53 protein-coding genes and 1 tRNA gene are annotated in these 54,603 nt (G+C 73.2%); 18 read left to right on the top strand and 36 right to left on the bottom strand.

The window, feature by feature from the left end:
* Positions 1 to 89: 89 nt before the first annotated feature.
* The 3 genes from AB5J87_RS19565 to AB5J87_RS19555 all read left to right on the top strand — a co-directional run bounded on the left by AB5J87_RS19565 (position 90) and on the right by AB5J87_RS19555 (position 3,400).
* Positions 90 to 1,796: a histidine kinase gene (locus tag AB5J87_RS19565; protein ID WP_369378119.1), complete on the top strand. Its 1,707-nt coding sequence runs from the start codon at positions 90 to 92 to the stop codon at positions 1,794 to 1,796.
* The gene (locus tag AB5J87_RS19560) at positions 1,793 to 2,425 is read left to right on the top strand and encodes a response regulator (RefSeq protein WP_369378118.1); all 633 of its coding nucleotides are present in this window, start codon (positions 1,793 to 1,795) and stop codon (positions 2,423 to 2,425) included. Before AB5J87_RS19565 ends, AB5J87_RS19560 begins: the two co-directional genes overlap by 4 nt.
* A gap of 471 nt (positions 2,426 to 2,896) precedes the next feature.
* Entirely contained in the window at positions 2,897 to 3,400 is a 504-nt protein-coding gene (locus AB5J87_RS19555) for a hypothetical protein (RefSeq protein WP_369378117.1), read from the top strand.
* A gap of 23 nt (positions 3,401 to 3,423) precedes the next feature.
* On the opposite strand, the gene AB5J87_RS19550 is transcribed toward AB5J87_RS19555, so the two are convergent.
* Positions 3,424 to 4,092, bottom strand: coding sequence for a pentapeptide repeat-containing protein (locus tag AB5J87_RS19550; RefSeq protein ID WP_369378116.1), 669 nt, complete (start codon positions 4,090 to 4,092; stop codon positions 3,424 to 3,426).
* Between the two features lie 112 nt (positions 4,093 to 4,204).
* Between AB5J87_RS19550 and AB5J87_RS19545 the strand changes: the two genes are divergently transcribed.
* Positions 4,205 to 5,362, top strand: a complete 1,158-nt coding sequence (locus AB5J87_RS19545) for an NAD(P)-binding protein (protein ID WP_369378114.1) — start codon at positions 4,205 to 4,207, stop codon at positions 5,360 to 5,362.
* A 270-nt stretch (positions 5,363 to 5,632) separates the two neighbouring features.
* Here AB5J87_RS19545 and AB5J87_RS19540 read toward each other — a convergent pair whose 3' ends face one another.
* Both AB5J87_RS19540 and AB5J87_RS19535 read right to left on the bottom strand, forming a co-directional pair.
* A complete protein-coding gene (locus AB5J87_RS19540) occupies positions 5,633 to 6,109 on the bottom strand; it encodes an N-acetyltransferase family protein (protein ID WP_369378113.1) in 477 nt (158 codons plus the stop codon).
* 71 nt (positions 6,110 to 6,180) lie between these two features.
* Entirely contained in the window at positions 6,181 to 7,068 is an 888-nt protein-coding gene (locus tag AB5J87_RS19535) for an aminoglycoside phosphotransferase family protein (protein ID WP_369378112.1), read from the bottom strand.
* Between the two features lie 35 nt (positions 7,069 to 7,103).
* On the opposite strand from AB5J87_RS19535, the gene AB5J87_RS19530 reads away from it, so the two are divergent.
* Entirely contained in the window at positions 7,104 to 7,790 is a 687-nt protein-coding gene (locus AB5J87_RS19530; protein WP_369378111.1) for a rhomboid-like protein, read from the top strand.
* Here the strand turns inward: AB5J87_RS19530 and AB5J87_RS19525 are convergent.
* Complete coding sequence (locus AB5J87_RS19525) at positions 7,768 to 8,550, bottom strand: DsbA family protein (protein WP_369378110.1); 783 nt, start codon at positions 8,548 to 8,550, stop codon at positions 7,768 to 7,770. The two genes, AB5J87_RS19530 and AB5J87_RS19525, sit on opposite strands and share 23 nt — an antisense overlap.
* 176 nt (positions 8,551 to 8,726) lie before the next feature.
* Between AB5J87_RS19525 and AB5J87_RS19520 the strand changes: the two genes are divergently transcribed.
* Positions 8,727 to 10,124 (top strand): NAD(P)/FAD-dependent oxidoreductase, encoded by a 1,398-nt coding sequence (locus tag AB5J87_RS19520; protein ID WP_369378109.1) that lies wholly within the window; start codon positions 8,727 to 8,729, stop codon positions 10,122 to 10,124.
* 457 nt (positions 10,125 to 10,581) lie between these two features.
* Here AB5J87_RS19520 and AB5J87_RS19515 read toward each other — a convergent pair whose 3' ends face one another.
* Together AB5J87_RS19515 and AB5J87_RS19510 are read right to left on the bottom strand one after the other, a co-directional pair.
* Positions 10,582 to 12,720: a restriction endonuclease gene (locus tag AB5J87_RS19515; RefSeq protein WP_369378108.1), complete on the bottom strand. Its 2,139-nt coding sequence runs from the start codon at positions 12,718 to 12,720 to the stop codon at positions 10,582 to 10,584.
* A gap of 124 nt (positions 12,721 to 12,844) precedes the next feature.
* Positions 12,845 to 12,921 (bottom strand) — tRNA-Thr (locus AB5J87_RS19510).
* 208 nt (positions 12,922 to 13,129) lie between these two features.
* On the opposite strand from AB5J87_RS19510, the gene AB5J87_RS19505 reads away from it, so the two are divergent.
* The 3 genes from AB5J87_RS19505 (at position 13,130) to AB5J87_RS19495 (ending at position 15,709) form a co-directional block, all read left to right on the top strand.
* Positions 13,130 to 14,266: an ABC transporter ATP-binding protein gene (locus tag AB5J87_RS19505; protein WP_369378107.1), complete on the top strand. Its 1,137-nt coding sequence runs from the start codon at positions 13,130 to 13,132 to the stop codon at positions 14,264 to 14,266.
* A 218-nt stretch (positions 14,267 to 14,484) separates the two neighbouring features.
* Entirely contained in the window at positions 14,485 to 14,895 is a 411-nt protein-coding gene (locus tag AB5J87_RS19500) for a hypothetical protein (protein ID WP_369378106.1), read from the top strand.
* A gap of 82 nt (positions 14,896 to 14,977) precedes the next feature.
* Positions 14,978 to 15,709 carry an NDP-sugar synthase gene (locus AB5J87_RS19495; RefSeq protein ID WP_369378105.1) on the top strand — a complete coding sequence of 244 codons (732 nt, stop codon included), beginning with the start codon at positions 14,978 to 14,980 and terminating at the stop codon, positions 15,707 to 15,709.
* A 266-nt stretch (positions 15,710 to 15,975) separates the two neighbouring features.
* Here the strand turns inward: AB5J87_RS19495 and AB5J87_RS19490 are convergent, their stop codons facing one another.
* The 6 genes from AB5J87_RS19490 to AB5J87_RS19465 all read right to left on the bottom strand — a co-directional run bounded on the left by AB5J87_RS19490 (position 15,976) and on the right by AB5J87_RS19465 (position 22,299).
* On the bottom strand, positions 15,976 to 17,517 hold the full coding sequence (locus tag AB5J87_RS19490; protein WP_369378104.1) for a DoxX family protein: 1,542 nt from the start codon (positions 17,515 to 17,517) through the stop codon (positions 15,976 to 15,978).
* A 129-nt stretch (positions 17,518 to 17,646) separates the two neighbouring features.
* The gene (gene rlmB / locus AB5J87_RS19485; RefSeq protein WP_369378103.1) at positions 17,647 to 18,609 is read right to left on the bottom strand and encodes a 23S rRNA (guanosine(2251)-2'-O)-methyltransferase RlmB; all 963 of its coding nucleotides are present in this window, start codon (positions 18,607 to 18,609) and stop codon (positions 17,647 to 17,649) included.
* A gap of 119 nt (positions 18,610 to 18,728) precedes the next feature.
* Positions 18,729 to 20,126, bottom strand: a complete 1,398-nt coding sequence (gene cysS / locus AB5J87_RS19480; RefSeq protein ID WP_369378102.1) for a cysteine--tRNA ligase — start codon at positions 20,124 to 20,126, stop codon at positions 18,729 to 18,731.
* 135 nt (positions 20,127 to 20,261) lie between these two features.
* Complete coding sequence (gene ispF / locus AB5J87_RS19475; RefSeq protein WP_369378101.1) at positions 20,262 to 20,774, bottom strand: 2-C-methyl-D-erythritol 2,4-cyclodiphosphate synthase; 513 nt, start codon at positions 20,772 to 20,774, stop codon at positions 20,262 to 20,264.
* The gene (gene ispD / locus AB5J87_RS19470) at positions 20,764 to 21,507 is read right to left on the bottom strand and encodes a 2-C-methyl-D-erythritol 4-phosphate cytidylyltransferase (RefSeq protein ID WP_369378099.1); all 744 of its coding nucleotides are present in this window, start codon (positions 21,505 to 21,507) and stop codon (positions 20,764 to 20,766) included. Before ispD ends, ispF begins: the two co-directional genes overlap by 11 nt.
* Positions 21,508 to 21,816: 309 nt before the next feature.
* Positions 21,817 to 22,299 carry a CarD family transcriptional regulator gene (locus AB5J87_RS19465; RefSeq protein ID WP_003953493.1) on the bottom strand — a complete coding sequence of 161 codons (483 nt, stop codon included), beginning with the start codon at positions 22,297 to 22,299 and terminating at the stop codon, positions 21,817 to 21,819.
* 698 nt (positions 22,300 to 22,997) lie between these two features.
* On the opposite strand from AB5J87_RS19465, the gene AB5J87_RS19460 reads away from it, so the two are divergent.
* Positions 22,998 to 23,690, top strand: a complete 693-nt coding sequence (locus AB5J87_RS19460; RefSeq protein ID WP_369378098.1) for a DUF461 domain-containing protein — start codon at positions 22,998 to 23,000, stop codon at positions 23,688 to 23,690.
* A gap of 102 nt (positions 23,691 to 23,792) precedes the next feature.
* Here the strand turns inward: AB5J87_RS19460 and AB5J87_RS19455 are convergent, their stop codons facing one another.
* Both AB5J87_RS19455 and AB5J87_RS19450 read right to left on the bottom strand, forming a co-directional pair.
* Positions 23,793 to 24,473, bottom strand: a complete 681-nt coding sequence (locus tag AB5J87_RS19455; RefSeq protein WP_017242433.1) for a response regulator transcription factor — start codon at positions 24,471 to 24,473, stop codon at positions 23,793 to 23,795.
* Positions 24,470 to 25,753, bottom strand: a complete 1,284-nt coding sequence (locus AB5J87_RS19450) for a sensor histidine kinase (RefSeq protein ID WP_369378097.1) — start codon at positions 25,751 to 25,753, stop codon at positions 24,470 to 24,472. Before AB5J87_RS19450 ends, AB5J87_RS19455 begins: the two co-directional genes overlap by 4 nt.
* Before the next feature lie 206 nt (positions 25,754 to 25,959).
* Between AB5J87_RS19450 and phoU the strand changes: the two genes are divergently transcribed.
* Entirely contained in the window at positions 25,960 to 26,643 is a 684-nt protein-coding gene (gene phoU / locus AB5J87_RS19445; protein WP_369378096.1) for a phosphate signaling complex protein PhoU, read from the top strand.
* A gap of 349 nt (positions 26,644 to 26,992) precedes the next feature.
* On the opposite strand, the gene AB5J87_RS19440 is transcribed toward phoU, so the two are convergent.
* Positions 26,993 to 28,165 carry a serine hydrolase domain-containing protein gene (locus AB5J87_RS19440; protein WP_369378095.1) on the bottom strand — a complete coding sequence of 391 codons (1,173 nt, stop codon included), beginning with the start codon at positions 28,163 to 28,165 and terminating at the stop codon, positions 26,993 to 26,995.
* Between the two features lie 210 nt (positions 28,166 to 28,375).
* Positions 28,376 to 29,137, bottom strand: a complete 762-nt coding sequence (locus tag AB5J87_RS19435; RefSeq protein WP_369378094.1) for a phosphoglyceromutase — start codon at positions 29,135 to 29,137, stop codon at positions 28,376 to 28,378.
* Between the two features lie 186 nt (positions 29,138 to 29,323).
* Here AB5J87_RS19435 and AB5J87_RS19430 point away from each other — a divergent pair, with 186 nt between their 5' ends.
* Positions 29,324 to 30,667: an MDR family MFS transporter gene (locus AB5J87_RS19430; RefSeq protein WP_369378093.1), complete on the top strand. Its 1,344-nt coding sequence runs from the start codon at positions 29,324 to 29,326 to the stop codon at positions 30,665 to 30,667.
* On the opposite strand, the gene AB5J87_RS19425 is transcribed toward AB5J87_RS19430, so the two are convergent.
* The 3 genes from AB5J87_RS19425 to mshA form a co-directional block, all read right to left on the bottom strand.
* Positions 30,609 to 32,288, bottom strand: a complete 1,680-nt coding sequence (locus AB5J87_RS19425) for a glycosyl hydrolase family 28-related protein (protein ID WP_369378092.1) — start codon at positions 32,286 to 32,288, stop codon at positions 30,609 to 30,611. The genes AB5J87_RS19430 and AB5J87_RS19425 overlap by 59 nt on opposite strands.
* A 186-nt stretch (positions 32,289 to 32,474) precedes the next feature.
* On the bottom strand, positions 32,475 to 32,966 hold the full coding sequence (locus AB5J87_RS19420; protein WP_369378091.1) for a YbjN domain-containing protein: 492 nt from the start codon (positions 32,964 to 32,966) through the stop codon (positions 32,475 to 32,477).
* Positions 32,959 to 34,302: a D-inositol-3-phosphate glycosyltransferase gene (gene mshA, locus AB5J87_RS19415; protein ID WP_369378090.1), complete on the bottom strand. Its 1,344-nt coding sequence runs from the start codon at positions 34,300 to 34,302 to the stop codon at positions 32,959 to 32,961. Before mshA ends, AB5J87_RS19420 begins: the two co-directional genes overlap by 8 nt.
* A gap of 196 nt (positions 34,303 to 34,498) precedes the next feature.
* On the opposite strand from mshA, the gene AB5J87_RS19410 reads away from it, so the two are divergent.
* The 3 genes from AB5J87_RS19410 (at position 34,499) to AB5J87_RS19400 (ending at position 38,293) form a co-directional block, all read left to right on the top strand.
* Positions 34,499 to 35,287: a class I SAM-dependent methyltransferase gene (locus tag AB5J87_RS19410; protein ID WP_369378089.1), complete on the top strand. Its 789-nt coding sequence runs from the start codon at positions 34,499 to 34,501 to the stop codon at positions 35,285 to 35,287.
* Between the two features lie 379 nt (positions 35,288 to 35,666).
* Positions 35,667 to 36,683, top strand: coding sequence for an NlpC/P60 family protein (locus AB5J87_RS19405; protein WP_369383586.1), 1,017 nt, complete (start codon positions 35,667 to 35,669; stop codon positions 36,681 to 36,683).
* A 290-nt stretch (positions 36,684 to 36,973) separates the two neighbouring features.
* A complete protein-coding gene (locus tag AB5J87_RS19400; RefSeq protein ID WP_369378088.1) occupies positions 36,974 to 38,293 on the top strand; it encodes a PP2C family protein-serine/threonine phosphatase in 1,320 nt (439 codons plus the stop codon).
* A 234-nt stretch (positions 38,294 to 38,527) separates the two neighbouring features.
* Here AB5J87_RS19400 and AB5J87_RS19395 read toward each other — a convergent pair whose 3' ends face one another.
* The 6 genes from AB5J87_RS19395 to AB5J87_RS19370 form a co-directional block, all read right to left on the bottom strand.
* Entirely contained in the window at positions 38,528 to 38,866 is a 339-nt protein-coding gene (locus AB5J87_RS19395) for a DUF2516 family protein (protein WP_369378087.1), read from the bottom strand.
* 92 nt (positions 38,867 to 38,958) lie between these two features.
* Positions 38,959 to 39,579 carry a hypothetical protein gene (locus AB5J87_RS19390; RefSeq protein WP_369378086.1) on the bottom strand — a complete coding sequence of 207 codons (621 nt, stop codon included), beginning with the start codon at positions 39,577 to 39,579 and terminating at the stop codon, positions 38,959 to 38,961.
* Positions 39,580 to 39,621: 42 nt separating this feature from the next.
* Positions 39,622 to 40,209, bottom strand: a complete 588-nt coding sequence (locus tag AB5J87_RS19385) for a helix-turn-helix domain-containing protein (protein WP_369378085.1) — start codon at positions 40,207 to 40,209, stop codon at positions 39,622 to 39,624.
* 191 nt (positions 40,210 to 40,400) lie between these two features.
* A complete protein-coding gene (locus tag AB5J87_RS19380; protein ID WP_369378084.1) occupies positions 40,401 to 40,964 on the bottom strand; it encodes a YceI family protein in 564 nt (187 codons plus the stop codon).
* 109 nt (positions 40,965 to 41,073) lie between these two features.
* Complete coding sequence (locus AB5J87_RS19375) at positions 41,074 to 43,200, bottom strand: AAA family ATPase (protein ID WP_369378083.1); 2,127 nt, start codon at positions 43,198 to 43,200, stop codon at positions 41,074 to 41,076.
* A 198-nt stretch (positions 43,201 to 43,398) separates the two neighbouring features.
* Entirely contained in the window at positions 43,399 to 44,019 is a 621-nt protein-coding gene (locus AB5J87_RS19370; protein WP_369378082.1) for a TetR family transcriptional regulator, read from the bottom strand.
* Between the two features lie 119 nt (positions 44,020 to 44,138).
* Between AB5J87_RS19370 and AB5J87_RS19365 the strand changes: the two genes are divergently transcribed.
* Complete coding sequence (locus tag AB5J87_RS19365; RefSeq protein WP_369378081.1) at positions 44,139 to 45,110, top strand: zinc-binding dehydrogenase; 972 nt, start codon at positions 44,139 to 44,141, stop codon at positions 45,108 to 45,110.
* A 41-nt stretch (positions 45,111 to 45,151) separates the two neighbouring features.
* Here the strand turns inward: AB5J87_RS19365 and AB5J87_RS19360 are convergent, their stop codons facing one another.
* The 3 genes from AB5J87_RS19360 to AB5J87_RS19350 all read right to left on the bottom strand — a co-directional run bounded on the left by AB5J87_RS19360 (position 45,152) and on the right by AB5J87_RS19350 (position 48,228).
* A complete protein-coding gene (locus AB5J87_RS19360) occupies positions 45,152 to 46,492 on the bottom strand; it encodes a GNAT family N-acetyltransferase (protein ID WP_369378080.1) in 1,341 nt (446 codons plus the stop codon).
* 128 nt (positions 46,493 to 46,620) lie between these two features.
* On the bottom strand, positions 46,621 to 47,571 hold the full coding sequence (locus AB5J87_RS19355) for an asparaginase (protein ID WP_369378079.1): 951 nt from the start codon (positions 47,569 to 47,571) through the stop codon (positions 46,621 to 46,623).
* Positions 47,572 to 47,619: 48 nt separating this feature from the next.
* A complete protein-coding gene (locus tag AB5J87_RS19350) occupies positions 47,620 to 48,228 on the bottom strand; it encodes an ABC transporter substrate-binding protein (protein ID WP_369378078.1) in 609 nt (202 codons plus the stop codon).
* Positions 48,229 to 48,371: 143 nt separating this feature from the next.
* Here AB5J87_RS19350 and dtd point away from each other — a divergent pair, with 143 nt between their 5' ends.
* On the top strand, positions 48,372 to 48,797 hold the full coding sequence (gene dtd / locus AB5J87_RS19345; RefSeq protein ID WP_369378077.1) for a D-aminoacyl-tRNA deacylase: 426 nt from the start codon (positions 48,372 to 48,374) through the stop codon (positions 48,795 to 48,797).
* A gap of 105 nt (positions 48,798 to 48,902) precedes the next feature.
* Here dtd and AB5J87_RS19340 read toward each other — a convergent pair whose 3' ends face one another.
* From AB5J87_RS19340 to AB5J87_RS19330, 3 genes are read right to left on the bottom strand one after another with little or no spacing between them, the layout of a single operon-like run.
* A complete protein-coding gene (locus AB5J87_RS19340) occupies positions 48,903 to 49,883 on the bottom strand; it encodes a folate-binding protein YgfZ (RefSeq protein WP_369378076.1) in 981 nt (326 codons plus the stop codon).
* A gap of 9 nt (positions 49,884 to 49,892) precedes the next feature.
* Positions 49,893 to 50,330, bottom strand: coding sequence for a Fur family transcriptional regulator (locus AB5J87_RS19335; RefSeq protein WP_369378075.1), 438 nt, complete (start codon positions 50,328 to 50,330; stop codon positions 49,893 to 49,895).
* Positions 50,331 to 50,361: 31 nt separating this feature from the next.
* Positions 50,362 to 50,934: an FABP family protein gene (locus AB5J87_RS19330; protein WP_369378074.1), complete on the bottom strand. Its 573-nt coding sequence runs from the start codon at positions 50,932 to 50,934 to the stop codon at positions 50,362 to 50,364.
* A gap of 295 nt (positions 50,935 to 51,229) precedes the next feature.
* On the opposite strand from AB5J87_RS19330, the gene AB5J87_RS19325 reads away from it, so the two are divergent.
* Positions 51,230 to 51,595: a DsrE family protein gene (locus tag AB5J87_RS19325; protein ID WP_369378072.1), complete on the top strand. Its 366-nt coding sequence runs from the start codon at positions 51,230 to 51,232 to the stop codon at positions 51,593 to 51,595.
* Between the two features lie 101 nt (positions 51,596 to 51,696).
* Here the strand turns inward: AB5J87_RS19325 and AB5J87_RS19320 are convergent, their stop codons facing one another.
* The 5 genes from AB5J87_RS19320 to AB5J87_RS19300 all read right to left on the bottom strand — a co-directional run bounded on the left by AB5J87_RS19320 (position 51,697) and on the right by AB5J87_RS19300 (position 54,581).
* Positions 51,697 to 51,954, bottom strand: a complete 258-nt coding sequence (locus tag AB5J87_RS19320; protein ID WP_369378070.1) for a DUF3099 domain-containing protein — start codon at positions 51,952 to 51,954, stop codon at positions 51,697 to 51,699.
* A 118-nt stretch (positions 51,955 to 52,072) separates the two neighbouring features.
* Positions 52,073 to 52,360 (bottom strand): DUF1416 domain-containing protein, encoded by a 288-nt coding sequence (locus tag AB5J87_RS19315; protein WP_010985465.1) that lies wholly within the window; start codon positions 52,358 to 52,360, stop codon positions 52,073 to 52,075.
* 35 nt (positions 52,361 to 52,395) lie between these two features.
* Complete coding sequence (locus AB5J87_RS19310) at positions 52,396 to 53,241, bottom strand: sulfurtransferase (RefSeq protein ID WP_369378069.1); 846 nt, start codon at positions 53,239 to 53,241, stop codon at positions 52,396 to 52,398.
* A gap of 165 nt (positions 53,242 to 53,406) precedes the next feature.
* Positions 53,407 to 53,487 carry an Ms5788A family Cys-rich leader peptide gene (locus AB5J87_RS19305; RefSeq protein WP_351229977.1) on the bottom strand — a complete coding sequence of 27 codons (81 nt, stop codon included), beginning with the start codon at positions 53,485 to 53,487 and terminating at the stop codon, positions 53,407 to 53,409.
* Positions 53,488 to 53,831: 344 nt separating this feature from the next.
* A complete protein-coding gene (locus AB5J87_RS19300) occupies positions 53,832 to 54,581 on the bottom strand; it encodes a DUF2993 domain-containing protein (RefSeq protein WP_369378067.1) in 750 nt (249 codons plus the stop codon).
* Between the last annotated feature and the right edge of the window lie 22 nt (positions 54,582 to 54,603).

The raw sequence follows: 54,603 nt of genomic DNA, 5'->3' as shown, positions 1-54,603 counted from the left end.
CCCACGAGGCGCGTCCGCGCAGGTCAGCGCGGACGGAGGAGAGGCCGGCCGGGCGGCCGGGCTGCTGGAAGGAACCGGGGAGGCGGAACGTGGACGAGCGCGACCGGCGCCTCGGCGAGGGGCCTGAGCGGCGACCGGGCGGGGGGCGCGAGCGGACGCCCGGGGACGGGCGGGACCGGCGGCCCGCCGCCCGGCACGACCGATCGACCGCCAACGAACGCGATCAACTACCCGGGGACGGGCGGCCCACCGACACGCACGACCAGCCACCCGGCGCCGCACACGACCGGCCATCCGCCCAGGGAGACGACCGGCCGTCCCGCGCCGGGCGCGAGCGGCGGGCCGCCGAGGGAGACGACCGGCCGTCCAACGACGGGCGCGAGCGGCACCCCACTGACGGGCTGCCCACCGGCGCGCGCGAGCGGCTGCCCGCCGACGGGCGGCCCGGCGCCCAGCGCAACCGACCGCCCGCCGCCCGGCACGACCAGCCCCCCGGCGCCCCGCACGACCGGCCGCCCGTCGACGAGCGTTGGCTGCCGCTCGTCATGCACGCCGCCTTCTTCCTCCTCCTCGGTGCCTCGCTCGCGCGGTTCCTGATCCGGCATCCCGGCGACGGCCGCACCCCCTGGATCGTCGCCCTGTCCGCCGCGCTCGCCCTGCTGTACGTGTGCGGCCCGGCCCTCGGACCGGTCCGGGCGGTCCGTTCGCTGGCCCGGGGGCCCGGGTGGCTCGGTGTCGTCGTGGCCGTGTGGATGGTGCTGGTGCTGCTCGCGCCGAGCTTCGCCTGGTGCGCGGTGCCGCTGTTCTACGCCGGGCTGCGCACCCTGCCGACCCGGGGCGCACTCGTGCTGGTGGCGCTGCTGACCGCGTTCGTGGTCACCGCGCAGCTGATGCTCGCCGAGGGCTTCGACCCGAACCTGGTGCTGGCACCGCCCGCCGTCGCCGCCGTCGCCACCGCCGTCTTCGTCCACATGCAGCGCCAGGCGGACCGGCAGCGGGAGCTCATCGACGACCTGCTGCGCACCCGGCGCGAGCTGGCCGCCACCGAGCGCCGCGAAGGCACCCTCGCCGAGCGCCAGCGGCTGTCCATGGAGATCCACGACACCCTCGCCCAGGGCCTGTCCAGCCAGCAGATGCTGCTCCAGGCGTCCGAGCGCCTCTGGGAGTCCGACCCGGCGACGGCCCGCCGCCACGTCCGCACCGCCGGGTCCATCGCCGAACGCAACCTCGCCGAGGCCCGCCGCTTCGTCCACGACCTCGCCCCCGCCGACCTGGTGGCGCACGGCAGCCTCCCGGAGGCCCTGCGGGCCCTGGCCGCGCGGGAGACCGAGGGCGGGGCGACGGAGGTGCGGCTGCACGTCGACGGGGTGCCCGTACCGCTCCCCGACCGGGTGGAGTCGGCGCTGCTGCGGATCGCGCAGGGGGCGCTGGCGAACGTACGCGAACACGCGGGCGCGCGGGCCGCCGCCCTCACCCTCACCTATCTGGACGATCAGATCGTGCTGGACGTGGCCGACGACGGCGGCGGGTTCACGGACGGCACCGGCGACCGCGCCGGCCGGGGCCACGGGCTGCCCGCGATGCGGGCCCGGCTGCGCCAGCTCGGCGGCGCGCTGACGGTGGAGTCGGCACCGGGCGAGGGAACGGTCCTGTCGGCGGCCGTCCCCCTGACCACGGGGCCGGCTCGGGCTCCGGGCCCGCCGGACACGGCCCCCTCGGACGCGGACATGAACCCCGTGGACATGACCCCCGTGGACATGGACCCCCCGGACACGGACCCCTTGGAGGAGCGGTGAGCGCGGAGCAGCCGGTGGTGCGGATCCTGTTGTGCGACGACCACGCCGTCGTACGGGCCGGGCTGCTCGCCCTGCTCGGCAGCGAGCCCGACATCGAGGTGGTCGGGGAGGCCGGCACGGGCGAGGAGGCCGTGGCGGCGGCAGCCAAGGTACGCCCCGACGTCGTCCTCATGGACCTCCAGCTCGGGCCGGGCATCGACGGGGTCGAGGCGACGCGCCGGATCGCGGGGACGGGGGTGCGGGTGCTCGTCCTCACCACGTACGACACCGACGCGGACATCACCCGGGCGATCGCGGCCGGGGCGACGGGCTATCTGCTCAAGGCCGAGCGCCCCGAGGAGCTGTTCGCGGCGATCCGGGCCGCCGCGCAGGGCCGGACGGCGCTGTCCGCGCCGGTGGCGAGCCGGGTGATGGAACGCATGCGGGGCACGACCCCTTCGCTCACCCCCCGCGAGCTGGACATCCTGGCCCAGCTCTCGCAGGGCCTGGCCAACCGTGACATCGCGCGTGCGCTGTTCATCAGCGAGGCGACGGTGAAGACCCATCTGGGCCGGATCTACGAGAAGTTGGGGGTGGACACGAGGGCGGGAGCGGTATCGGTGGCGAAGGAACGCCGCCTGCTGCCGTAGGGGCCGTACGGGCACGGGCGTGCCCCCCCGTCCGGGCGGGGCACGCGGGGCGGTGACGCCGTGCGGCTCCCCCGCACGGACGCGAGCACCCGTCGCGGCGGCCGAAGGAGCCACGTGGCTGTGCCACTCCCCCGCACGGACGCGAGCACCCGTCGCGGCGGCCGAAGGAGCCACGTGGCTGTGCCGCTCCCCCACACGGACACGAGCACCCCCCGTGGCGGCCGACGCAGCCACATGGCTGTGCCGCTCCCCCGCGCGGACGCGAGCAGCTTCGTACTCTGCCTCGTACGCCTCATGGGGCCGTCCGCTCCCCCGCGCGGGCGCGCAAGCAGCCGAGGGGTGACTGTTGCCCGCGGCGTCGGCGGTGCCGCTCCCTCGCGCGGGGCGCGAGCAGCCCCGCACCGTCCGCCGGGGCGGACGCCCCCCAGGGCCCCCGCAGGCCCCCGGCCCCCCGCCGTGGGACCATTTGGCGTGCTCGACATCGGCTACTCCCTCTCCCCCCGCTTCCCCGACTCCCCGCAGACCGACTACCGCAGCGCGGACGTCCACGCCCTGCGCCACGACCTCTTCTGCGGTGACGTCTACCTCGCCGACACCAAGGCGGACCGCGAGGTGTCCACAGCCTGGGGATGGGTGCCGGTGCTCGACTTCGCCTGGGCGCTCTGCGACACCGTGGAGGCGCTGGACAAGGACCCGAGGGGCAGCCGCTCCTCCCGTACCCAGTACGCGGAGATCGACTTCACCGAGTCCACCGACCGCATGCTCTTCGCCCGCCGCTTCGGCTGGGTGGACGTCGAGGCGGACTGGATGCCGGCCGAGGAGGCCCCCCTCACCTTCAGCCACCGCCTGCTGCGCCGCGAGGCCCGCGACTTCCTGCACGATGTGATCGCGGACCTCACGGACATGCACGACGACCTCGCCGACAACCCGGTGATCTGGACGCTCCAGTCCCGCTTCCCGCGCGTCGGCGCGTAGCCGGGGCGGGCCGGAGCCCCCGGTCAGCCCACCACCCGCACCCCCACCTGCGCCGCGAACGCCGGTGCCAGGTCGACCAGTTGGGACGGGGTGATGACCGCCCCCGCCAGCCGGTCGACCCCGCGCGCGATGTCCAGGAGCGCCGCCCCGCGCAGGTCCACGTCCTTCATCCGCGCGCCCGTGAAGTCCGCGCGCCGCAGCTCGCAGCCCGCGAACGCGACCCGCTCGAGCCGGGCCGCGGCGAAGTCCGGCTCGACGAGGACGCAGTTCTCGAAGGCCACGTCCCGCAGCTCCGTGTCCCGCAGATTGAGGTAGTCGATCTTGCCGCCGCGGATCAGGACCCGTTCGAGCACACCGCCGTGCAGCTGGACCCCGCCCATCCGCACGTCGTGGATCTCCACGTCGCGCAGGGATCCGCGGGACAGGTCCGTGCCCACGCCCCGGACCCCGGAGAGGACGGAGTCTATGAACCGGGCACCGCGCAGCCGGGTCCCGTCGAGCGCGCAGCCGTACATCCCGCAGTCCATGAAGCGGGCGCCCATGCCCTCCTGGCCGGACAGGTCCAGATTGCGGAACTCCAGACCGTCGTAGTCCCCTTCCGGTTCCAGATCCGCCGGACCGTGCGGTGCCAGGGGCGGGAGCCGCACCTCGGGCCGCCGCACCGCCGTCACTTCCCTCGCGCTCTTCGCCATGACTCCATGCTGGACCACGCCACTGACAACCGCCCCACCCCTTACCTGTCACATTCCACCCCGCTTCCTCCGTCTCTAACAGTGAGTGCCCGCACAGCGACAGGAGAGCAGCATGGACCGGATCACCGTCATCGGCGGCGGCCTCGCCGGGCTCACCGCGGCGATCACCGCGGCCGAGTCCGGCGCGCGGGTGAACCTGTACGAGTCGCACCACACGCTGGGCGGACGCGCGCGCACGGCCGAGGGCCCGTACCTCACCAATGACGGTCCGCACGTCCTCTACAACGGAGGTCCGCACTGGGCGTGGCTCAAACGGCGCGGTCTGCTCGGCCCCGTCGCCTCCGTACCGCCGCTGGAGGCCGCCCGGTTCCGCTTCCACTGGGACGGCTCGCTGCGCCACACCCCGCCGCTGGCCCTGCTCAGGCTCGCCCGGCAGAGTCCGGAAACCGCCCCCGCGGACCTCGACTTCGCCTCCTGGGCGGCCGGGCTGGTCGGCCCGAAGGCGGCGCGCGCGGCGGCCCACTACGCGGCGGTGGCGCTCTTCCACCACGACCCGGGCTCGCTCTCCGCCGCGTTCGTGCAGGAGCGGCTGCACCGGGCCGCCGCGCTGCCGCCCGAGGCGCGCTATCCGGTGGGCGGGTGGGGCGCGCTGGTCGAGCGGATGGCCACGCGCGCGTGGGAGCTGGGGGTGCACGTGGAGACCACCGCGCGCGTGGACGCGCTCCCCGACGACCACGGCCCGGTCGTGATCGCCACCTCGCTGGAGGCGGCCCGGCGGCTGCTCGGGGACGACTCGCTGCGCTGGACGAGCGGCCGTACGGTCCTGCTGGACCTGGGGCTCACGGCGCGGCGCGGCGACCCCTTCGTCGTCTCCGACCTGGACCGGCCCGGCTGGATCGAACGGTTCACGGCGACCGGCCGCACCCTGGCCCCGGCCGGGCACCAGCTGCTCCAGGCGCAGTTCCCGATCGCCCCGCACGAGTCCAAGGCGGACGGCGTCGCGCGCGGCGAGCGGCTGCTGGACGCCGCGTACGCGGGGTGGCGCCAGCGGGTGACCTGGCGCCGCGACGCGCTGGCGGCGGGGCGGACGGGCGCGGTCGACCTGCCGGGCACCACCTGGCGCGACCGTCCGGCGATCGACCGGGGCCACGGCGTGTTCCTGGCGGGCGACCAGGTGGCGGCCCCGGGCGTGCTCTCGGAGGTGGCGTTCGCGAGCGGCATCGAGGCGGGCTCCCAGGCGGTCCGGAGCCTGCACCTGGCCCGGGCCTGACGCACCGGGCCGGCCGCACCGGCCCGCATACGGGCTGCGACCGGAGGGGCCGGAGGGACTGACGGGACCGAAGAGAGCGAAGGGACTTGACCTCAAGTTCGCTTGAGGTCAGAGGGTGGCGACCAGTGCCCCGTACGGGGTGCGTGCCGCACGGGGGACGGCACGCACCCCGGTACGGGGCGCCCCACACCGTCCACACCCTCGGGAGCGCCCCTGCACGCCCGGGCCGACACCGTACGGGAGTTCCGGCGGGAGCCGCCCCGCCGTCGGCTACGCGCCCCCGCCCAGCTCCGCCAGCGCCCCGTCCGCCAGCCGGTACACCGTCCACTCGTCCTGCGGGCGGGCGCCCAGCGACTCGTAGAAGGCGATCGACGGGGTGTTCCAGTTGAGGACCGACCACTCCAGGCGGCCGTAGCCGCGCTCCACGCAGATGCGGGCCAGTTCCGTCAGGAGGGCCTTGCCGTGGCCGCCGCCGCGCTGGGCGGGGCGTACGTACAGGTCCTCCAGGTAGATGCCGTGGACCCCGCGCCACGTCGAGAAGTTGAGGAACCACAGGGCGAAGCCGGCCGGCTCGCCGCCGGGCGTCTCGGCGATGTGCGCGAACGCCGCCGGGTGCTCGCCGAACAGCGCCTCGCGCAACTGCTCCTCGGTGGCCTTCGCGTCCTCCAAGCACTTCTCGTACTCGGCCAGTTCGCGGACCATGGCGTGGATGACGGGAACGTCTGCGGGCGTCGCGGTACGAATCATGGCCGCAGAGTAACCGGACGCGGGGCGACCGGTCGTGGGCATTCCGCTCACCGGGACAGGGACCCCCGGCCCTAGAACTTCCAGGCCCGTACCGCCTCGCCCACCTCCACCTGCTCCTCCTCCAGCGGCTCCCCGTCCTCGATCTCCCAGAGGCAGTTCTGCAGCACCCGGCCCAGCGTCCAGGCCCGGGCCCGTTCGCGGTCCAGGTCCATCACCTCGGTCAGGGCGTCGAAGCGCCAGCGCAGCTCCGCCGGGTCGTAGCGGTTGTCGAGGGCCGGGAGGAGCTCGAAGGCGGGGTCGCCCGCGAGCGGGGTGGGGTCGATGGCCAGCCAGGGCTCGCGGTCGGCGGCCACCACGTTCTCGTAGTGCAGGTCCCAGTGGAGCAGCCGGTCGCCGGGCCGGTCGGCGACCTCGCGGACCGCCGCCGCGCAGTCCAGCAGCAGACGCCGTTCGACGGGGTCGGTGAGGGTGCGGGCCGCGGCCGGGGTGTCGTCGAGCATCCGCGCCGCCACGTCCCCCAGCCGCCGCAGCTCCGGCGGGGCCTGCACGGCGGTCAGCCGGGACAGCAGCCCGCCGATCACCAGCACCGCCTCGCGCGCGTCGGCGACCGAGGCCAACAGGCGGCTGGAGTCCAGGCGTTCGAGCAGCATGGTGCCGGTCTCCGCGTCGTGCCGCAACAGCCGCACCGCGCCCACGCCGTCCCACGCGCGCAGCGCGACCGGCTCGCCCACGCTCTCCTCGTCGAGCAGCTGGAGCTTGAGCACGGCCGGGGTGCCGTCGCCGGTGGTGACCGGGAGCACCAGCGCGCACATCCCGTACATCGACGGCCCGTCGAGCCGCAGCTGCCACCGGTCCAGGAAGTCGGCCGCCAGGCGGGGCAGCCCCGCGACGAAGGCGCGGCCCGCGGGCCCGTGGTAGCGCGTCTGCGTGGCGATCAGGGCGTCCGGAATGTCGATCACCCGCCCGACCCTACGCACATGGGTGAATCGTTCTCATGCGGTTTTCCTCCCGGCGGTCCCTCGCCCGCTCCCTCGCCCCGGTGCGCCGGTACGTCCGCAGCGCCCCCGGCACCTACGTCTGGCTGGGCATCCTCTTCGTGACGACGGTCGCCGTGCACCACATGTCGGCGGAGTTCGAGGAGGAGTTCCTGCGCCAGCGCTCCACCAACCTCCACGAGCTGTCCGACAATCCGGTGCGGGTGCTCATCACCAGCGCGCTGTGGATCGACGGCGGGTACTGGTACCCGTACGCCGTCCTCTACACCGTCTTCCACGCCCAGGCCGAACGCTGGCTCGGCACCCGCCGCTGGCTCGCCGTCGCCGCCCTCGCCCACGTCCTGGCCACCTACATCAGCGAGGGCGCCCTGCTGTGGGCGATCCGGCACGGCGTCGCGCCCCGCTCCTCGCTCTACACCCTGGACGTGGGCGTCAGTTACGCCCTCGCCGGGGTCGTCGCGGTCCTCACCTACCGGATCGCGGCGCCCTGGCGGTACGGGTACCTGGCCGTCGTGCTCGCCGTGTACGCGCCCCCGCTGATCACCGGCCGCACCTTCACCGACCTCGGCCACTTCACGTCCGTCGTCGTCGGCCTCGCCTGCTACCCGCTCGTCCGCGGGCGGGGCGGGACCTGGGACCCGGCGGCGTCGGCCAGGGCGGCCGTCAGGAGATTCCGGCGTCCTTGAGCACCTTGGCGAAGGCGTCCGCGTCGAGGATCGCCGAGCCGTCGCCCGGGGGGCGCTTGCCGTCGATCAGGACGGTCGGGCTGGAGTTCACCCCGGAGTCCTCGAACGCCTTCTCGGCGGACTTCACCCAGCTCTTGTACGTGTCCTCGCGCACCGCCCGGTCGAAGGCCGCGCCGCGCAGCCCGGACACCTTGTCGGCGATCCTCAGCAGGTTGTCGGCGGTGTAGCCGTCGGTGGCCTCGTCCTCGGGCTGACTGGCGAAGACGGCCGCGTGGTACTCGGCGAACCTGCCCGCGTCCACCGCCGCCCGCAGCGCGCCCGCCGCACGCGCGGAGCCCCCGCCGCCCAGGTTGCGGTCGAGGAAGGAGGCGACCGTGTAGCGGATCTTGACCTTGCCCCGGGCCGCGAGGTCGTTCAGCGCGACCGCGCCCGAGGACTCGAACTTGGCGCAGTACGGGCAGCGCGGGTCCTCGTAGACCTGCACGGTGTGGGGCGCCGACGGGCTGCCCACGACGATTTCCGCACCTTCCGCCTTCGCCGGGAGCTTGGCCAGCCGCGCCGCGTGCGGCGACGTCTTCACCACCAGATCGGCGGCGTCGGAGCCGCCGGAATCCGCGCCCGAGCCGCCGGAGGAGCCGGACGAGCAGGCGACGGCCGAGGCGCCGAGCGCCCCCGCGACGGCCAGGGCCAGCACCCCGCGGCGCATCCCGCGCCCCGGTCCGCCGGTCGACCTGCGTACGGGCGTGCGTCCGGTCGTCATACGCGCCAACTCTCCCAAAATGCCGTCCTGAACCTGCTCATAGCGACGCTAATCGCCCGGCCCGCGGGCCCGCCCCGCCGAAGGTCCCGACCCCCGGGGCCGAAGGTCCCACGGATTCCGCACCTGCGGATTCCGCCTCTGGACAGCCTCCGTCCGGCGGTGTACCAACAACCTCCATGAGTACGCGCACGATCAACGGCGGCATCTCCTTCTGGTACGCGCAGGACGGCGTGCCCGCCCCCCGCGAGCCCCTGACCGGCGACGCCACCGCCGACGTCGTCGTCGTGGGCGGCGGCTACACGGGCCTGTGGACCGCGTACTACCTGAAGAAGGCCGTGCCCTTCCTCAACATCACCGTCCTGGAGGCCCGGTTCTGCGGCTACGGCGCCTCCGGCCGCAACGGCGGCTGGCTCTACAACGGGATCGCGGGCCGCGACCGGTACGCGAAGCTGCACGGCCACGAGGCCGCCGTCCGCCTCCAGCGCGCCATGAACGACACGGTCGACGAGGTCGTACGGGCCGCCGCCGAGGAGTCCATCGACGCCGACGTCCACCGGGGCGGGGTGCTCGAAGTCGCCTACACCCCGGCCCAGTTGGCCCGCCTCAAGGCGTTCCACGAGGCGGAGCTGGCGTTCGGCGAGAAGGACCGGCTGCTGCTCGGGGCCCGCGAGAGCGCCGCGCGCGTCCGGGTCGCCGGGGCCGTCGGCGCCGCCTGGACCCCGCACGGCGCCCGCGTCCACCCCGTCAAGCTCGTCAAGGGGCTCGCGGCGGCCGTGGAGGCGCTGGGCGTCACCGTGTACGAGTCGACGCCGGTGACCGAGATACGGCAGGGGCACGCCGTCACGCCGTACGGCACGGTCCGCGCGCCCTACGTCCTGCGCTGCACGGAGGGGTTCACCGCCTCCCTCAAGGGCCACCGGCGCGACTGGCTCCCCATGAACTCCTCGATGATCGCCACCGAGCCGCTCCCGCCCGAGCTGTGGGAGACCATCGGCTGGGCGGGGCGCGAGACGCTCGGCGACATGGCGCACGCGTACATGTACGCGCAGCGCACCGCCGACGACCGGATCGCGCTTGGCGGACGCGGGGTCCCGTACCGGTTCGGGTCGCGTACGGACAACGACGGGCGCACCCAGCCCGCCACCGTCGAGGCCCTGCGCGAGATCCTCGTCCAGCTCTTCCCGCAGCTGGCCGGGGTCGCGGTGACGCACGCCTGGTCCGGGGTGCTGGGGGTGCCGCGCGACTGGTGCGCCACGGTCACCCTGGACCGGACGACCGGGCTCGGCTGGGCGGGCGGCTACGTCGGCTCGGGCGTGGCCACCGCCAACCTGGCCGCCCGCACCCTGCGCGACCTGGTCCAGCAGGACTCCGGCCAGGGCGGCCCCACCGACCTCACGGCCCTGCCGTGGGTCAACCACAAGGTCCGCCGCTGGGAGCCGGAGCCGTTGCGGTGGCTGGGGGTACGGGGCATGTACGCGGCGTACCGCGAGGCGGACCGCCGCGAACAGTCCACGAACGCGGCCCGCACGAACCGGATAGCCAAACTCTCCGACACACTGTCGGGCCGCCACTGACCCCGGGGGCCGGTGGGGGGGCGACCGCGCAGTTCCCCGCGCCCCTATCGGGCCGGGACTTTGCCTGCGGCCCGGTGGTCGCTCCTCGCGCAGTTCCCCGCGCCCCTAGGGGGTACCGCCAGCCGGAGAACTCAGCTCAGCCCCAGGCGTTCAGGGGCGCGGGGAACTGCGCGAGCAACCCAGCACGGTCCGCGGACGAAGACGGGTTTCAAAGGGGCGCGGGGAACTGCGCGAGAGGCGAGCACGGCCCGCGGACGAACGAGGCTTTCCAGGGGCGCGGGGAACGGCGCGACCAGCCCACCACCGGCCCGCAGACGAACGAGGCTTTTCAGGGGCGCGAGGAACGGCGCGAGCAACCCGCCACGGTCCGCAGACGAACACCCCGGCCCAAAAAGCCACGCACGGTCCACGGACGAACACCCCGCCCAAAAGGGCCGCGGGCGAAGGCCCGCCGCCCCTACTCCACCTCTATCCCGAAGTCCCCCACCAGTTCCTCCAACCCACCCCGATACCCCTTCCCCCCGACCACGAAGTCCCAGTCCCCCCCGGCCCGCCGCCGGAACGACCCCAGTACCAGCGCCGTCTCCCCCGCACGGCCGTCCGACACCTCCAGCCGGTCCAGCTCCGCGCCCGCCCCGTCGCGCAGGCGGATGCCCGCGTCCGTGAAGCCGGAGAGGTCCGCCTCGGGGTTGGCCTCGGGGTCCACCGAGGCGACCAGGACCAGCCGGTCCGCCCGCGGCGGCAGCGCGTCGAAGGCCACCCGGACCGCCGCCCGGTCCCCCGCCGCCCCCGGCACCATCCGCACCGAACCCCCCGGCACCTCACGGTTGTTGAAGAACACGAAGTGGTCGTCGTCGAGGACCCGCGCCCCCGCGCACACCAGCGCGCACACGTCCAGGACGACCGGCCCGGCCCAGGTCATGCCGAGCACGTTGAAGTCGTCGCCGTCACCGGCACCGTCCTCGTCCTCCACCTCGGGCACCGGCGCGGGCAGGTCCACCAGCGTGGGCGTGGGCACCACCGGCGCGACCGGCGCCGACCGCTCGCCGAGCCGCCCGCGCAGCCCGTGCTGGTGCAGCAGTTCCACCAGCTCGGTGCCGGACACCAGCGTCAGCGGCTTGCCCTGCGCGAAGGCGTACGAGCCGGGCCCGAAGCCCGAAGTCGTCACCAGGACGCCCTTGTTGGCCCCGGCCCCCTGCACCGTCCCGTACAGATCGCGCACGGCCGTCGGCGGGACCGTGTTGCGGTACCGCTTGACCTGGACGATGATCCGGCCGCCGCTGATCGGGTCGGGGTCGAGCGCCTCGACGTCCACCCCGCCGTCGTTGGAGCGCTGCGTGGTCACCGCCCGCATCCCGCGCGACCGGAACAACTCCGCGACCAGCACCTCGAATTCGATCGGGTCCATCACGAACAGGTCCGGCTCGTCGCCGTCGTCGTGCGAGACGACCCCGTCGCCGAGGTCCTCGGGGCGCCGGGCGGGCCGGACGGCGGCGCGCTGGTCGGGCCGGGCCGAGAGCTGCCCGCGCACCGCGTCCACCAGGCAGTCCACCGCGCTGACCTGCGCCAGGTTCAACGCGCGGAACGTCGTACGGTCCACCATCACGGTGGCCAGGAAGATCTCCGCGCGGCGCCCGGTCGCCGGGTCCACGTCGTCCACGAACCCGTTGAGCGCCACCGACTCCAGCACGCCGAACTCGTCCGCCGCGAACAGGTCCCGCACCACCAGCAGCATGCTCTGCGCCAGCGTGTCCCGGTACAGCGCCCGGCGCTGGGCCACCGGCCGGGGCGACTCGCGCTCCTCGTCCGTACTGGCCACGTACCGTACGGACTTGGCGGCCGGGACGACGTCGAAGCCGGGCAGCTCCCAGTCCAGCACCAGCTGCCGCGCGCCCCGGTCGTACGAGCAGGACAGCTGCCGCGGAAAGCCCTCCGGCCACGCCGACGCCGCGTACAGCGCCGCCGAGAAGTACTCCACCACCGCGCCCGGCTCACCCGTCCGCAGCCCCGCGGCCAGCTCGCCCACGCCCGCGTTGTGCGCGCGCGCCTGCGCCAGCTGGCCGGCCGCCCAGCTCTCGTACCCAGCGCGCTGCTCGGCCAGCTGCCGCAGCCGGTCGGCCTCGGCCCGCCGGGCCGCGTCCAGGTCGCGCTGGTAGCGGGTCTGCGCGTCCTGCTGGGCCTGTGCCCGGCGGCCCGCCGTCCAGCCGCCCTGGGCCTGGTAGCGGGACGGGTCGGGCATCGCGATCGGCTGGGCGAGCGGGCCCGGGTCGAACGGCGGCGGCACGTCCGCGTCCCGGCCGAGCGAGCCGGTGCGGAACGGCGGCGCCGCACAGCCCGCCGCCAGCAGCCCGGTCAGCGTCTCCACGCGCGCGTCCAGCTCCTGGGAGCGGGCCCGGGCGTCCGCCTCCCTGCTCTGCCGGTAGGCGGCCTGCCGCTCGCGGTCCAGCCGCGCGATGTCCCGCTCGTACTCCCGCTGCCGGCGCTCGCTCTGGCGCTGCTGCTGCACGGACGCCCGGCGCTGGGCCTCCTGCTGGCGCTGCTGCTGGCGCTGCGCCTCGGCCCACACCCCGATCAGCCCGCTGGAACGACGACTCATGACGACTCCGGCCCCCTCATGCCCACCTCGTGCCCCTTGCTCCGCGCGCACCGCACCGTGCCCCCGGAAAAACAATTGTCCCGGACCTGGAAGGCCCGGGACGGAGTGGTGCGATGTGGAGCGGTGGAGCCGCCTGTCGGAATCGAACCGACGACCTCAAGATTACAAGTCAAGCGCTCTAGCCAACTGAGCTAAGGCGGCATCGCGCGCGGTCAGCGCCCGTACGCGAGGGCTCCCACACTCTACACAGAGCACGATCGCGCGATCCAAGAAGTTCCCGCCCCGCGGCTACTGACAGATCGGACATCGCCGGGTAGCGTCTCGTGCAGCCCACCCAGGTGGACTACACCACTTCTCCCTCTACTCGGATCGTCCGGCACGTTCCTGCCGGTGAAGGGACAGGTCTCCCATGGCCACTGTCACGTTCGACAAGGCGACCCGGATCTACCCGGGCTCCACCAAGCCCGCGGTCGACGGGCTCGAAATCGAGATCGAGGACGGCGAGTTCCTCGTCCTCGTCGGCCCCTCGGGCTGCGGAAAGTCCACCTCCCTGCGGATGCTCGCGGGCCTGGAGGACGTCAACGGCGGAGCGATCCGCATCGGTGACCGCGACGTCACCCACCTCCCGCCGAAGGACCGGGACATCGCCATGGTGTTCCAGAACTACGCGCTGTACCCGCACATGACCGTCGCCGACAACATGGGCTTCGCGCTCAAGATCGCCGGGGTCAACAAGGCGGAGATCCGCAAGAAGGTCGAGGAGGCGGCGAAGATCCTCGACCTCACCGAGTACCTGGACCGCAAGCCGAAGGCGCTCTCCGGCGGTCAGCGCCAGCGCGTCGCCATGGGCCGCGCGATCGTCCGCGAGCCGCAGGTCTTCCTCATGGACGAGCCGCTCTCCAACCTGGACGCCAAGCTCCGCGTCTCCACCCGTACGCAGATCGCCTCGCTCCAGCGCCGCCTCGGCATCACCACGGTGTACGTCACCCACGACCAGGTCGAGGCCATGACCATGGGCGACCGCGTGGCCGTGCTGAAGGACGGCCTCCTCCAGCAGGTCGACTCGCCCCGCAACATGTACGACCGCCCGGCCAACCTCTTCGTCGCGGGCTTCATCGGCTCCCCCGCCATGAACCTGGTCGAGGTCCCGATCACGGACGGCGGCGTGAAGTTCGGCAACAGCGTGGTGCCGGTCAGCCGCGAGGCGCTGTCCGCCGCGGCCGACAAGGGCGACACCACCGTCACGGTCGGCGTGCGCCCCGAGCACTTCGACATCGTCGAGCACGGCGGCGAGGCGGCCAAGTCGCTCACCAAGGACTCCGAAGCCCGGCCCGCGGGCCTCGCCGTCACCGTGAACGTGGTGGAGGAGCTCGGCGCCGACGGCTACGTCTACGGCACCGCCGAGGTCGGCGGCGAGCAGAAGGACCTCGTGGTCCGGGTGAACGGCCGCTCGGTCCCCGAGAAGGGCACCCAGCTCCACGTGGTTCCGCGCCCCGGTGAGACGCACGTCTTCTCGACGTCGACCGGTGAGCGCCTCAGCGACTGACGTACGGCGGCACGTCAGCCGGCCCCGCACCCGCCTACCTGGGTGCGGGGCTCTTCGCATTTCCGCGCAATTGGTCTGTCCTTGTGCACGAATACCCCGGCACATCGCCCATTTCGAGCCCCGTTCGTCAACACGGGATTCGAAACGACGGCTCGAACCATCCCCCGACCGGGTGACTAAATGTCGCCAAATCATTACCCCCCGCTACGCTCGCCTCCGTGACGCACACAGCCCGCCGCATCGGCCGCACCCTAGCTCTCGTCCTGCCCGTCGTCCTGGTCCTCTCCGGGACGCTGGCGGTCACCCGGGTCAACTGGGCCGGGACCAGCGACTCTCAGCTGCTGACCGCCTCCTCCCAGGACGTCTCCGTCCGCGCGAAGTCCCGCGCCCCGCAGGACGTCCTGCGCGACGCGCTGCTCGTCGAGCTCCAGGAGAAGGACCCCGGCACCGCCCTCACCCACCTCCAGCGCGAGGTGGAGCACCGCCCCTCGCTCGCCCAGCACTGCATGGCGATCGCGCGGGCGCTCGGCCGGGCCGCGGTGGAGCAGTACGGCCCCGTGAAGGCCCAGTCGTTCTCCCGGCCCGTCTGCGACACCTCGTTCGCCTCCGGCGTCGCCCAGGAGTCCTGAGAGCCCGCCCGCCGGGGCCGTCCCGCACACGGTCCACGGCGCACCGTCCACGGCACGGGGCCCACGGCATAGGGTTCACCGCATGACTGCGAGCACGACTGCCACCTTCCCGACGCAGGCCGTGGTCCTGGCGGGCGGCCAGGGCTCACGACTGCGCCCCTACACCGACGACCGCCCCAAGCCGATGGTCGAGATCCCCGGCACCGGGACCCCGATCATCGGCCACCAGCTCGCCTGGCTGGCCGCGGAGGGCGTCACCGACGCCGTGATCTCCTGCGGCCATCTCGCGGGTGTGCTGCAGGAGTGGCTGGACTCGGCGGACCTCCCGCTGCGCGTCACCACGGTCGTCGAGAGCGAGCCGCTCGGGCGGGGCGGCGGCCTCAAGTACGCCGCCGCGCACCTGCCCCACCCCGACCAGCCGTGGTACGCCACCAACGGCGACATCTGGACGCGCTTCTCCCTGCGCGAGATGGCGTCCTTCCACGGCGAGCGCGACGCGACGGCCACCCTGGCGCTGGCCCGCCCCCGGATCCCGTGGGGCGCGGTGGAGACGGACGCGTTCGGCCACATCACCGACTTCATCGAGTCGCCGCCGTCCCCGTACCTGATCAACGCGGGCGTGTACGTGTTCTCGTCGGCCTTCACCACGCTGCTGCCCGACCGGGGCGACCACGAGCGCACCACGTTCCCCCGCCTGGCACGCGAGCGCCGGCTGGCCGGCTATCCGCTGCCGCACGGGGCGTACTGGCGGGCGATCGACACGGCGAAGGACCTGACGGAAGCGGCCAAGGAACTCCAGAACCACCCCGCCTGACCGCCCCCGCCCACACCGGGTGACCTTGCCTGCGGGCCCGAACAGGGGCGCGGGGAACGGCGCGAGAAGCGACCACGATCCGCAGCCGAGAACCGGCCCCGAAAGGGGCGCGGGGAACTGCGCGACCAGCCCAGCACGGTCCGCGGACAAAAACAGGGGCGCGGGGAACCGCGCGAGCGAGCCCGCACGGCCCGCGGACGAACGAACCCCGCCCCTCCCCCGCCCCCGGAGGGTTTGGGGAAGGGGCGGGGTGGGGCCGACTCCCGTCAGCCCAGAAGCCCACCGATCGGATTCCGGTTGCCCGCCCCGCGCCCGGACCCGGCCCCCGACCCGGCCGGGGCCGACGACCCGCCCGAGGACGTCGGCCCGGAGCTGGTGGCCGGCGGCACGGCCGCCGGCGCCTGGCGCCGAGCCGCCCCGGACGGCTTGTGCCCCACGACCCCCTGGGACGTCTGGGACGGCACCCCCCCGACGACCCCGCCCGCGGGCACCCCCTTCTTCGCCCCCGCCTTCTTCGACGCCTTGGCGGACGGCTTGGCCGACCCGCTGACGGACGGCCTGGGCGCGGACGGCCGCCGCACCACGGGCGCGTGCGGCTCGGGCGCCAGCGGCGTACCGGGCAGGTAGTTGGTGGGGTCGGTGTTGGGCCCGGGCACGGTCACCATCTCGGTGGACCGGACGGCGCCGCCGAGCAGCGACCCGATCAGCAGGGTGAGCCCGACGACCACGGTCGCCATCACGGTCCCCCGCCGCAGCACCCGCCGCCGCAGCTCCCAGAGCGTGGAGCGCGGCCCGAGCCGCCGCCACGCCTCGCCGGAGAGCCGCGCGTCCAGCGAGTAGACGGGCGCGCCCGCGGTGATCAGCGGGGACCAGGCGGCGAGGTAGATGAAGTCCGGCGCGTCGTACGCCGGGACCGTCTGCCAGCTCACCGTGACCAGCAGCGCCGCCGACAGCAGCGCCCCGAACACCGCCGCGACCCGCTGCCACAGGCCGAGCATGGTCAGGACGCCGACCACGATCTGGATGAAGGCGACGGACAGCCCGGCCCCGACGGGGTGCTGGATCGCGAAGTCGCGCAGCGGCTCGGCGAGGGCCCAGGGGTGCAGCGAGTTGAGCCACTTCATCATCGAGCCGCGCTCGCCGCCGTCGAAGTAGACGGGGTCGCAGAGCTTGCCCATGCCCGCGTACACGGAGATGAAGCCGAGGAAGACGCGGAGCGGGAGCAGCACCACGCCGAGGTTCATCCGGCGGCCGGGGTAGTACGCGTGCCGCACCGCGTCCGACCCGTGCCGCTGGCCGCGCGCCTCCTCCGAGCCGGCCGCCTCGGTGAACTCGTCGAGCGCGTCCAACTCCCGGTCCGTGTAGGGCCCCTGGCCGTACGAGGAGGGGCCGGGGCGGACCGCCTGGAGGAGCGCGGTGGGCTCGCCGGAGTCGCCCAGCGGCGCGCGCGGGCCGACGACCACCGGAGTGGGCACGGTGTCGTCGATGCGCGGGATGACCTGGGTGGCGCCCGCGTCCAGCGACGCGCCGGCCGTGTCGAGGCCGCGCACCGCCTGGAGCAGCCCGGTCGCCCCGGGGGCCGCCTTGCCGCTCCACACCACGGGGGCGCGGCGGCGGGCCGCGCCGCCGGCGGCCGGCACCCGTGCCGGATCCGCCAGACTGCGCCTCGGCTGGGCCTTCGGGGCGAAATGCACCCGGAAACTGGCGTGGTTGACGATGACCTGCGCGGGGTCGGCGTCCACCTTGACCATACTCAGGGCAGGCTGATCGTCGAACCCGGGCCGGGGCGTTCTGGTGTCCACACTCATCTAACCGAGTGATGGACCTTTAGGACACTGCCTTGACGGGATGGGATCTGTCCGAGGCCCGTCAAGATCACCTACGCCGGACGGGCGCCGGACGAACGGTGGACGGGCCCCGGGTCACCCCGGGCGGGGTCAGCGGCGCCCGCGCCGGCGCGCCGCCTCGTACAGCACGATGCCCGCCGCGACACCGGCGTTCAGCGACTCGGCGCCGCCCGGCATCGAGATGCGCACCCGGTAGTCGCAGGTCTCGCCGACCAGCCGGCCCAGGCCCTTGCCCTCGCTGCCGATGACGATGACGACGGGGCCGCCGAGCGCCTCCAGCTCCTCGACCGTGTGCTCGCCGTCCGCCGCCAGGCCGACGACCGTGACACCGGCCTTCTTGTAGTCCTCCAGCGCCCGGGTCAGGTTGGTGACGCGGGAGACCGGCGTACGGGCCGCGGTGCCCGCCGAGGACTTCCAGGCACCGGCCGTCATCCCGGCCGCGCGGCGCTCGGGCACGACCACGCCGTGGCCGCCGAAGGCGGAGGTGGAGCGGACGATCGCGCCGAGGTTGCGCGGGTCGGTGACACCGTCGAGGGCCACGATCAGCGGCTGGTCGTGGTTGTCGTACGCGGCCTCCAGGAGGTCCTGCGGGTGCGCGTACTCGTACGGCGGGACCTGGAGGACCAGGCCCTGGTGGTTGAGCCCGTTGGTCATCCGGTCGAGCTCGGCGCGCGGGGCCTCCATCAGGTTGATGTTGCCGCGCTCGCCCGCGAGCTGGAGCGCGTCGCGCACCCGCTCGTCGTTCTCGATGTACTGCTGCACGTACAGCGTGGTCGCCGGGACGCCGTCGCGCAGGGCCTCGAAGACCGGGTTGCGGCCGACGACCATCTCCGACGTGCCCTTGGGGCCGCCGCGGCGCGGGGCGGGACGGCGGGTCGCGGCCTGCCTGGCCTTGGCCGTGGCGATGCGGTTCTTCTTGTGCTTCTTGCGGTCCTCGGCCTTGGGCGTGGGGCCCTTGCCCTCCAGACCCTTGCGCCGCTGGCCACCGCTGCCGACCGTCGCGCCCTTCTTGTTGGACGTGCGGCGGTTCCTGCGCTGGCTGTTCCCGGCCATGACCTACCTGTTTCCGTGGTTGAGCGACCTACGGGCCGTCGCTGCGTCCGTGGGTCCTGCGTACATACGTATATGAAGTGTGCCGCCCGGTCGCCCGGGCGGCACATCGCGCTGCCCCGTCAGCGGGGGCCGAGGGTCCAGCGAGGGCCGCTGGGGCTGTCCTCGATGACCAGGCCGGACTGGGTCAGCTGGTCGCGGATGGCGTCGGCGGTGGCCCAGTCCTTGCGGGCGCGGGCCGCCTCGCGCTGTTCGAGCACCAGGCGTACGAGCGTGTCGACGGCCCCGTGCAGGTCCTCGCCGCGGTCGGCCTCGCCCGCCCACTGGGGGTCCAGCGGGTCGAGCCCGAGGACCCCGAGCATCGCCCGGACCTCGGCAAGGCGGGCGACCGCCGCCTCCTTGTCGTCGGCGGCCAGCGCGCTGTTGCCCTGGCGGACCGTGGTGTGGACGATGGCGAGCGCCTGCGGGACGCCCAGGTCGTCGTCCATCGCCTCGGCGAACGCGGGCGGGACCTCGGCGGCGGGCTCGACCGGACCGGCCTTCTCCACCACGCGCTGGCAGAAGCCCTCGATGCGGGCGAAGGCGGACTCGGCCTCGCGCAGCGCCTCTTCGCTGTACTCGATCATCGAGCGGTAGTGCGGGGTGCCGAGGTAGTAGCGCAGCACGATCGGCCGCCAGCGCTTGACCATCTCGCCGACCAGCACCGAGTTACCGAGCGACTTGGACATCTTCTCGCCGGACAGGGTCACCCAGGCGTTGTGCATCCAGTACGAGGCGAAGGCGTCGCCGAACGCCTTCGCCTGGGCGATCTCGTTCTCGTGGTGCGGGAAGATCAGGTCGAGCCCGCCGCCGTGGATGTCGAACGCCTCGCCCAGGTACTTGTGCGCCATGGCCGAGCACTCCAGGTGCCAGCCCGGACGGCCGCGGCCCCAGGGCGTCTCCCAGTCGGGCTCGCCGGGCTTGGTGGCCTTCCACATGGCGAAGTCGCGGGGGTCGCGCTTGCCGGTGATGCCTTCCTCGGCGGGCTGCTGGAGGTTGTCGAGCTCCTGGTTGGAGAGCGACAGGTACTCCGGGAAGGAGCGGACGTCGAAGTAGACGCTGCCGTCGGCCTCGTAGGCGTGGCCGCGCTCGATCAGACCGCGCATCATCTCGATCATCTCGGTGACGTGCCCGGTGGCGCGCGGCTCGTAGGTGGGCGGCAGGCAACCCAGCGCGTCGTAGCCGTCGTTGAAGGCGCGCTCGTTCTCGTACCCGATGGACCACCACGGGCGGCCCTGGTCGGCCGACTTGCGGATGATCTTGTCGTCGATGTCCGTCACGTTCCGCACGAACGTCACGTCGTAGCCGCGGTGGGTGAACCAGCGGCGCAGCATGTCGAAGTTGAGGTAGGAGCGGACGTGCCCGATGTGCGGCGGCGCCTGGACGGTCGCACCACAGAGGTAGATCGAGACACAGCCCGGCACGAGCGGGGTGAAGTCGCGGATCTGCCGGGCGCTGGTGTCGTACAGGCGAATAGTCACCACACCAGGGTAGTGGGCCCGTAGCAGTGCCCCGCGACCCTTGGACCACGGGGCACCGAAGTGTGACAGAAGCTTTTCCGGGGGCCCGCGGCGGGCGCGTTCCGGCGGCCGTCCGGGACGGCCGCCGGAACGACTTCATCCGGTCCGGTACACCAGCGCGGTCGCGATCGCCGCGAGGCCGTCGCCGCGGCCGGGGAAGCCCAGGCCGTCGGTGGTGGCGCCGGAGACCGAGACGGGGGCGCCCACCGCGTCCGAGAGCACCTTCTGCGCTTCTTCGCGCCGCTTGCCGATCTTCGGGCGGGGGCCGACGACCTGGACGGCCACATTGCCGATCCCGAAGCCCCCGGCCCGCACGATCCGGGCCGCCTCGGTCAGCAGCGTGACGCCGGAGGCGCCGGACCACTCGGGGCGGCCGGTGCCGAAGTGGGCGCCGAGGTCGCCGAGGCCCGCCGCCGAGAACAGCGCGTTGCAGGCGGCGTGCGCGACGACGTCCGCGTCGGAGTGGCCCGCGAGGCCGGGGCCCTCGCCCTCCCAGAGCAGCCCCGCGCACCACAGCTCGCGGCCCTCCTCGAAGGCGTGGATGTCGGTGCCGATGCCGACCTGCGGAATGACCGGACCGGCCGGGGCCGGAGTCTGCTCAGAAGCCATCGTTGGCCCTCCGGCGGGCGAGCACGGCCTCGGCCAGGACGAGGTCGAGCGGGCGGGTCACCTTGAACGCCTCCTCGTGGCCGGGCACGACCACGACCGGCAGCCCGAGCCGCTCGACCATCGAGGCGTCGTCCGTGACGTCGCCGGTGACGCTCTCGTGGGCCCGTACGAGGGTGGCGTGGTCGAAGCCCTGCGGGGTCTGCACCGCGCGCAGCCGGGACCGGTCGGGCGTGGCGAGGACCGGCTCGGGGGCGGCCGGTCCTGCGGTGTGCGGCTCGACCTCCTTGACGGTGTCGGCCAGCGGCAGCGCCGGGACCACGGCCGGGGCCCCGTCCCGTACGGCCTCGATGACCGCGTCGACCGTGTCGACCGGCACCAGCGGGCGGGCCGCGTCGTGGACCAGCACCACGTCGATGCCGGGCGGCAGCGCGTCCAGGCCGAGCCGCACGGACTCCTGGCGGCTCTCGCCGCCGGGCACCACCAGGAAGTCGGTCCGCTCGGGCAGGGCGTGCTCGGCGAGCAGGTTCTTCACCTCGGTGGCGCCGTCCGGCGGGGCCACGACGACGACGAGCGAGACCGCGCGGGAGGCGGCCATGGCCCGGACGGCGTGGATGAGCATGGGCGTGCCGTTCAGCGCCCGGAGCGCCTTGGGGGCGCCCGGGCCGAGCCGCACGCCGCGGCCGGCGGCGGGAATCACCGCCGCGGTGCGGAATGCGCGCGTTTCCTCAGACAAGGTTTGTGTCCTCCGGCGACATGGGTATGGCCTGGGGGGTGCCTCCGGCTCGGCGAGCCGGGGATGCCGGGCGCTCCGCCCTGACCGGCCCCTTCCGTGACGAGCCGGTCCGGGGCCGGACCCGTGCCCGGCGCACCGCTTCAGGGGCGGCACGGACGGCTCGCGGGCAGGGATGTCCGCTCGCGTCCGAGCGCCGAGTCCGAACATGCCGCAGCGCCCGGCGACACAGCAGTATGGTCACTGCTGGTCAGCGGGCACCGCGGCAAAAAGCCGGTTCTCCGAGGGGCTGCGCCCCCGGACTCCCAGGCGTCAGGACGCGAGGACCTCGTCGAGGAGGGCCTCGGCCTTGTCTTCGTTGGTGTTCTCAGCGAGGGCCAGCTCGCTCACCAGGATCTGGCGAGCCTTGGCGAGCATGCGCTTCTCACCTGCGGAGAGTCCGCGCTCGCGCTCACGGCGCCACAGGTCGCGCACCACTTCGGCGACCTTGATGACATCGCCGGAAGCGAGCTTCTCCAGATTTGCCTTGTAGCGACGGGACCAGTTGGTGGGCTCCTCCGCGTACGGTGCGCGCAGCACCTCGAAGACCCGGTCCAGCCCGTCCTGACCGACCACATCGCGCACGCCTACGAACTCCGCATTGTCCGCGGGTACGCGCACCGTCAAGTCGCCCTGGGCGACCTTGAGCACCAAGTAGGTCTTGTCCACGCCTTTGATCTGGCGAGTTTCGATGGCCTCGATCAGCGCGGCCCCGTGATGGGGATAGACCACGGTGTCGCCAACCTTGAACGTCATGTGACAGGTACCCCTTCCGTGGCTATCCAGGGTAACACGAGAACAGCCTGTTCTGAATGGCGTTTTCGCAGGTCAGGGCATATCTCGGGGCTTGACAACAGCAACAGGAACGTGCTGCGGAGGGCTCACGGGAGGGGGTATTCGCAGGTCGGAGCGGCTGTTCGGGGGCAGGGAAACATGCCCGCCACACACTTCGCAACCCCCTTCTGCGGCTCCGAACGTCCCGTTTTGTCTGGTTCCAGGCGCCGAACTTCCACTGCTCCGTTCGGTGATCGGTCACTCGTTCGGGGGGACCGTGATTTTTTCGCGAAATTGATCACCCGGATCGGGGCGGGAGGTACTCACGGGGTTTTCGGTAAGGAATACGTGGCGGTCCGGAGAATTGATCACCCGGGATATGTGAACGCGACACGAAACGGCGAGATCAGGATGGGTGCGGGGAGCATCCGGGGGCTCCCGGAGCACCCCCGCGGCGGTCCGGCGGACGCCCCCGCGCGATTCCCTCCGTACGCTCCGGGAGCCGCGCCGCCGCTTCCGCGGGCCCCCTCAGGCGCCCGCTTCCGGGCCCGGTCGCGGCACGGCCTCCGCCAGGGGGCGGGTCGGGTGCGGGTCCCGGGGGGCGGCTCGGTAACCTAAGCCAGCTGACACAGACTTAGCTGTCCTTTAGATGTCCTTACGTCCAAGGAGTTGCCGCCGCCGTGAGCCGCAGCCTTCGACGCGGCGCCCTCGCCGCCTCTGCCATCGCGTTCTCGCTCGCCTCCCTCGCCGCCTGCTCGGCCGGCAACGACGCGCAGACGCTCGAAGTGAAGCCGGACAACGCCGCCGTCAAGGTCGGCGACATCAAGATCCAGAACGCCACCGTGCTGACGCAGCCCAAGGCCGACGCGCCCGGGCCCGCCGTGATCACCGGCACGATCTTCAACAACGGCGACAAGGCGCAGACCCTCGACGCGATCAAGCTGGCCTCGGGCGCCGTGGTGAAGCTGACGCCGGGCAAGGGCCAGGGCGGCCTCACCGTGCCCGCGCACGGCTCGCTGCTGCTCGGCGGCAAGGACAACGCCTCCGCCGTGATCGAGAACGGCAAGGAGGCCGCCAAGAACGGCGACGCCCAGCCGGTCACCTTCCAGCTGAGCAAGGCGGGCGACGTGACCCTGCGCGCCTTCGTGGTCCCGGCCACCAGCTTCTTCGAGGGCTACGGCCCGAGCGAGCTCCCCAAGCCCCCGGCGGCCACGCCGGGCGCCCCGGGCGCCACCTCCACGACGGCGCCGGGCACCCCCGACGCCGGCAAGACGTCCGGCGGCAAGCCCGCGGGCAAGCCGGGCACCCCGTCGAACAACCCGAGCAAGGGCGCCAAGCCCTCGGGCACCACGAGCCCGGGCACGGGCCACTGACGCCCGGCGCGTGACCGCGCACACGAGGAGGGGCCCCGGACAACACGTCCGGGGCCCCTCCTCGTATGTCCGCCCACGGGGGCGGAGCCGGTGGCCTACGGCCTACGGCTCGAACTTGTAGCCCAGGCCGCGGACCGTCACCAGGTACCTCGGCGCGCCCGGGTCCGGCTCGATCTTGGCCCGGAGGCGCTTGACGTGGACGTCGAGGGTCTTGGTGTCGCCGACGTAGTCCGCGCCCCAGACTCTGTCGATCAGCTGCATGCGGGTCAGGACGCGGCCCGCGTTGCGCAGCAGCATCTCCAGGAGGTCGAACTCCTTCAGCGGCAGGTCGACCTTGCCGCCGGAGACGGTGACCACGTGGCGGTCCACGTCCATGCGGACCGGGCCGGCCTCCAGGGCCGCCGGGGTGACCTCCTCCGGCTCGCCGCGGCGGCGCAGCACCGCGCGGATGCGGGCGACGAGCTCACGGGAGGAGAAGGGCTTGGTGACGTAGTCGTCGGCTCCTATTTCGAGGCCCACGACCTTGTCGATCTCGCTGTCCTTGGCGGTGACCATGATCACCGGGACGTTGGAGCGACCGCGCAGCTGGCGGCAGACCTCCGTGCCGGGCAGCCCCGGCAGCATCAGGTCGAGCAGGACGAGGTCGGCGCCGTTGCGCTCGAACTCGTCCAGCCCGTCGGGCCCGGTGGCCGCGACGGCGACCTCGAAGCCCTCTTTGCGGAGCATGTAGGACAGGGCGTCGCTGAACGATTCCTCGTCCTCGACGACGAGCACTCGGGTCACGGAAGGACCTCCGGGGCAGGGAGCACAGTGTGTGGGTCGTGCGCGGCAGGGGGGAAGGTGTCGTACGGCTCGTCGACGGCGTCGTCGTCCGGGCCTGCGGTGTCGTGGGAGGAGGAGGCGCGGTCCCGGACCGCGCCGGCCTCCGGCAGCCGTAGGGTGAAGGTGGAGCCCTGTCCCTCGGAGCTCCACACCGTGACCTCCCCGCCGTGCGAGGCGGCCACGTGTTTGACGATGGCCAGGCCCAGACCCGTACCACCGGTGGCGCGGGAGCGGGCCGGGTCGACGCGGTAGAAGCGCTCGAAGACGCGCTCCCGGTCCTTCTCCGAGATGCCGATGCCCTGGTCGGTCACGGCTATCTCGATCAGGTCCCCGCCGGGCGCGGCGACGCGGCGGCCCGCGATGCCGACCCTGGTCCTGGCCGGGGAGTAGTTGACGGCGTTCTCCACGAGGTTGCCCAGGGCGGCGGCGAGCTGGCCGCGGTTGCCCCAGACGTACAGATCGGCCGTGCCGCCGGCGGCCATGGTGATCTGCTTGGTGGACGCGGGGTGGCGGGAGCGGTCGATGGCCTCGGCGACCAGCTCGTCGACGCGGACCGGCTCGGAGTCCTCCAGCGGGTCGTCGTTCTGCACCCGGGAGAGGTCGATGAGCTCCTGGACCAGGTTGGTCAGCCGGTTGGCCTCGATCTGCATCCGGCCCGCGAAGCGCGTGATGGCCTCGGGGTCGTCCGAGGCGTCCATGACGGCCTCGGAGAGCAGGGAGAGCGCGCCGACCGGGGTCTTGAGCTCATGGCTGACGTTGGCGACGAAGTCGCGCCGGACCGCCTCGATGCGCCGGGCCTCGGTGAGGTCCTCGACCAGGAGCAGCACCAGCCGGGAGCCCAGCGGCGCCACCCGCGCGGAGACCGCGAGGGCCTCGCCGCGGCCGGTGCCACGGCGCGGAAGGTCCAGTTCCACCTGGCGTATCTCGCCGTCGCGGCGGGTGTCGCGGGCCATGTGGAGCATCGGCTCCACCGCCAGCTTCCCGCCCCTGACCAGCCCCAGTGCGTACGCCGCGGAGCTGGCCTTGACCACCGAGTCGCTCTCGTCGAGCACCACCGCCGAGGAGCGGAGCACCGAGAGAACGGTGTCCACGCCGGGCGGCAGCACCGCGTCCGTGTGCAGGGAGGTCCGGGTGGGCCGCGCCTGGTCGCGCTCGCTCCAGCGGAACGCCAGCATGGCGATGACACCGGTGCACAACCCGGCGATCGCTGCCGCTGCGGCGACCGCCGCGTTCACGTCCATGCATCCAGGTTATGCGGGGCCGCCGACACTCTCCCAGCCATCCGGGTGTCTGCTCGAACGTTCGTCGCCCAGAGTTCACCATGGTGATAGTGCTGGTTCACTTGGTGTGGCCGAATCGGACGCGTTACCGCCGGACCGTGGGACCGTGGGGGTCGGAGATCCCCTGGCCCCCGTCGCAAGCCGGAGTTATCGAAAGAGGGACATTCATGCGGGACGCGTACCACGAGGAACTGGACTCGATCGGCGAGGGCCTGGTCGAGATGGCCCGTCTCGTCGGGTCCGCGATCGGGCGCGCCACCACGGCCATGCTCGACGCCGACCTGAAACTCGCCGAGAGCGTGATCGCCGCCGACCAGAAGGTCGACGACCTCCAGCACGACCTGGAGGCGCGGGCGATAGCCCTGCTGGCCCGCCAGCAGCCGGTCGCCACCGACCTGCGCATCGTCGTGACGTCGCTGCGGATGAGCGCCGACCTGGAGCGCTCGGGCGACCTGGCCCAGCACGTGGCCAAGCTCACCCGGCTGCGCTACCCGGAGCGGGCGGTCCCGCGCGACCTGCACGCCACCATCCTGGAGATGGGGCAGCTGGCCCAGCGCCTGATGGCGAAGGCCGCCGAGGTGATCATCACCAAGGACGTCGACCTGGCGCTCCAGCTGGAGCAGGACGACGACGAGATGGACCTCCTGCACCGCACGCTCTTCCAGCACCTGATGGACGACCGCTGGAAGCACGGCATCGAGACGGCCGTGGACGTGACGCTGCTCGGCCGCTACTACGAGCGCTTCGCCGACCACGCGGTCTCGGTCGCCAAGCGCGTCGTCTACCTGGTGACGGGCGAGCACGCGGACGAGCTCCAGCAGTCGACGCCCGCGCCGGTGGAAGGGGCGTAGCGGCGGCCCGGGAGGCGGTCGGGGGCACACACCGGCGCGCGAGCTCATGGTGCGCGCGCCGTTGATGCGCCTGCCCCGGTGGGCATCCAATGGGGTGAGGTGCGCGTACCCCCAACCCTCGGAGGGACCATGACCGAGACCCCGACCCCTGCCCCCGAAGCCTCCGGCTGCTCGTGCGGCCCGGGCTGCCAGTGCGGCTGCCAGTCCGGCGGCCCGTGCCAGTGCGGCGGCGGCTGCTGAGCGAGCGGTACGAGAAGGGCCCCGTCCGCTTCGGACGGGGCCCTTCGTGCGCGCGGCGCCGGATGCGGACGCGGGTCCCGGCCGGACGCGCCGGTCGCGGACCCGTCAGTCAGTTCTGGTCGGACGCGTCGCCGTAGACGTTGCCGGGGCTGATCACCTGAGTGATGGCCCGGCCCAGCAGGGTGCTCGGGTTCTCGCCGTGCGCGGCGATGTCGGTGTTGAGCAGGATCACCATGGTCGCCTTCTGCGCGGGCAGGTACACCGTCAGGCTCTGGTAGCCGGGCAGCGAGCCCGCGTGGCCGATCCACCCGTGGTTGATGTCGATGCCCAGCCCGTAGGAGTCGCCCGGCGCGCCCGTGGGGTGCGCGGCCAGGCGCTGTGCCTGGGTGCGCGGGCTCAGGAGGCGGCCGGTCGCGACGTTCACCGCCCAGGAGCGCAGGTCGGCGAGGTCCGAGATCATCGCGCCGGCCGCCCAGCCCCAGCTCGGGTTGAAGTCGGTCGCGTCGGCCACCGAGCCGTCCGGCGTGAAGTCGGTGTAGCCGTGGGCGTGCGGCCTCGGGAACTCGGCCGCCTTCGGCAGGAAGGTGCGGTCCAGGTGGCCCGGCCGGGTGATCATCCGCTGGATCGCCTCCCGCAGGGTGCAGTGGGTGACCTTCTCGACGACCAGGCCGAGCAGCACGGTGTTGGTGTTGGAGTAGTCGAACTTCGTGCCGGGCGGGAACTGGTTGGCGTGCCGGAACGCGATCCGCAGCAGCTCCGCCGGGGTCCACTGGCGGTGCGGCCTGGTCGCCAGCAGGTGCTGGAAGCCCGCGTCCTTGCTGTACGGGAAGAGGCCGCTGCGCATCTGCGCGAGCTGGCGCAGGGTGATGTGCCGCCCGTCGGGCACGCCGGGGACGTACCGGGAGACGGGGTCGTCCAGGCCGACCTCGCCGCGGTCGGCGAGCTGGAGCAGCGCGGTGACGGTGAAGGTCTTGGTCTCGCTGCCGATGCGCATGTTCAGGCCGGGCCGCATCGGGGTGCGGTGCTTCTTGTCGGCGACGCCGAAGGCCCGCACATAGCCCGGCCGTCCGGGCTGCCAGACGCCCACGATCACGCCCGGGACCCCGGCGTCGGCGGCGGCCCGCCGGATCACCCGGTCGAGCTGGGCCGCGGTCCAGGACGGCGGCGCTGCGGCGGGGGCCGGTGCGGCGGCGGGCGCGCCGGGGGCCGCTGCCGCCGCCGGACCGGCGATCACGGACAGGAGGACCGCCACACAGGCGGAAACGGCCGTCGCGAGGCGCATCAGGGCGTTTCTGCCCGTTCGGATATACATACGTCCTGAATAGCCCCGTACGCTCCGCCGCCCGCAGCGCAACACCCGCCCCGGGGCGCACGTTCATCCGAACGCCTCGAACGCCCGGGGTATGGGGACACGCGGGCCCCGGGACACGAGAACGCCTCCCGGCCGCGCCCTTCGCGCGGCCGGGAGGCGTGATCGTGCTGCTCGCGGTGCCTACTTCTTCTTGCCCTGGTTCTTGACCGCCTCGATGGCCGCCGCGGCGGCGTCCGGGTCGAGGTAGGTGCCACCGGGCTTGACCGGCTTGAAGTCGGCGTCGAGCTCGTAGACGAGCGGGATGCCGGTCGGGATGTTCAGGCTCGCGATGTCGGCGTCGGAGACGCCGTCCAGGTGCTTGACCAGGGCGCGCAGCGAGTTGCCGTGGGCCGCGACCAGGACGGTCCTGCCGTCGAGCAGGTCCGGGACGATGCCGTCGTACCAGTACGGCAGCATGCGCGCGACGACGTCCTTGAGGCACTCGGTCCGCGGGCGCAGCTCCGGCGGGATCGTCGCGTAACGGGCGTCGTCGCTCTGCGAGAACTCCGTGCCGTCCTCCAGGGCCGGCGGCGGGGTGTCGTACGAGCGGCGCCACAGCATGAACTGCTCCTCGCCGAACTCGGCGAGCGTCTGCGCCTTGTCCTTGCCCTGGAGCGCGCCGTAGTGGCGCTCGTTCAGCCGCCAGCTGCGGTGGACCGGGATCCAGTGGCGGTCCGCGGACTCCAGCGCGAGCTGGGCGGTGCGGATGGCGCGCTTCTGGAGGGAGGTGTGCAGCACGTCGGGGAGCAGGCCGGCGTCCTTCAGCAGCTCACCGCCGCGCGCCGCCTCCTTCTCGCCCTTCGCGGTCAGGTTGACGTCCACCCAGCCGGTGAACAGGTTCTTCTCGTTCCATTCGCTCTCGCCGTGGCGGAGGAGGATCAGCTTGTACGGTGCGTCGGCCATGCGTCCGAGCGTAATCGACGCGGGCGCGCCCCCGCGCGCGCGGGCGACCAGGTCCCCGCACCGTCTCGCACCGTGGACGGCGGCGCCGACGATTGACGGGAAGCGTCAATTCAGTGGCGGGGCCCGGCCCCCACGTCGTAATTTGCGTTCATCGCTTGCGCCACTTACATCACTCGGGGGAAAACGATGTCCGTCGCCAGTCTCAGACGCGCCGCACGAGAGAGCGTCTCGGGTCTGCCCCGGGAGTTCTGGTGGCTGTGGACCAGCACCCTGGTCAACCGGCTCGGCGCGTTCGTCGCCACCTTCATGGCGCTCTATCTCACCCTCGACCGGGGCTACTCCGCCTCGTACGCGGGTCTGGTCGCCTCGCTCCACGGGCTCGGCGGGGTCGTCTCCTCCATCGGCGCGGGCGTGCTCACCGACCGGCTCGGGCGGCGGCCCACCATGATGATCGCCCAGACGGCGACCGCGCTGTCGGTCGCGCTGCTCGGGTTCATGACGGACCCGGTCTCGATCGCCGGGGTGGCCTTCCTCGTCGGCATGGCCTCCAACGCCTCGCGCCCGGCGGTGCAGGCGATGATGGCGGACATCGTGAAGCCGGAGGACCGGCTGCGGGCGTTCTCCCTCAACTACTGGGCGATCAACCTCGGGTTCGCGATCTCCTCGGCCGGGGCCGGGCTCGTCGCCGAGTACAGCTATCTCGCCGGGTTCCTCGGCGAGGCCGCCCTCACCCTGGTCTGCGCGGTGCTGGTCTTCCTGCGGCTGCCCGAGTCGCGCCCGGAGCGCACCGAGAAGGAGAAGGCGGCCGAGCCCGAGGTCAGCCTGGGCACGGTCTTCCGCGACGGGCGCTACATGAGCGTGGTCGGGCTCTCCTTCCTCATCTCCCTGATCTTCCAGCAGGGTTACGTGGGCCTGCCGGTCGCCATGGGCACCGACGGCTTCTCCAGCTCCGACTTCGGCATGGCGATCGCGGTCAACGGCGTGCTGATCGTCGCCCTCCAGATCCCGGTCACGCGCTACATCGAGCACCGCGACCCGCGCAGCCTGCTGATCGTCTCGGCGCTGCTCGCGGGGTACGGCTTCGGGCTGACCGCGTTCGCCGGTTCGGTGGTGGTGTACGCGCTGACGATCTGCGTCTGGACCCTGGCCGAGATCGTCAACTCGCCCACCCAGACCGGCCTGGTGGTCCGCCTCTCCCCCGTCCACGGCCGGGGCCGCTACCAGGGCGTCTACACGATGTCGTGGTCGGTGGCGGCCCTGGTCGCCCCCCTGCTCTCCGGCTTCGTGATCGACCACTTCGGGGCCGGCTGGCTCTGGGCCACCTGCGCGGTGCTGGGCACGGTGGCGGCGTTCGGCTACTGGGCGCTGATGCGGGGCCTGGCGACGGACGACGCGCCGCTCCCCGCCAAGACCGCCGCCGAGCCCGGGGCCGAGGCCGAGCGGCCCGCGCCGGTCACCGTGCCCGCGCCCGTCACGGCCGGGGCCGCGGCACCCGGGCCCGCTGCCCCGCGTACAGATTCCGCGGTCTGACCGACTCCGGCGCCCCGTACGCCTCCAGACGGGCGTGCAGGGGGCCGGCGAAGTCCGGCACGTCCACCTGGTCGAACTCGTGGACCTCGCTGATGCCGACCGTCGCGCTGTACGGCGCGAGGCCGTCGAGCCTCACCAGGCCCGCGCGGTGGTTGGTGACCGTGATGTTCCAGTGGGTGAAGCGGGCCCCGAACAGGGGGCCCGCCGAGGCGTCGCCGCCGTGGCGGCCGTCGTTCTCGACGACGATCTCGGTGCGCACGTTGGCGAACGGCAGCCCCCGGTGCGAGTCGAACGTGCCCGTCTCCATGTGCCCGCGCGACCAGACGTTGTGGCTGGACAGGCCCTCCACGTTGATGCCGTGCACCTGGGTGTCGGGGCGCGCCGGGACCGTGCGCCGCGCGATCGTGAAGTCCTCGACCAGGTTGTCGTGGGAGCCCTCGCGGCAGAAGTACGGGTGGTGCGAGCCGCGCCCCTCGACCCGGGTGCGCCGCAGGGTGCAGGCGGAGGCGGCGACCAGGCCGAAGCCGTTGTCGACGTGGCGCACGACCACGTCGTCGGCCCAGCAGTCGTAGGCGCACTGGAAGGTGACGCCGTTGTACCCCTTGTCCAGCAGGTGCGGCGCCTGCGGTGTCTCGACCGCCTCCAGGGTCAGTCCCGCCACCCCGGAGTCGGTCAGCGCGGGGACGTGCGTGGTGATCCGGGGGTCCCACTCGGGCCGCACGTCCAGCGGCAGGGGCCGCTCGAAGGTGACCCGGTGGCCGCCCGCGCGAGCCTCGACGCGCGCGATGCGTACGGGCCATTCGTAGGGGACGTACGAGGTGAGCTTGGTCTTGTCGGCCCAGGAGTAGGCGGCCGGGCCGGGGCCGTCGCCCGCCATGTGCTGGAGCAGGGTGTGCCGGTCGTCGTCGGCCAGCCGCAGCAGCACCAGGTCGCCGGGGCGCAGCCGGGAGGCGTCGGCGACCCGCACCGACCACGAGCCGCGCCGGGCGGGCGCGGCGACGGCGGCGAGGGTCTCCCACTCGTCCCGCCGGTTGCCGGTCCAGCCCTCGAAAGGCCACGTCCGGGCGCGGATGGCGGCGGTCAGCGCGTCCCAACGGGCCTGCGGGGCCAGCCAGATGAGGCCGCCCGCCCAGGACCAGGACGACTTGTCGCCGCCGTACCGGGAGCCGTACGGGCCGATCAGCTCGGTGAGGTTCCGGGTGGCGTACAGCGTGGTGCGGCCACTGCCCGCGCCGCGCAGGGTGACGCCGCTGTGGGCGATGCGGACGAGGCCGTCGATGCGGAAGGTGCCCGGCGGCAGGACCACTTCGCCGCCGCCCGCCCGGCCCGCCGCCGCCAGGGCGCGGTTGATGGCGGGGGCCGCGTCGGCGGCGGGGTCCGGGGCGAGGCGGACGACCCCGCGGGGCCGCGCCGGGCGGTGGTCGCCGCCGTGGCGGCCCGCGCGGGCGACGTAGGGGATCTGCGGGTGGGTGAAGGGGTCGCGCGTGAACTCCCGCCACAGAGAAGGCGGGTCGGGCTCGGCCGCCCGTGCGGGGGCCGGGCCCAGGGCCGTGGCCGCGGTGGCGGCGAGGGCGCCGCCGAGTAGTGCGCGTCTGCCGATGTCCGGTACGCCGGTGCTCATGAGCTCGCCTCCGTCAGCCACATACATGGACAGAGTTCAGGTGTGCGTGCACGCTGGAGGTGAGCATGGCATGCCGGAGGGAGCCCGGGAAGGGGCGGTGGAAGAAGTCGTGCCGGGCGAATCCTGAGCCGGGTTCGGCCCAGGGGGGAACCGGGGCCGACGCGGGGGTGCGCCCGGCCCGGCCCCTCAGCTCGTCGGACGCTGGATCAGATTCGTGAACGCGTCCAGGTTCCGGGTCGACTCGCCCCGGGACACCCGCCACTCGTACTCGCGCCGGATCGCGGTCGCGAAGCCCAGCTCCAGCAGGGTGTTGAAGGAGCCGTCCGCCTCCTCCAGCACCGTCCCGAGCAGCCGGTCGAGCTCGTCCGGGGAGACCGAGGCCAACGGCAGCTTGCCCGCGAGGTAGACGTCGCCGAGGCCGTCGATCGCGTAACCCACCCCGTACAGCCGCAGGTTGCGCTCCAGAAGCCAGCGGTGCACGCCCGCCGCGTTCTCGTCGGGGTGGCGGACCACGAACGCGTTCACCGACAGCGAGTGCCGGCCGAGCCGCAGCGAGCAGGTGGTGGAGAGCTTGCGCGTGCCGGGGAGCTTCACCACGTACGAGCCCGGTTCGGGGGACTCCCACTCCAGCTCGGAGTCCTTGAGGTACGCCTCGATCACAGCCCGTGCGTCAGCCATGGTGCGAGCGTACGCGACGGCGGTGTTCGTGCATCGCGGCGGTGTAGACGTCGGCCGTGGCCGAGGCCGCCGTGTCCCAGCCGAAGGACTGGGCGTGCCGGGCCGCCGCCGCGCCCATCCGGTCCACCAGCGCCGGGTCGTCCGCGAAGCGGCGCAGGGCGCGCGCGTAGTCGATCGGGTCGTGGCCGCTCACCAGGAAGCCCGTACCGCCGTCCCGCACCGCCACCGGCAGCCCGCCGACCGCCGCCGCCACCACGGGCGTGCCCGCCGCCTGCGCCTCGATCGCCACCAGCCCGAAGGACTCGCTGTACGAGGGCATGACCAGCACGGACGCCGCCCGGAACCAGTCCGCGAGCCGGTCCTGGCCCACCGGCGGGTGGAACCGCACCACGTCCGAGATGCCGAGCCGGGCCGCCAGCTTGTGCAGCCCCTCCGGCTTGGCGAGCCCGCTGCCCGACGGCCCGCCTATCACCGGCACCACCAGGCGCGAGCGCAGCGACGGGTTCTCGGTGAGCAGCACCGCCACCGCCCGCAGCAGGACGTCCGGGGCCTTCAGCGGCTGGATGCGGCCCGCGAAGAGCGGGACGAGGGCGTCCTGCGGCAGACCGAGCCGGGCCCGCGCCGCCGCCCGGCCGTCGCCGGGGCGGAACCGCTCCAGGTTCACCCCGGGGTGGACGACCGCCACCTTGCCGGGGTCGGCCGCGTAGAAGCGGACGAGCTCGTCGGCCTCCTCGGCGGTGTTGGCGATCAGCCGGTCCGCCGCGTCCACGATCTGCGTCTCGCCGATCACGCGCGCGGCGGGCTCGGGCGTGTCGCCGTCGGCGAGCGCCGCGTTCTTGACCTTGGCCATGGTGTGCATGGCGTGCACCAGCGGTACGCCCCAGCGCTGGGCGGCCAGCCAGCCGACGTGGCCGGAGAGCCAGTAGTGCGAGTGGACCAGGTCGTAGTGGCCGGGCCGGTGACCGGCCCACGCCTGCATCACGCCGTGGGTGAAGGCACAGAGCTGGGCCGGCAGCTCCTCCTTGGCCAGGCCCTCGTACGGGCCCGCGTCCACGTGCCGGACGAGCACGCCGGGCGCCATCTCGACGGTGGGCGCCAGGCCCCCGGTGGTGGCCCGGGTGAAGATCTCGACCTCGATGTTGATCGCGGCCAGCCGCTTGGCCAGCTCCACGATGTAGACGTTCATGCCGCCCGCGTCGCCGGTGCCCGGCTGGTGCAGCGGGGAGGTGTGGACGCTGAGCATCGCGATCCGGCGCGGCCTGCGGTGGCCGCCGGGCAGCCGGAGCCGGGGCGGCCCCGCCAGGGTGCCGGTGAACCGGGACACGTACTGGCTCACGTCGACGTCCTCTCGACCGGGGGCAAGGCGGGTGGCGCTGTGGGGCGGGGCATGCGGGCGGAGGGCACGTACGCGCCCTCAATGACCGGTAACCACCGGAACCCTTCCTTTCATTTCCGCTTCCCGGCACTTTTGCCGAAACTTGTCCGTCCGGCGCGGACCGACCCCTCTCACCTGCGACGTCTACCCTCGATGCATGGCTCCACCCAAGCGACCCGTCGGCACCGTCACGCGCGGCACCACCAACCCGAACCGGCTGCGCCGCATGGACCGCTGGATCGCCGACGCGCACGGGCCCGCGCTGCGCCGCGCCGAGGCGCCGGTCGCGGTGGACCTGGGGTACGGGGCTGCGCCCTGGACCGCCGTCGAGCTGCTCACCCGGCTGCGCACCGCCGCGCCCGCCGTCTCCGTGGTGGGGATCGAGATCGAGCCGGCCCGGGTGGCGGCGGCGAAGCCGTACGAGCGGGAGGGCCTCGCGTTCGTGCACGGCGGCTTCGAGGTGCCGCTGCCCCGGCCGCCGCTGCTGATCCGGGCGGCGAACGTGCTGCGCCAGTACGACGAGGGCGAGGTCGCGGCGGTCTGGGAGCGGCTGTGCGCCCGCCTCGCGGAGGGCGGACTGCTGGTCGAGGGGACGTGCGACGAGATCGGGCGGCGGCACGTCTGGGTCGCGCTGGACCGCTCGGGGCCGCGCACGGTGACCTTCGCGACCCGCCTCGGCTCCCTGGACCGCCCCTCCGACCTGGCCGAACGGCTGCCGAAGGCGCTGATCCACCGCAATGTGCCGGGCGAGCCCGTGCACGCCTTCCTGCGCGACTTCGACCGGGCGTGGGCCGCGGCGGCGCCGTACGCCTCGCTCGGCGCGCGGCAGCGCTGGATGCGGGCGGTGCGGGACCTGGCGCCGGACTGGCCCCTGACGGACGGCCCGCGCCGCTGGCGCCAGGGCGAGGTCACGGTGGAGTGGGGGGCGCTGGCGCCCCGGGGGTGAGGGGCCGGTGGCGTACGGGCCGGGGCGGGGAGCCGGCTGCGGGCCGGTGCCGGGACCGGTGACCGGGGCGTACGGGCCGGGGGCCGGGGCGGGGCGGGGCGGTCACGTACGGGTGAATACCGGGAACGGGCCGGGCCGAGGGGAACGCGACGCCTTCCCTGTTCGTCCCACACGCGGGGGGTGACCTGTGAGGTGCCCGTCCGCCTCTGTCGTTTTGGGGGGCGGCATGGCACCATCACGACGTTGCCACAATGTTACTGACGGTAAATCACCTACCGTATTGCCTGGTGTTGTCCGGTTGTCCGGAGGGGGAGACTTAGTGCAGCCGCGCCGCTTGGCCACCGCGATCACCGTGGTGTGCGCCCTGACCGTGCTCGCGATGCCGGCCACGGCGTTCGCCGCGCCGAATCCGAAGCCGGACCCGACCACGTCGACCGCGCCCCCGGCGCCTCCCGTCACGTCCAAGGGCCTTGAGGACGTGCGCAAGGAGATAGACGAGCTCTACCGGCAGGCGGCCATAGCGACCGAGGCGTACAACCAGGCCCAGGAGCAGACCAAGCTCCAGTCCGCCGAGATCGTGAAGATCGCCCAGGCCATCGTCAAGGGCGAGGAGCGCATCAAGCAGCTCAAGGACCAGGCGGGCGCCGCCGCCCGGCTCCAGTACCGCACGGGCGGGCTCCCCCTCGGCGCCCAGCTGATGCTCAGCGGCAACCCGGACGACTTCCTGGACGGCGCCGACCGGCTGCGCCAGGGCCAGCAGGCCACCGAGGGCCTGCTGGCCGAACTGAACCGCACGCAGCAGGACTTGGCGCAGTACTCGAAGGACGCCTCCGCCCAGTGGCAGAAACTGGAGGCGAACCGGGTCAAGAAGGAGACGGCCAAGAAGGAGATCACCGGCAAGATCGCCGCCGCCGAGAAGATCGAGTCCCAGCTGGAGGCCAAGGAGCGCGAGCGGCTGACCGAGCTGGAGCGCCAGGCGCAGTACAAGTCGCAGGCGGACTGGCTCAGTTCGGGGATACTGAAGGAGATCAACGGCAAGGCGAGCGAGCAGGGCCGCAAGGCGGTCAAGTTCGCCACCGACCAGATCGGCAAGCCGTACGAGTGGGGTGCGGAGGGGCCGGGCACCTTCGACTGCTCGGGCCTGACCTCGCAGGCGTGGCTGGCGGCCGGCCACGGCATCCCGCGCACCTCGCAGGAGCAGTGGGCCCAACTGCCGCACATCGCCGTCAAGGACATGCGGCCGGGCGACCTCATCATCTACTTCGCGGACGCCACGCACGTCGGGATGTACATCGGCGACGGCGCGATCGTGCACGCCCCCCGGCCGGGCCGCAACGTGACGATCACGGGCGCGGGAACCATGCCGATCCTGGGCGTCGTCCGGCCGGACAAGTAAGGGGTGAGGGGTACGGCCGGGGCCCGCGGGCCGGGCGGGTGAGGGGCTGCCCGGCGGACGGGCCGCCGGGCCGGGCCGCGTGACACATCCCACTCGCCCCCGCCCGGACAAGTGCGGCATGTGGCATATGCCATGAGCCATTTGCCGAACAGTCACCGATCGCCATTCCGCTCCCCCGCCCACTGACGCTAGGGTCCCGGACTGGCGGCACGCAGTTCAGCGTTCCGCGGCGCCCTCGGGGGGAGGGAAGGACCGGAACGATGCCCGCACCGCACAGGTGGTCACCGGCAGTGCCCCCCGCGGGGCCGACCGGCACGGGCCCCGGCGACTTCCCGGGGGCCCGCGCCTTGGGCGTGCCCGCCCTCACCGGCGGCCCGGCACCGCTCCCCGGCCCGGCGGGGGAGAACGGATCGCCCGGCGGCGCCCTGCTGAACCTGCTGGTCATCGAGGACGACCCGGTCGGCCCGTTCACCGTCTCCGAGCTCCTGCACACCGCCGGGACCCGGGTCCGCATCCGCACCGCCCGCAACCTCACCGAGGCCGAGCGGCTGCTCACGGACGACGTGAACTGCATCCTCCTGGACCTCGCGCTGCCCGGCCGCGACCCCGACGACGAGCTGGCGGCGCTGCGCCATCTGCTGCGGCTCGCACCCCGGCACGCGGTCCTCGCCCTCACCCCGTCCACCCACGCGGAGCGGGCGGCGGAGGCGGTGCGCGTGGGCGCCCAGGACTACCTCTTCCGCGACGAGCTGGACGGCCGGCTGCTGAGCCGGGCCATCCGGTACGCGGTGGAGCGCAAGCGGGCCGACATGGCGCAGTACAAGCTCGCCGAGTCCCGGCTGCGCGCCCAGGAGAACGCCCGGCTGGAGCGCGGCCTGCTGCCGACCCCGCTGCTCGACGGCTCCGACCTGCGGTTCGCCGCCCGCTACCGGCCCGGCCGCTCGCGCGCCCTGCTCGGCGGCGACTTCTACGACACGGTCCGCACCCCCGACGGCACCGTCCACGCCATGATCGGCGACGTCTGCGGGCACGGCCCCGACGAGGCGGCGCTCGGGGTCGAACTCCGCATCGCGTGGCGGGCGTTGACGCTGGCGGGACTGTGCGGGAACAAGCTCCTGACGACCCTTCAGCAGGTCCTCGAACACGAGCGGGACAGCGAGGAGATCTTCGCGACGCTCTGCACGGTCGACATCGGTCCGGACGGCCGCCGCGCGGAGCTCAGCCTGGCGGGCCACCCGGCCCCGCTGATCGCCCGCGCGGACGGCCCGGCGGGCCTGCTCGCGTACGAGAGCGGCGGCCCGGCGCTCGGCCTGCTGCCCGGGGCGCGCTGGCCGCGCCGACGGGTCGAACTGGGCGAGTCGTGGCGCCTGTTGATGTACACGGACGGCCTGATCGAGGGCCGCACGGGCGAGGGCAACCAGCGGCTCGGCCAGGACGGCATGCTCGGCATGGTCAACTGCCTGATGGCGACGGGCCTGCACGGCGAGGCCCTGCTGGAGGCAGCGGTGACGAGGGCCCGCGAACTCAACGGCGGCGAACTCACGGACGACGTGGCGGTACTGCTGCTGGAGCGGGACCGGACGGAGCCGGCGCATCCGGACCGGCCATAGCGCCCGCCGCCGTACGGCCCGAGCGCCGACTGCCCTCCGGAACCCGAGGCCCGCCGCTGTCCGGCCCCGGCGCCCGCCGCCCTTTAGGGCCCCCAGGCCCGCCGCCGTCCAGCCCGACCGCCCGGCGTCGTCCGGCGCCAAGGCCCGCCGCTGCACGGCCCAACACCCGGCCTCGCCGTCCGGCGCCAAAGCCCGGCCGCGCTGTCCGGCCCCGGCGCCTACCGCTTCCCGGTCCTAGCGCCCGCCGTTGTACGGCCCGTACGGCCCGTCGCTGCTGGAGCCCCGGCGACCGCGGCCCCGGCCGCCGCCGCTGATCTGGCGCACGGCCGGGCGGACGTCCACGATGTAGACGATCACCGCCACCGCGCCGATGATCGGCAGGAACGACAGCACCGGGAACAGCACGCTGACCAGCAGTGCGACGGCCAGGATGATCAGCCAGAACGGCTTGGTCTGCTTGTCGACCGCGCGGAACGCGTCCTCGCGGCGGATGGCCGCGTCAACGAGCGCGAACAGGCTCAATGCGGTCAGGGCCGTACTCAGCAGCCACATGAACCCCGCGAATCCCTGCATCAGCACGACTGTCCACCGCCTTCCCAGAATCGTCCCTACGCGGCCAAGGTACCCGGGAAACGTCGCGGGCACCGAAAAGGTGCCCGCGCCGTTCACTCCGCGGGCTTGGCGGCGGTCTTCTTGGCCGTGCTCTTGCGCGCGGCCGTCTTCTTGGCGGGCGCGGCCTTGGCCTCGGCGGCGCCGGAGCCGGAATCGGAGGCGGCGCCGGAGTCGGCGGCGGGCTCCTCGGCGGCGGCCGACCCGGAACCGTCGGGCTCGATCGCCTCGGCGACCTCAAGGATCTCCTCGGCGGCCTCGCCGCGCCACTCCTTGACGACGACCTGGCCGCGCTCGGCCACCTTGTCGTACCCCTCACGGGCCCGGACCAGGGACTCGGCGGCGAGGCCGACCGCCTGGAGGGCGAGGTGCTGCACGGAGTCGCCCAGCTTCTTCACATCGTCGTCGAGGGCGCCCACGACCTCGGTGACCTTCGCGGTGACGGCGGCCTGGGCCTCCTTGGCCTGGGCGACGACCTTGTCCTGCACGGCCTTCGGGTCGGTCTTGCGCACGGCGTCGATACGGGCCGGAACCTCGGTCTGGATCCGCTCGACCAGCACCGGAAGCTTCTCCGGGACCTTCGCGGCCTGCTTGGCGCCGAGGTCGAGCGCACCGGCGACGAAGAAGAGGGGCTTGGGGTCGGTCAGGACATTACGCAGCTCATCGGTGACGGCCATGCTGGTTTCCTCCCGGATCGGTGGTGCTGCTTGGGCTGTGGGTCAGCTCGTGGGAGCCGCTCCGGCATCGCTCGCGCCGCCGCTCCCGCCGTCGTCGCCCTGGGGCGCGTCGGCGGCGGCGGACGCATCGGCGGCGAGTCCGCTCCCCTGGGACCGGCCCTCTTGGGACCGGCGCTCCGAAGACCGGCCGTCCGGGGACGGGCCCGCCTTGGACCGGCCGTCCGGGGACGGGCCCTCCCTGGACGGGTCCCCCGGGGACGGGTCCGTCTTGGACCCGTTCTCCGTGAACCCGTTCTCCTTGCGGAAGGACTCGTAGATCTGGATCAGCACCTGCTTCTGCCGCTCGTCGAGCGAGGGGTCGGCCAGGATGACGCTCCGCGTCCCCGCCGCCTCCGGCGCCCGTTCGTCGAGGATCCCGGCCTGGACGTACAGCGTCTCGGCGGAGATCCGCAGCGCCTTGGCGAGCTGCTGCAGGATGTCGGCGCTCGGCTTGCGCAGCCCGCGCTCGATCTGGCTCAGATACGGATTGGACACCCCGGCGGCATCCGCGAGCTGCCGCAACGACAGCTGCGCGGTGCGCCGCTGCTCGCGCAGGAACTCCCCGAGATTGCCGACGTTGAGCGATGCCATACCCCGATACTGCCCCCTCCCCGCTAACTTTTGCAAGCGCCCGCTTGCAAAAGTGTGCAGGGCCACGGCGGGGGCCCGGGCCCCCGGCAATCGCACCCCCAAGAACCCCGCACCCCACAAGGCCCCACGGCCCAGGCAACGGCCCGTGGAGCCTCGTGGTTCGCGCGGCTGGTTCCGCTGGATCCGCGCGGCTAGATCTGCGCCGCCTCCACATCCAGCGTGATCTTGATCGCGTCGCCCAGCGCCGCGCCCGTCGCGCCGCCGTGGACGCCGAACGCCTTGCGGCTGATCTGGGTGGTGGCGGTGAAGCCCGCCACCGCGCGGCCCTCGTAGCCCTTGCCGAAGCCGATCAGCTCCAGGTCCAGGGTGACGGGGCGGGTGACGCCACGGACGGTCAGCTCGCCGTCAGCGAGGAAGCCGTCGCCGTCGCCGGGGCGGATCCCGGTGGAGCGGAAGGTCATCTCCGGGAACTCCGCCGCGTGCAGATACTCCTCCGACCGCACGTGGTTGTCGCGCTGCTCGTGCGCCGTGGAGAGCGACGCGATCTGGATCGTCGCGGTGACGGAGGACTCCAGCGGGTTCTCCGCGAGCACGATCTCGCCGCTGAAGTCGTTGAACCGGCCACGGACGTTGGCGACGCCCAAGTGGCGTATGGAGAAGGCGATTTCGGAGTGGACCGGATCGATGGCCCAGGTGCCGGCGGTGTACCCGGGCAGCGTGGCGGCCGTGACGGCCGGTTCGGGAGAAGTGGACATGACGGGTGAGGCCCCCCAGAAGGCGTGCGCGGACGGATGTCGGTGTGCCGTGCCTTGCTTGAACCCTCCACAACATAGTGAGTCGGCGCCACCCGCGCAGCCAACCCCCCTACGCCGCCGCCGCGTTGGCGCCCGCCAGCGCGTCCGGCAGCGGCCTGCTGTGCAGCACCTCAAGCCGGGACACCGCACGCGTCAGCACCACGTACAGCCGGTGCAGTCCGCGCTCCTCCGCCTCCGCGATCGCGCTCGGCTCGACGGCCACCACCTGGTCGTACTCCAGTCCCTTGGCGACCGTCGCGGGCAGCACCGTCACCCGCGCGCCCGACGTCAGGTCGTCCGGCTCGGCCGTCGCCACGCCCGCCGCCGCGAGCGCCGCGCGCAGCTCCGGCACGTCGGCGTCGCGGGCGATCACCCCGACCGAGCCCTCGCGGGCCAGCGCCGCCCGCACCGAGTCCGTCACCGCCTCCCGCACGTCCGTGACCCGGCGGATCGCCAGGTCGCCGTCGCGGCGCAGCGAACGGGACGGCGGTACGGCCACGCCCAGCTCGCCCAGCAGCCCGTTCGCCAGCTCCACGATGGCCGCCGGGACGCGGAAGCCGGTGGTCAGCGGGACCACCGCCGCGTCCGGCTTGCCCAGGTGCGCCAGCTGCCCGGCCCAGTCGCGGGCGGCCCACGGGGTGGTCCCCTGGGCCAGGTCGCCCAGGACCGTGAGCGAGCCGAAGCCGGAGCGGCGGGCGACCGCGCGGCACTGCATCGGGGAGAGGTCCTGGGCCTCGTCGACGACGATGTGGCCGTACCCCTCGGGCCGTTCGACCAAGCCCGCGAGCTCGTCGAGGAGCACCAGATCGGCCGCCGACCACTTGGCCGAGCGGTACGAACGCGGGGCCCGCCGCCACTGGAGCCGCTTCTGCTCCTCGGCGCCCAGGATCCCCCCGGCCGCCGCCGCCAGCGCGCCGGGGTCGGTGAAGAGCTCCGCCAGCACCTCCTCGGGCACCGCCTTCGGCCATGCCTCGTCCACGAACGCGGAGACCGGCCGGGCCCGCGAAATCCGTTGCAGCCAGGTGTTGTTCATCGGTCCGGCCCGGCGCTCGGCGGTCAGCTGGATCTCCCGGACGGCCCGGCTGCGGACCCGCTCGCGGCCCACCGCGTACGGCGGAGCCTCGGCCCGGACCTCCTCGACGATCTCCCTCAGCCGCCCGAGCGGCACCCGCCAGCGGTACGAGCCGTCCGGCACCTCGACCGGGCCCGTCGGGACGCCGACCCGCGCGTACAGCGCGCGGTGCAGCACCCGCGCCATCCGCTCGTCGTGCTTGACGGCCGCCGCGCCCTCCTCGTCCACCGCCCGGACCGGCACCCGCGCGATCTCCTCGTCCACCGTCGACTGCCGGATGTCGATCTCGCCCAGCGCGGGCAGCACCTGCGCGATGTAGTGCAGGAACGTCCGGTTGGGGCCGAGGACCAGCAGGCCGCCGCGCTGGATGCGCTGCGGGTAGGTGTAGAGCAGAAAGGCGGCCCGGTGCAGCCCCACCGCCGTCTTGCCGGTGCCGGGGGCGCCCTGCACGCAGACCGAGCGGGTGAGCTCGCAGCGGACGAGGTCGTCCTGCTCGGGCTGGATGGTGGCGGCGATGTCCCGCATCGGGCCGACGCGGGGGCGCTCGATCTCGGCGGCGAGGATGCCACCGGGGCGGCCCGCCGGGCCCGTGGCACCCGGCTCGCCCTCCCGGGGCGCTTCGCCCCGGGCCGCCTCCGCCCGGGGCCCCGCCCCCTCCCGCAGCAGCTCGTCCTCCATCCCGGTCAGGTCCTCGGAGGCGCCCCGGCTGCCCGGCGCCCAGCCGAACCGGCGGCGGACGGCGACGCCCAGCGGATCGCGGGCCCCCGCCTGGTAGAACGTCCGCGACACGGGCGCCCGCCAGTCGACGACCAGCGGCGGGGCCGAGGGGTGCTCGCTGATGCGGCGGCGGCCGATGTAGTAGCGCTGCCCGGCGTGGTCGCCGCAGGCCGCGTCCGCCTCGAAGTCGAGGCGCCCGAAGAACAGCGGGCTCTCCGGCTCCTCCCGCAACTCCTTGGCCCAGCTGCGGAGTTGATAGCCGAGGACTTCGGCGTCCGCGCCGGAGGCGAACGCGTTCTCACCGGTGACGACCCGTTCGTCCGCGCCGTCGACCATGCCGGCGAGGGCCGCGCGGCAGGCTTCGTGGTAGGTCCGCTCCTGGTCGAGTTCACGGTCGAGTGGCGTCATGCCGTCAAGCGTAACGCAACTAGGTTAAATTTTTAACTCGGTAAAGAAAAAATGGGGACGGGCGGTCCGTGGCCGGTACCGGGGACGCCCAAGAGCGCGGGCCGCGCACCCGGCATCCCAAGAACACGACCGCACGGCAGCCGACCGCGCCACCCGTCAGGCGCACCCCACCAGACGCGCCCCGCCGGCCGCATCCCCTCACGCATACAGCTCCAACCCCACCACCAGCTGCGCGAACGCCCCCTCCGCCGCCTCCACCGCGCCCGCGTGGACCGCCTCCGCGCTCTCCCCCGCCCCGATCCGCCGCCAGTTCTCCTCGGCGAGGATGCGCTGGACGGCGACGATCTGGCCGGCCGCCAGACGCGGCTCGACGCCCTCGCCGCCGGTCTCGGCCAGCGCGGCGGCCAGCGCGTCCTCGGCCCGGCCCTGGTACGCGAAGAGCCGCGCCACCAGGCTCGGCGTGCCGTAGAGCAGCGCGTGGTACGCCCGTACGCGCGGATCGTCGTTGAGCCCCGTCACCGGGTCGCGGCCGTCGAGCCCGGCCAGGAAGTGGCGGCGCAGGGCGGGCAGCGGCGCGACCCCCTCGGCGCGGCCCAGCCGGACGACCCGGGCGGCCTCGCCCTCGTGGTCGGAGAACCGGTGCAGGGCCAGGTCCTCCTTGGCCGGGAAGTACCGGAAGAGGGTCGGCTTGGAGATCCCGGCGGCGGCGGCGATCTCGGCGACCGGCACGTTGTCGAAGCCCTTCTCCAGGAAGAGCGCGATCGCCGTGTCCGAGACGGACTGGTACGTCTGCTGCTTCTTCCGCTCCCGCAAACCCATGGGGGTGAGGTTACGGGGTACGGGCGGCGCTTGACCTCAACAGAACTTGAGGTCGAAGACTTCTCGACGAGCGGGCGCCTCCTTCGCGGCGCCCCCGACGAGACGAACGGGTGGACGGCATGCGCGTGGCACAGGTCGAGGAGTTCGGCGGTCCGGAGGTACTGGTTCCGGCGGAGCTGCCGGACCCGGTGGCGGGGCCGGGCGAGGTGGTCGTGGCGGTGGACCACATCGACACGCTGTTCGTGCAGACGCAGATACGGGCCGGCGCCTTCGGGGACTTCTTCGACGTCCGCCCGCCGTACGTGCCCGGCGGCGGCGTCTCCGGCACGGTGGTGGCGACCGGGGAGGGCGTGGACGCCGCCGAGTGGACCGGGCGCCGGGTGGTCGCCCCCGTCGAGGTGGGCAGCTACGCCTCCCTGGCCACCGTCCCCGCCGACCACCTGGCCCCCGTCCCCGAGGGCGTCGGCCTGCGCGAGGCCGCGGCCCTCGTCCACGACGCCGTGACGGCCCTGGCCCTGCTCGACCTCACCGCCGTCGAGCCCGGCGAGACGGTCCTGGTCACCGGCGCGTCGGGCGGCATGGGCACCCTCCTGGTCCAGCTGGCCCGGGCCCGGGGAGCCCGGGTGGTGGCGGTGGCCCGCGGCCCGGAGAAGACCGCGCTCGTACGGGAGTTGGGCGCCCACACCGTCATCGACGCGGCCTCCCCCGACTGGCCGGACCGGGCCCGGGAGGCGCTGGGCGAGCGGGGCGCGGACGTCGTGCTCGACGGGGTGGGCGGCGCACTGGGCGCGGCGGCGTTCGCCCTGACCGCGGACGCCGGCCGCTTCTCGGCCCACGGCGCCCCCACGGGCGCGTTCGCCACCGTCCCCGAAGCCGGGGCGGCCCGCCGGGGCATCCGCCTCCTGGGCATAGCCGACGTCCAGCTCACCCCCACGACCCGCGCGTCCCTGACGACCCGGGCCCTCACCGAAGCCGCGGCGGGCCGCCTGCGCCCGGTGATCGGCGCGGTGTTCCCCCTGGAACGAGCGGCGCAGGCACACGAGGTGATCGAGGGGCGGGGGGTGGTGGGGAAGGTGATGCTGAGCGCCTGAACACCCGGGCGCACCACCGCGGTCACCCCGGGCGCGCCCCCTCAGAACACGTCCGGGCACCAGGGCCGGCGGGAGGTGCGGAAGAGGGTGTCCGTGTGGGGGGCGGCCCCAGGGGTGTGTTCCGCGAGGCGGGACAGGGACGCCAGGCGTACCGCCGACTCGTCGCCCAGGTACAGCGTGCCCAGCTCGCTCACGTCCAGCGTGATGTCGGGGGCGTCCGCGGTCGGGGCGCAGCGGGCCCTCCCGGTCGCGTCGGCCGTCAGGCGGTAGCGGCCGGACGCCGGGCCCGCGGGGTCCGTGACGTCCAGGACGAGGGTGCCCGCCGCCCCGTACGTACGCGCCTCCAGCGCCCGTACGACGTCCAGCACCCGCACCCACAGGAAGTCCGCCTGGGTGACGACCCGGGCCGCGCGCGGGTCGGGCAGCAGCAGCGGGAGCAGGTCGTCGTGGGGGCGCGCGCCGGTGCGGACCTTGGTGATCCAGTCGACCGAGCAGACGAAGTGCCACAGGGCGCGCTCGGCGGCCGGGGTCAGCGCGATCAGACCGCGCACGGTCGCCGTGTTCAGCGGCTGCTTGGCATCGCTCCAGGTCTCGTCCGCGTGGTACGCGAGCAGGCCCCGCACCTCGCCGGAGGCCGAGCGGTGGACCGCCCAGAACGGCTCGGTGAAGGGGTGATCGTCCCGGCGGACCAGGCCGGTCGCCAGGTCCCACCAGCGGGCGTCGCGGCTGACCGCGCCGGGCTGGCGGGGGCGGAAGCGCTCGAAGAGCTCGGGGCCCAGCTTGCGGGCCTCCGCGGAGTCGACCAGATCGATGCGGCCACCGTCCGCCGGGCCCGACCAGCGCGGGTCCAGGCCCGACCGGCCGACCTCGATCTCCCACTCGGTGACACCGGCGGCGGGGCCGAAGCCGTACCGCCCGTAGATCGGGTACTCGGCGGCGATCAGCGTGGCCACCACGTCGCCGCGCTCGCGCGCCGCCGCCAGCTCGTTCGCCATCATGCGGGTGAGCAGGCCGCGGCGGCGGTGGGTGGGCGAGACCGTCACGTTGGTGACGGCGGTCGACGGGACGACGGCGCCGCCCACCACCGTCAGCTCCTGGGCGAAGGAGCGGAAGGTCGCCACGCACCGGCCGCCGTCGAACGCGCCCTGCGTACGGGCGAGATCGCTGTTGGCGCGACGGCTCACCGCGTCGCTCTCGCTGGTGACGGGCGGACGCAGGAAGCCCGTGCTCACCGCCTTGAGCCAGTCGGTGAACTCGGCGTCGGCGACGTTGCGGATCTCGACGCCGCCGTGGGGGGCGGGGGCGTCCGGGGTGCGCCCGTGCTCGGTGGTCTCGTCCGGGGCGGGGGCGTCGGCGGGGGCGGGGCGGCTGCTCGGGCTCATGCCCGCCACGCTAGGCACCGCCCCGTCGGCTGTCGCCCGAATTACGCCGGCCACCACTTCACCGGCGGCCTCCGCACCGGCCCGGACGCCGGCTCCCCGCCCGCCCGCGGCCCGGCCCCGGCGGCCCCTCAGAACGCCGCCCGGATCTCCCCCACCCGCGCCGCCCCGCCCAGCAGCGGGGCGTCCGCGACGCGGTCGAGGACCGGGGCGTCCACGCCGAGGCGGCGCAGCGCGCGGGCCAGGACCGGGCCGAGGGCGCGGATCGCGCCGTCGTCGACCTTGAAGGCGAGGGCGCGGCCGTCCGGCAGGGCCAGCGCCTGTACGGCCTCGGCGCCCATCTTGGAGAGCGCCCCCGGCACCTCGCGCATCAGCCAGGTGTCGGGGCGGCGGGTGCCCGCCACGTACTCGGGGTGCGCGCGCATCGCGTCGGCCACCCGGCGCTCGGGCGTCCCGGGCTCGGCGAGCACGAACGTACGGAAGGCGCGGGCGAGGCCGGTGAGGCTGATCGCCATCAGGGGCGCCCCGCAGCCGTCGGTGCCGACGGAGGCCACCGGCTCGCCCGCCGCCGCCTCCACGGCCTCGTGCACGAGGAGCTGGAGCGGGTGGGCGGGGTCGAGGTAGCCGCTCTCGTCCCAGCCGTTGAGGCGGCAGGCCGCCAGCATGGCCGCGTGCTTGCCGGAGCAGTTCATGGTGACCCGGTCGCGGACGTGCCCGGCGGCCAGGTACGTCTCGGCCTCGACCGCGTCCAGCGGCAGGTCGGGCGGGGTCTGGAGGTCGTCCGGGGTCAGCCCGTGCTCGGCCAGCATCTTGCGGACGAGGTCGAGGTGGAAGCCCTCGCCGGAGTGGCTCGCGGCGGCCAGCGCGAGCCGCTCGCCGGAGAGGTCGAGGCCCGCCCGCAGCACGGCCGCGGCCTGCATCGGCTTGTTGGCGGAGCGGGGGAAGACGGGCGCCGCCGGGTCGCCGAGGGCGAACTCCACGCTGCCGTCGGCCGCCAGCACCACCAGCGAGCCCCGATGGTGGCCCTCGACGAAACCGGAGCGTACGACTTCGGCGAGGACCGGGGGTATGGAGGTGGTCATGGCTGGGGCCTTCCGGGCTGGACCGCCCGGTGACCTTGGAATCTCAGGTCAGATGAGCAGGTCGTCTACTTGTGCTTCCCCTTCACGGTACCTGCGGGCGATCTCGGCGCTGCAATCGTCGGCGGTCCGCTGGAGGTGCTGGCGCCGGCGCGAGACCTGCTGCTCGTAGCGGATGAGGCGGCCCATCGCGGTGTGCAGCTCGTCGTCGGTGCGGGCGTCCAGGTCCGACAGCTGGACCTCCGCGTCCATCTCCGCCGCCAGCCGCCGGTACTCGGCGCTGCGGGGGGTGGAGAGCGTGACGTGGCGGGCCGAGGCCCGGTGCGGGGAGGGCGCGTCCGCCAGGATCTCGGAGAGCCGCTCCACCACCGGGGTGTGCGGGCCGGTGCGCCGGGCCAGCTCGGCCCGCAGGATGTCGATCCGGCCGTGCAGCAGCCGCCGCACATAGCTGAGGTCGGCCTCGTCGCTCTGCGACTGGCGCCGCAGCGTCCGCAGCTCCGGCAGCCGCAAGGAGGCCAGATCGGGGTCGTGCGGTGCGGACAGATGGTCACCGGCGCGCTGGGCGGGCGGCCGGGCGGCAGGCGGCCGGGGGGCCGACGGGCTCGTCCGGGTCAGCGAAACGGGGCCGGGCGACTGCGGCCCGGCGCCAGGAGTGCTCATGCGACTTACCGTCCCCTCGACCGGTGCGCAAGGGATCGCACCGCCTGTCAGCATCGTGCCACTCCCGGTGGCGCATATGCAGGCCCGCGCCACCCGTTCGGCCCTCGTGAGACTGGATTGGACCGTGGATTAGGTTGGGTCCCATGCGAGCGGTGGTACAGAGAGTCGACGGCGCGAGCGTCGTGGTGGCCGGGGAGACGGTCGGGGAGATCGCGGGCGAGGGCCTGTGCGTACTGGTGGGCGTCACCCACGGGGACACCCCCGAGAAGGCCGCCCAGCTGGCCCGCAAGCTGTGGTCCCTGCGGATCCTGGACGGCGAGAAGTCCTGCTCGGACGTGGCGGCGCCGCTGCTGGTGATCTCCCAGTTCACCCTGTACGGGGACGCGCGCAAGGGCCGCCGCCCCACCTGGAACGCCGCCGCCCCCGGCGAGGTGGCCGAGCCGCTGGTCGACGAGGTGGTGGCGCGGCTGCGGGAGCTGGGCGCGAGCGTGGAGACGGGCCGCTTCGGCGCGGACATGCGGGTGTCCCTGACCAACCACGGCCCGTTCACGGTGCTGCTGGACATCTGAGTCCCGGAAGTCCCCGGCTCCCGGAGATCCGGCTCCCGGCCGGGACGTCCGGCTCCCGGCCGCGCCGGACCAGAGCCTGCGGCCCCGGCCCCGCGACACCGGCCCCTACGGCTCGACCACGACCTCCTGGGCCGCGGCCGTGGACCCGGCCAGCAGCTCCGCGTCCACCGCCACGTTCCGCTTCACCAGCGCCAGCGCGATCGGCCCCAGCTCGTGGTGGCGGGCCGAGGTCGTGATGAAGCCGATCTGGCGGCCCTCCTCGCCGTCCGCGGCGACCCGCAGCGGGGTGCCGTGCGCGGGCAGGAGCACCTCGCTGCCGTCCAGGTGCAGGAAGACCAGCCGGCGCGGCGGCTTCCCCAGGTTGTGGACGCGCGCCACCGTCTCCTGGCCCCGGTAGCAGCCCTTCTGCAGGTGCACCGCGGTGCCGATCCAGCCCAGCTCGTGCGGGATCGTGCGGTGGTCGGTCTCCAGGCCGAGCCGGGGCCGGTGCGCCTCCACGCGCAGCGCCTCGTACGCCAGGATCCCGGCGGCCGGGCCGTGCGCCGCCGCGTATCCGGCGAGCTCGGCGCGGGGCAGGAACAGGTCGCGGCCGTGCGCCGTCTCCCGTACGACCGTGCCCTCGGGGACCTCGGCGATGGAACCGGCGGGCAGGTGGACGACGGCGAAGTCCTCGGTGCGGTCGGCGACTTCGACGCGGTAGAAGAACTTCATCGACTCCAGGTACGCGATGAGTTCGCCCTGGGTGCCGGGCTCGACGTGGGCCCAGACCGTCGTGCCGTCGTCGACGAGGTAGAGGGCGTGCTCGATGTGGCCGTTGGCGGAGAGGACCAGCGCCTCGGTGGCCAGGTTCGGCGGCAGGTCGGTGACGTGCTGGGTGAGCAGCAGGTGCAGCCAGCTCAGCCGGTCGTCGCCGGTGACCGCGACGACACCGCGGTGGGAGAGGTCGACCAGGCCGCGGCCGTCGGCCAGCGCGCGCTGCTCGCGGAACAGGTCGCCGTAGTGCGCGGCGACACCTTCGTCCGGTGCCTCGGCGGGTACGGCGCCGGGCAGGGACAGCAGGGGGCTCGTCGTGGAATGTCGCTGCATGACGCAAGCCTACGACGCGGTACTTGAAGCTTCCTTGGCGCACTTCTGGCACTGCCCGAAGATCGCGAAGTGCTTCATGTCCGTGGTGAAGCCGAACTGGTCGCAGAGCTTCGCCGTGAACTCGGCCGCGACCGTCACGTCCGCCTCGATCACCGTCGTACAGTCCCGGCAGACCAGGTGGATGTGGTGATGGCGGTCGGCCAGGTGGTACGTCGGGGCGCCGTGGCCCAGATGGGCGTGCGAGACCAGACCCAGCTCCTCCAGGAGCTCCAGGGTCCGGTACACGGTGGAGATGTTCACGCCGCCCGCCGTCTTCCGCACCTCGGTGAGGATGTCGTCGGGCGTCGCGTGTTCCAGTACGTCGACGGCCTCCAGCACGAGCTGGCGCTGGGGGGTCAGCCGGTAGCCGCGCTTGCGGAGGTCGCTCTGCCAGTCGGTGGTCACCACACGCCCAGTGTAGGAGCCACCGCCGGATTCCCTACTTGAAGAAGGCGATCCCGTCGTCCGGCAGGTCCCCGAGGCCCCTGGCCATCGCCGCGACCTCCTCGGGCGTGACGACCTTCTTCAGGTGCGCGGACATGTAGGGGCGCAGCTCGACCTCGGGGGTCGCCTTCTCGCCGACCCACATGAGGTCGCTCTTCACATAGCCGTACAGGCGCTTGCCGCCGGTGTACGGGCCGGAGGCTGCGGTGCGCGCCACGGCATCGGTGACCAGGTCGATCTGCGGCTTCTGGTCGGCGAGCTCGCCGTACCAGATCTCGACGACGCCCTGGTCACGGACCATGACGACCTCGACCTTGCGGTCCTTGTCGATGCGCCAGAAACCGGACTCGGTCTCCAGGGGCCGCACCTTGTTGCCCTCGGCGTCGAGGATCCAGGAGTGCGAGACGTACTCCAGGAAGTCCCGGCCGTCGTGGCTGAAGGTCACGGACTGGCCGAAATTGGCCTTCTCGGCGCCCGGGAAGTCGGTGACGCCCGCACCCTCCCAGGTACCCAGGAGGAAGGCGAGGGGGACGAGGTCCGGGTTCAGGTCGGACGGGATCTCGATCATGAGGCTCGATCAGTCTTTCGTTACGTCTGCGGCTGGGGCGCGGTTCAGCGCTGGCCCTGGTACAGCTTCTTCACGGCCAGACCGGCGAAGGCGAGGACACCGACGCAGACCAGGACCAGCAGGGTTTCGAAGAAAGCCTCAAGCACGGGGTGCTCCTCGGATGAGCGTGTGGGCAGTAAAGGGCCGTACCCCAGCCTAATGGGTTGGGCCACGGCCTTCTCTGTGAGGTCCGCCGCCGCGGGCGCGCGGGGCGGCCGGGCGGTCCGCCACGGGGGCGCACATTACAGTTCGGGCCATGGCCAAGAAGCTCGTACTCAAGGTGACCGCCGGGGCCGACGCGCCCGAGCGGTGCTCGCAGGCGTTCACCGTGGCGGCGGTCGCCGTCGCCAGCGGGGTCGCGGTCTCGCTCTGGCTGACCGGCGAGTCGTCGTGGTTCGCGCTGCCGGGGAGGGCCGCCGAGTTCGAGCTGCCGCACGCGGCGCCGCTGCCGGACCTGATCGACTCGATCCTGGCGGGCGGCGGGACGATCACGGTGTGCACGCAGTGCGCGGCCCGGCGCGACATCGCCGAGGCGGACCTGATCGAGGGCGCGCGGATCGCGGGCGCGCAAGTCTTCGTCCAGGAGGCGATGGCCGAGGAGACGCAGGCGCTCGTCTACTAGGACGGGGGACGGGGCGCGGCCCCTCCACGACTCGGGCTCGGACGCGGCCCCCTACGGCTCGGGCGTGGGCACGGCTCCAAGGCTCGGGCGCGCCCCGGGGCTCAGTGCTTCTTCTTGCCGTCCAGCTCGTCCCACCACTCGTCGGACTTGGGGTCCCCGGACGGGTCGTCCCACCAGCGGTCGTCGGGGCCGCGCCGGTTCGCCACCATGGCCGCGACCGGCGGGATCACCATCGCGACCACGCACATGGCGACCGCGGCCGGGACCGACCAGAGCCGTACGAAACCCCAGGCGGACACGAAGAGGACCAGGCATCCGCCCATCATCCAGAAGTACTCGCGGCGCCGACGGGCCAACATGAATCCAGCGTACGGCGGTATCCGCCGGCCGGAAACGGCACGGAGGGCCGCACCCGGTCCAGGTAAGCGTCCAACCCCCTGGGGTGCGGCCCTCCGGCCAGTCGCGTCGGTACCCGCGTCAGACGGCGATGGCGACCTCGGCCAGTCCGCCCGTCTGCGCCACGACCGTGCGGTCCGCGGTCGCGCCGGGCACCAGCGCCCGTACGGTCCACGTGCCCTCGGCCGCGTAGAAGCGGAACTGGCCGGTGGCCGAGGTCGGGACCTCGGCGGTGAACTCGCCGGTCGAGTCCAGCAGCCGGACGTAACCGACCACGGGCTCGCCGTCCTTGGTCACCTGGCCCTGGATGGTGGTCTCACCGGGCTTGATCGTCGAGGCGTCGGGGCCGCCGGCCTTCGCTCCACACATGTCTGTCTCCTGATGCCTTCGGTACAGCCGGTCGGTTACTTGTTGGCGCCGAGCTCGATCGGCACGCCCACGAGGGAGCCGTACTCGGTCCACGAGCCGTCGTAGTTCTTGACGTTCTGCACACCGAGCAGCTCGTGCAGCACGAACCACGTCAGGGCGGAACGCTCACCGATGCGGCAGTACGCGATGGTGTCCTTCGCCAGGTCGACCTGCTCCGCCGCGTACAGCTCCTTGAGGTCGTCGTCCGACTTGAAGGTGCCGTCGTCGTTGGCGTTCTTGGACCACGGGATGTTGCGCGCGGACGGCACGTGGCCGGGCCGCTGCGACTGCTCCTGCGGGAGGTGGGCCGGGGCGAGCAGCTTGCCGCTGAACTCGTCGGGCGACCGCACGTCGACCAGGTTCTGCGAGCCGATGGCCGCCACGACGTCGTCGCGGAACGCGCGGATCGCGGTGTTCTGCGGCTGCGCCTTGTAGGCGGTGGCCGGGCGGGCGGGCACCTGTGAGCCGTCGACCAGGTCGCGGGAGTCCAGCTCCCACTTCTTGCGACCGCCGTCGAGCAGCTTGACGCTGTCGTGGCCGTAGAGCTTGAAGTACCAGTAGGCGTACGAGGCGAACCAGTTGTTGTTGCCGCCGTAGAGGACGACGGTCGTGTCGTTCGCGATGCCCTTCGCCGACAGGAGCTTCTCGAAGCCCTCCTGGTCGATGAAGTCACGGCGGACCGGGTCCTGGAGGTCCTTGGTCCAGTCGATCCGGATCGCGTTCTTGATGTGGTTCTTCTCGTAGGCCGAGGTGTCCTCGTCGACCTCGACGATGGCGACCTTCGGGTCGTCGATGTGGGCCTCGACCCAGTCGGCGTCTACCAGGACGTCGCTGCGGCTCATGCGGTTCTCCTCCGGGGCAGGTTCGGCGGTGATGCGGGTGCGGGTGCACTCGCCGCGCGTGCGGGCGCGGCGCTGCTTCGGCACGGGGGGCGGCCCTGAAAACGGTTCGACGGGCCCGGGGAACGCGGGAGTTGCCGTCTCTTCACAGAGAGGGGCGGGTCCCGGTCAGACGGGGCGACAGAGCATGGCGGCGACGCGGCACAGGTCGACTGCCCGCCGCTTCGTGAGATCCGCCTGTCGCTTCATGCGTCCGATCGTAGGGACGGACGGGCGGCCATGTCACCGGTGTGTCGCATTTTGAGACACGATCATCCGAATGGTGGGACGGAACCCCTCACAACCCACGCCCCACCCCCGTGGGAACCCCCAGGAAAACCGAACCATCTACTCCCCGGACACCGCCGTCTCACGATCCGACCTGCCCCGCAGAGGGGAACGGGTTTCTCAGGGGCGCGGGGAACGGCGCGAGCAACCCAGCACGACCCGCAGACGGGAACGGGGTCTTCAGGGGCGCGGGGAACCGCGCGACAAGCCCCCACCGGCCCGCGGACGAACATCCGGCCAAAAGGGGCCCGCGCCCAACGCCCGGCTCACCCCGCGAGGGAAACGTTGCTCCCGGTCCCGGAGAACCGCAGCCCGTCCTCGACGGCGGACACCTTGTCGAGGGTGATCCCCCGGGGCAGCCCCTCGATCTTCAGGTCGTAGTCGACCGCCTTGCGGAGCTTCTCGTCGAACCCCGGCACCGGCAGCTTCGGCAGCTCCGACGACCGCACCCGCACGGTCGAACCCCCCGCCGTCGTCACCGTGCTGTACGCACTGACCGTCTGCCCCGCGAGCAGCACCTTCAGGCTGGGCGGGACCTGGACGCCCGCGCCCTCCAGCAGGTCCGCGAGCTGCCCGCTCACCTTGACCTGCCCCTTGGCGGCCCGCTCGGGACCGGCGTACCCGACCGTGGCGCCCTTGGGCGCGGACTTGGTCAGATCGGCGTAGGAGATGCGGGCCGAGCCGTCCGCCCGCACCGCCGTGGCGGACGAGTAGCTGCTGTTGACCTTCACGTCGTGCAGCTTGGCGTGGACCTCGGTGACGTTGACGGAGTGGCCGTCCGCCGTCGCGGTGACCCCGCCCAGCTTCACGTCGACCTCGTCGAACTCCTTGCCCATCGCCTGTGTGAGGAAGGGGAAGCCGTTGATCGAGACGTCGGGGGTCTCCTTGAGCCCCTGGCTGCTCTTGATCTTGTCGGCCACCTTGGACTCGACGACGTTCACCGCGATGCGGTCCGCGGCGACGAAGAGGCCGCCGAGGACCACCGCGACGATGAGCCATATCCGGAGTGCGCGCATTGCGTACGAGTCCCCCCACGCT

Origin of the sequence: Streptomyces sp. cg36 (assembly GCF_041080675.1) — a bacterium.
GTDB lineage: Bacteria > Actinomycetota > Actinomycetes > Streptomycetales > Streptomycetaceae > Streptomyces.
This window is presented reverse-complemented; position numbering and strand designations above follow the sequence as displayed.

Excerpts from the sequence above, each read along its gene's own strand:
- AB5J87_RS19425 (WP_369378092.1), bottom strand. The coding sequence starts at position 32,288 with ATGAGCACCGGCGTACCGGACATCGGCAGACGCGCACTACTCGGCGGC.
- ispF (WP_369378101.1), bottom strand. The coding sequence starts at position 20,774 with ATGGCTTCTGAGCAGACTCCGGCCCCGGCCGGTCCGGTCATTCCGCAG.
- AB5J87_RS19465 (WP_003953493.1), bottom strand. The coding sequence starts at position 22,299 with ATGACGTTCAAGGTTGGCGACACCGTGGTCTATCCCCATCACGGGGCC.
- AB5J87_RS19325 (WP_369378072.1), top strand. The coding sequence starts at position 51,230 with ATGGCCAAGAAGCTCGTACTCAAGGTGACCGCCGGGGCCGACGCGCCC.
- AB5J87_RS19420 (WP_369378091.1), bottom strand. The coding sequence starts at position 32,966 with ATGGCTGACGCACGGGCTGTGATCGAGGCGTACCTCAAGGACTCCGAG.
- AB5J87_RS19435 (WP_369378094.1), bottom strand. The coding sequence starts at position 29,137 with ATGGCCGACGCACCGTACAAGCTGATCCTCCTCCGCCACGGCGAGAGC.
- AB5J87_RS19450 (WP_369378097.1), bottom strand. The coding sequence starts at position 25,753 with ATGGACGTGAACGCGGCGGTCGCCGCAGCGGCAGCGATCGCCGGGTTG.
- AB5J87_RS19330 (WP_369378074.1), bottom strand. The coding sequence starts at position 50,934 with ATGATCGAGATCCCGTCCGACCTGAACCCGGACCTCGTCCCCCTCGCC.
- rlmB (WP_369378103.1), bottom strand. The coding sequence starts at position 18,609 with ATGGCCGGGAACAGCCAGCGCAGGAACCGCCGCACGTCCAACAAGAAG.
- AB5J87_RS19505 (WP_369378107.1), top strand. The coding sequence starts at position 13,130 with ATGGCCACTGTCACGTTCGACAAGGCGACCCGGATCTACCCGGGCTCC.
- AB5J87_RS19490 (WP_369378104.1), bottom strand. The coding sequence starts at position 17,517 with ATGAGTGTGGACACCAGAACGCCCCGGCCCGGGTTCGACGATCAGCCT.
- AB5J87_RS19405 (WP_369383586.1), top strand. The coding sequence starts at position 35,667 with ATGCCGGCCACGGCGTTCGCCGCGCCGAATCCGAAGCCGGACCCGACC.
- AB5J87_RS19310 (WP_369378069.1), bottom strand. The coding sequence starts at position 53,241 with ATGAGCCGCAGCGACGTCCTGGTAGACGCCGACTGGGTCGAGGCCCAC.
- AB5J87_RS19410 (WP_369378089.1), top strand. The coding sequence starts at position 34,499 with ATGGCTCCACCCAAGCGACCCGTCGGCACCGTCACGCGCGGCACCACC.
- AB5J87_RS19305 (WP_351229977.1), bottom strand. The coding sequence starts at position 53,487 with ATGAAGCGACAGGCGGATCTCACGAAGCGGCGGGCAGTCGACCTGTGC.
- AB5J87_RS19360 (WP_369378080.1), bottom strand. The coding sequence starts at position 46,492 with ATGAGCCCGAGCAGCCGCCCCGCCCCCGCCGACGCCCCCGCCCCGGAC.
- AB5J87_RS19385 (WP_369378085.1), bottom strand. The coding sequence starts at position 40,209 with ATGGCATCGCTCAACGTCGGCAATCTCGGGGAGTTCCTGCGCGAGCAG.
- AB5J87_RS19515 (WP_369378108.1), bottom strand. The coding sequence starts at position 12,720 with ATGAGTCGTCGTTCCAGCGGGCTGATCGGGGTGTGGGCCGAGGCGCAG.
- AB5J87_RS19365 (WP_369378081.1), top strand. The coding sequence starts at position 44,139 with ATGCGCGTGGCACAGGTCGAGGAGTTCGGCGGTCCGGAGGTACTGGTT.
- AB5J87_RS19300 (WP_369378067.1), bottom strand. The coding sequence starts at position 54,581 with ATGCGCGCACTCCGGATATGGCTCATCGTCGCGGTGGTCCTCGGCGGC.
- AB5J87_RS19530 (WP_369378111.1), top strand. The coding sequence starts at position 7,104 with ATGCGGTTTTCCTCCCGGCGGTCCCTCGCCCGCTCCCTCGCCCCGGTG.
- AB5J87_RS19495 (WP_369378105.1), top strand. The coding sequence starts at position 14,978 with ATGACTGCGAGCACGACTGCCACCTTCCCGACGCAGGCCGTGGTCCTG.
- AB5J87_RS19395 (WP_369378087.1), bottom strand. The coding sequence starts at position 38,866 with ATGCAGGGATTCGCGGGGTTCATGTGGCTGCTGAGTACGGCCCTGACC.
- AB5J87_RS19340 (WP_369378076.1), bottom strand. The coding sequence starts at position 49,883 with ATGCAGCGACATTCCACGACGAGCCCCCTGCTGTCCCTGCCCGGCGCC.
- AB5J87_RS19350 (WP_369378078.1), bottom strand. The coding sequence starts at position 48,228 with ATGAGCACTCCTGGCGCCGGGCCGCAGTCGCCCGGCCCCGTTTCGCTG.
- dtd (WP_369378077.1), top strand. The coding sequence starts at position 48,372 with ATGCGAGCGGTGGTACAGAGAGTCGACGGCGCGAGCGTCGTGGTGGCC.
- AB5J87_RS19440 (WP_369378095.1), bottom strand. The coding sequence starts at position 28,165 with ATGCGCCTCGCGACGGCCGTTTCCGCCTGTGTGGCGGTCCTCCTGTCC.
- AB5J87_RS19390 (WP_369378086.1), bottom strand. The coding sequence starts at position 39,579 with ATGGCCGTCACCGATGAGCTGCGTAATGTCCTGACCGACCCCAAGCCC.
- AB5J87_RS19375 (WP_369378083.1), bottom strand. The coding sequence starts at position 43,200 with ATGACGCCACTCGACCGTGAACTCGACCAGGAGCGGACCTACCACGAA.
- phoU (WP_369378096.1), top strand. The coding sequence starts at position 25,960 with ATGCGGGACGCGTACCACGAGGAACTGGACTCGATCGGCGAGGGCCTG.
- AB5J87_RS19540 (WP_369378113.1), bottom strand. The coding sequence starts at position 6,109 with ATGATTCGTACCGCGACGCCCGCAGACGTTCCCGTCATCCACGCCATG.
- AB5J87_RS19370 (WP_369378082.1), bottom strand. The coding sequence starts at position 44,019 with ATGGGTTTGCGGGAGCGGAAGAAGCAGCAGACGTACCAGTCCGTCTCG.
- AB5J87_RS19355 (WP_369378079.1), bottom strand. The coding sequence starts at position 47,571 with ATGACCACCTCCATACCCCCGGTCCTCGCCGAAGTCGTACGCTCCGGT.
- AB5J87_RS19430 (WP_369378093.1), top strand. The coding sequence starts at position 29,324 with ATGTCCGTCGCCAGTCTCAGACGCGCCGCACGAGAGAGCGTCTCGGGT.
- AB5J87_RS19545 (WP_369378114.1), top strand. The coding sequence starts at position 4,205 with ATGGACCGGATCACCGTCATCGGCGGCGGCCTCGCCGGGCTCACCGCG.
- AB5J87_RS19550 (WP_369378116.1), bottom strand. The coding sequence starts at position 4,092 with ATGGCGAAGAGCGCGAGGGAAGTGACGGCGGTGCGGCGGCCCGAGGTG.
- AB5J87_RS19380 (WP_369378084.1), bottom strand. The coding sequence starts at position 40,964 with ATGTCCACTTCTCCCGAACCGGCCGTCACGGCCGCCACGCTGCCCGGG.
- AB5J87_RS19315 (WP_010985465.1), bottom strand. The coding sequence starts at position 52,360 with ATGTGTGGAGCGAAGGCCGGCGGCCCCGACGCCTCGACGATCAAGCCC.
- AB5J87_RS19525 (WP_369378110.1), bottom strand. The coding sequence starts at position 8,550 with ATGACGACCGGACGCACGCCCGTACGCAGGTCGACCGGCGGACCGGGG.
- AB5J87_RS19520 (WP_369378109.1), top strand. The coding sequence starts at position 8,727 with ATGAGTACGCGCACGATCAACGGCGGCATCTCCTTCTGGTACGCGCAG.
- AB5J87_RS19320 (WP_369378070.1), bottom strand. The coding sequence starts at position 51,954 with ATGTTGGCCCGTCGGCGCCGCGAGTACTTCTGGATGATGGGCGGATGC.